Origin of the sequence: Micromonospora sp. NPDC049102 (assembly GCF_043197485.1) — a bacterium.
GTDB lineage: Bacteria > Actinomycetota > Actinomycetes > Mycobacteriales > Micromonosporaceae > Micromonospora.
The window spans coordinates 117,486-172,953 of the sequence record NZ_JBICTE010000001.1; the positions used below are offsets into that span (position 1 = coordinate 117,486).

Genomic DNA, 55,468 nt, shown 5'->3' on the forward strand with positions numbered 1-55,468 from the left:
GACCACGACGGACACCCAGCCGGACGACGCGACCACCGCCGAACCCCGCATCCCCCCCCCCCCCGCCCCCCCCGGCCCCCCCCCCCCCCCCCCCCCCCCCCCCCCCCCCCCCGCGCGCCCCCCCCCCCCCCCCCCCCCCCCCCCCCCCCCCCCCCCCCCCCCCCGCCGGAGGGAGGCAGGTGGTGGTGTCGGTCAGGACGTCTCGGCGAGCGTCACGGTCACCGTCTTCTCGGCACCGTTGCGCTTGAAGTGCACCTCGACCCGGTCGCCGACCTTGCCGGCCTGCACCGCGCCGACCAGGTCGTCGGAGTCGTTGATCGCCTTGTCACCGAAGCGGGTGACCACGTCACCCTGCTGGAGGCCGGCCTTGTCGGCGGCGCTGCCCGCGGTGACCGAGGCGACCAGTGCGCCGCCGCCCTCGGCCTGGTTGACGCCGACCCCGAGCGACGGGTGGCTGACCTTCTCGCCGCGCTGGAGCTTGCCTGCCACGTCCTTGGCCTTGTTGCTGGGGATGGCGAAGCCGACGCCGATGTTGCCGGTGCTCTGCCCGGAGGTGGCGATGGCGGTGTTGATGCCGATCACCTCGCCCCGGGTGTTGACCAGGGCACCACCGGAGTTGCCCGGGTTGATCGGCGCGTCGGTCTGCAGCAGGCCGGAGATCGAGCTGACGGCCTGGCCCTGCTGCCTCGGGTCCTGCTGCTGGCCCTCGCCGGCCCGGATGGTGCGGTCCCGGGCGCTCAGGATGCCGGCGGTCACCGAGCCCTGGAGGCCCAGCGGGCTGCCCAGGGCGAGGACCTGGTCGCCGACCTGCATGGCGTCGCTGTCGCCGAACTTCGCCGGCTTGAGGTCGTTCAGCCCGTCGGCCTTGACCACGGCCAGGTCGGTCTTCGGGTCGGTGCCGACGATCTTCGCCTGGACCTTCCGGCCGTCGGCGAAGACCACCTGCACGGTGTCCCCGCTCGCGGAGGCGACCACGTGGTTGTTGGTGAGCACGTAGCCGTCGGCGGTGAGCACCACGCCGGAGCCCTCACCGCTGTCGGTGGCGATGGAGACGACGCTGTCCTGGACGGCGGCGGCGATCTTCGGCAGATCCGCGCTGTTGAGCACCGGTGCCGCCGTGTAGGTGCGGGTGACACCACCGCCGTCGCCGTCGAGGGCGAGCGCGAGCGCACCACCGGCCACGCCGGAGCCGAGCATCAGGGCGAACACCGCGACACCGGCACCGACGAACTTGGCGATCCGGCCCGGCCGTGGCCCGGAGCCGGGCGGTGTGGCCTGCGGACCCCAGGGCGGCACGGGCTGTCCCGGGTGCGGGTGCTGGGGGTGCTGCCCGTGCTGGGGCGCGTGCTGCGGGTAGGCCATGCCCGGCTGGCCCCCGCCGGCCCAGCCGGACTGCTGGCCCGCGTACCAGGGGGCACCCGGGTAGCGACCGTCGGTGGGCTGCGGGTAGCCGTGCTGGCCGGGCGTCGGGTGGCCGGAGACCGGGTACGGCGGCGCGGACGTGCCGGCGGCCGGTGGCTCGTACCCGGTGGGCTGCCCGACGTGCTGGACGGGCGCGGTCGGCGCGTCGGTCACGGCCGGGTTCGCGGCCGTCGGAGCGTCGGCCACGGCCGGAACGGGGGTCGTCGGAGAGTCGGACTGCGCGCGCTCGTCGCGCGGCAACTCGGCGGTGGGGTGCGACGGCTCGGCGTCGGTGGGGGCCGGCCGGCGCTGCGGGTCGGACTCGAACTCGGTCATGGGACTACCTTCTCCCTCCGCACTGCAATCAACCTGGAACCGTCCTGGAAGTTGGCTGAAAGTCACTCGCCCAGGTCGTCGCCTTTGGGCACCTGCGGCAGCCGGACCCGGAAGGTGGCGCCTCCACCGGGTGTCTGGAGCACCTCGACCGAGCCGTGGTGGGCGGCGACCAGCGCCGCCACGATGGCCAGGCCGAGGCCGGTGCCGGTGTTGCCGTCCGCCCGTCGGGTCCGGGCCGCGTCGGCCCGGTAGAACCGCTCGAAGACCCGCTCCGACTGCTCCGGGGACAGCCCCGGGCCGGTGTCCGCAACCTCGACGACGGCGAGGTTGCCCGCCTCGGCTCGTAGGCGCACGCTGACGTCGGCTTCCGGCGGTGTGTGGGTCAACGCGTTGGTCACCAGGTTGCCGATGATCTGCCGCAGCCGCGCGTCGTCGGCGTAGACGACGAGGGGGCCGGAACCGGGCTCGATCTCCAGCTCGATCCGCCGGTCCGGGGCGATCGCGCGCGCCGCCTGCACGGCGTCGGAGGCCAGCACCGGCAGCTCCACCGGGGCCAGCGAGAGCGGGCGTTCCCGGTCCAGCCGGGCGAGCAGCAGCAGATCCTCGACCAGCAGACCCATCCGGGCGGCCTCGTCCTCGATGCGGCGCAGCAGCCCGGCGGTCTGCTCCGGCGCGCGGGCCGCGCCCTGGCGGTACAGCTCGGCGAAGCCACGGATGGTGGTCAGCGGGGTCCGCAGCTCGTGCGACGCGTCCGCCACGAACTGCCGCATCCGCTCCTCGGAGCGTCGGGCCCGCGCCTCGGACGCCTGGGCGGCGGCGGCCGCGTCCCGGGCGGTGCTCTCCGCCGAGCGGGCCGCCGTCTCCGAGGCCGCCCGGGCGGTGAACGCCGCCTCGATCTGGGTGAGCATCGCGTTCAGCGCGCGGGAGAGCCGGCCCAGCTCGGAGGTGGGTTGCTCGTGCCCCTCCTCGGGGTCGGGCACCCGGCGGGTCAGGTCGCCACCGGCGATGGCGGCGGCGGTCCGTTCGATCTCCACGAGGGGCTTGAGGCTGGTCCGCACGATCGCCGCGCCGACCGACGCCAGCATGATCAGTACCGCGCCGCCGACCAGCAGGTCGATCCAGACGAGCTGCTTGACCGCGCGGTCGACCTCGGTCAGCGGCTGGCCCACGGCCAGCACCGAGCCGTCCGGCTGGGCGGCGTAGTAGACCCGCCACCGGGTACGCCCGTCCTGGGACAGGACCGTCTTCGGCTGCCCCTCCAGGTCCTCGAAGCCGCCCCGGGTGGTGGGGAAGCTGGGCAACTGCTCGGGAGCGCGACTCTTCTTGTCGTAGTACGGCCGGGACACCTGGTTCTCGTCGGCCAGCGAGACGACGTAGTCGCTCGGGAGCGTCACGTTGACCTCTCCGCTGCGCAGACCCGGGAGGTACTGACCGAGACCCTGGGTGGCCGACCGGATCTGCCCGTCCACCTGGTCGACCAGGTAGTTGTGCAGGAAGTAGGCGGTCAGCGAGCTGATCACCAGCAACGCCGCGGAGACCAGCGCGAGCACCGAGGCGACAAGCTTCACCCGCAGCGGTACGCCCCGCAGCCGTCCCTTCGCCTGCTGGACCGGGTTCACGCCGCTGGCTTGCGCAGCACGTACCCCACGCCGCGAAGGGTGTGGATCAGCCGGGGCTGACCGGTGTCGACCTTGCGCCGCAGGTAGGAGATGTAGGACTCGACGATGTTGTCGTCGCCCCGGAAGTCGTAGTTCCAGACGTGGTCGAGGATCTGCGCCTTGGACAGCACCCGGTTGGCGTTGAGCATCAGGTAGCGCAGCAGCTTGAACTCGGTCGGCGAGAGCTGCACCCGCTGCCCGGCGCGGTGCACCTCGTGGGTCTCCTCGTCCAGCTCCAGGTCGGCGAAGGTGAGCCGGGACGGTGCCTGCTCGCCGGTGGTGGTGCGTCGCAGCACGGCACGGATGCGCGCGGTCAGCTCCTCCAGGCTGAACGGCTTGGTGACGTAGTCGTCGCCGCCCAGGGTCAGCCCGCGGATCTTGTCGTCCGTCGCGTCCCGCGCGGTCAGGAAGACCACCGGGGTACGCGTACCGCCCTCGCGCAGCATCCGGATGACCTCGAAGCCGTCCAGGTCCGGCAGCATCACGTCGAGCACGACGAGGTCGGGCCGGTGGTCCTTGGCGGCGTTCAGGGCCGCGCTGCCGCTGGTCGCGGTGGCCACGTCGAAGCCCGCGAAGCGCAGGCTCGCGGAGAGCAGTTCGAGGATGTTCGGGTCGTCCTCGACGACGAGAAGTCGCGCCTCGGTCTGGGTAGCGGGCATGGGCCCAATCATCGGTGAACTCACTGCACCGGCGCTGGACGCTTCCTGGAAAAATCCTGTGAGTCGCGGACCGGTCAGCGCAGGAGCCGGCGCAGCCCGTCCAAGGCGCCGTCGAGCAGTCGGATCGCCGTACGCAGTTGAGTGTCGCTGAACTGTCGCGCCCGCGCCAGACGGCCCACCTCGGCGGTGAACGCGGCCAGCCGCTGGTCCAACTCGTCGAGCAGGGCGGCGCGCGGCGCGTCGGCCGGCGGCCGGTACGACGACGCGGGCGGCACCCAGCGCGCCCGTCGGGTCTGGCGGGTGGCCTCGCTCAACTCCCGCTTGAGGTCGCGCGTCGAGCCACGCACCTCGCTGCGGATCTCGCCGGCCAGGGTGGAGAGGTCCGCCACCGAGGCCGCGATGTCCGCCTCCAACGCGGCCAGCTCACCGGCCCGCTGGCGCAGCTCGTCGAGGCCGGCGTCGGTGATGCCGTACGTCTTGCGCCCACCGGCGGCGGTGTGGGTGACCAGCCCCTCGGCCTCCAGCCGTTGCAGCCGGGGATAGATGGTGCCGGCGCTGGGCGCGTAGAGCCCGAGGAACCGGTCCTCCAGGAGGCGGATCAGCTCGTAGCCGTGCTTGGGACCGTCGTCGAGGAGCTTGAGCAGGTAGAGCCGGAGCCGTCCGTGGCTGAACACGGCGGTCACGGCAGCTCCTCGGAATCGTCGTCGACCGCTCGGGCGAGCAGGGCGATGCTGCCCGAGGTGGCGGAGGCCCAGAGCTTACCGTCACCGCTGCCGAGCACCCCCTCGCTGCTCGGCAGCGGGTACGTCGAGCTGCGCACCTGCGGGAACCCGCTGGTGATCCGGCCTGCGGCGGTGTTCAGCCGGACCGAGAGGTCGCTGTCCTCGCGGACCCGGACGGTGATGCTGCCGGAGATCGTGGCGAGCCGGATGTCGCTGCGGCGGGGGTTGTCCAGGTCGCAGGTGATGGCACCGGAAACGGTCTGCGCACGGACCCGCTCGGCGGCACTGTCGGCGAGGATCACTTCCCCGGAGACGGTCTCCAGGGTGAGGTCGCCACGCACCCCGAGCGCCTCGACCGGCCCCGAGGTGATCTTCGCGGAGGTGGTGCCGCGCAGCCCCATCAGCGTGATCTGACCGGCGGCGAGGTCGACGGTGGTCTGCCGGCGCAGCCCGGAGACGACCACCGAGCCGGCGCCCAGGCCCAGGTCGGCGAGGACGTCGGCGGGCACGGCCACCGAGACGTCCACCCGGGGGAAGCGGTGGATCGCCCGGAGCCCGCGCAGGAAGTTCGGCCAGCCCCAGTCACGCTCCTGCCGGATGCTGAGGCGGCCGTCGGAGTGGTCGATCAGGACAGGGCGACGGCCGACCTCGGTGATGTCGATCCGGGCCGGCCCGTCGGCGGCGACCACGTTGAGCCGTCCGCTGACGAGGCGGACGTCCAGCCGGGTGACCGGACCGTCCAGGGTGAGCCGCTGCGGCGTCTCGACCGTCCATCCGGCCATGGGTGCGCTCCTCTCGACGGCACGCCGTGGCGCGCCTCCCGAGAAGACAGTAACGCGATACATCGCGATACGACAAGACTGTCGCAAGCTGGGACCACTGCGCCCGCCAGGATCCGCACAGTTGGGCGAGGTCGGTTCAGGCGGCCAGGTCCAACTCCCCACCGGGGTTGGGCGTCGGCGCCGGGACGGCCTGGGTCGCCGTGGGCACCGGCCGCAGCCGGGTTCGCGCCGGGGCGGTCGCCACCAGGTGTACGGCCGATTCGGCGGCCCGGGCCAGCAACCGCCGGTCGGCGTCCTGCCCCGGGTGCAGCGCGGCGGCGATCGTCACCGAGACCACCAGTTGCCGGGCCGCGACCACCCGCGCCACCGAGCGCAGCAGGGTGTCCGCACCCAGGAAGGCGGCCACAGTGGTGCCCACCCCGGTGTCCGCGCACCGGTACCCGAGTCGCAGCGGCACCACCGGAGCGCCCGCATCGATGGCCGCCTGGAACATGGCCGGACGGAAGCCGCCCCCGGGACGACACTCTGCCGCGCCGTCCCCGGCACACCAGGTCGTACCCTCGGGAAAGACCGCGACCGAGCGGCCGGCGCGCAGCGCGTCGGCGAGCCGGCGCACGGTGGCCGGCAGTGCGCGCGGGCGCGACCGGTCCACGAAGACCGTGCCCGCGGCGGCGGCCAGCAGCCCGACCACCGGCCACGATCGGATCTCCCGCTTCGCCACCATCCGGGTCGGCGCGACCGCCAGGACGGCGAGGATGTCCAACCACGACACGTGGTTGGCGACCAGCAGCGCGCGCCGCCGGGGCAGCCGCCCCTTGATCACCAGCCGGACGCCGAAGGCGCGCACCGTGCCACGGGCCCAGCCGCGCAGCAGGGCCTGCCGCTCGGTCGCCGGCAGTACGGGCAGCAGCAACGCCACGCCCGCCCCGGCCACCAGCATGACTGCCGCCGCGACCAGTCGGAGCACCCGACGGGCCACCGGCACCGTCGGCACCTCGCCGGCCGTCGGCAGGCAGTCGTCGTCGCAGCCCGACGAGGGCCGCCACAGGTCGTGCGCCACGACGCTCACCGCTCGTCCCCGCCCAGGAAGTGCCGCAGGTAGCGCGGGTTCATCCGGTCCAGCGAGAAGAGCACGTAGAAGTCCGCGGACCCGAAGTCGGGGTCGTACGACGGCTCGCCGCAGATCCACGCGCCGAGTCGCAGGTAACCGCGCAGCAGCGGCGGCACCGCCACGCGAGCGGCCGGCCCGCCGTCGACGGCCAGAGCGGCGGCCGGCTCGGCGAACCACGGGCGCAGCGGGCGGACCCGCAACGGCGGCGGCGACAGGTGTCGCGCCTGAACCTGCGCCCAGACCCCGGCGACCGTACGACCACCGTCGTCGACCGGCACCGAGGCGCAGCCACCGAGCCAGCGGGAGCCGCGTAGGTGCAGATAGCGGGTGAGGCCCGCCCACATCAGGTTGATCACCGCGCCGGAGCGGTGGTCCGGGTGCACGCAGGACCGACCCGTCTCGACGAGGTCGTCACGGAGCGGGTCCAGCGCGGCGAGGTCGAACTCGCTCTCGGCGTACCGCCGGTCGGTGCGCCCCGGCGGCAGCAGCCGGTACGTGCCGACCACCTGCCCGGTGCTGTCCTCCCGGACGACGAGGTGGTCGCAGTGGGCGTCGAAGGGGTCCACGTCCAGCCCGGCTCCGCCGGGGGCGAGCGTGGCGCCCAACTCGGTGGCGAACACCTCGTGGCGCAGGCGTTGCGCGGCCGCGACCTGGGTGGGGTCGTCGGCGATCAGCAGGGTGTATCCGCTGGTCGTCAGTGGCGTGCCAGCGACATGCAGAACGGCCATGGGATCTGTGTAAGGGCCCCGGGTGCCATCGATGGGCACCGCTGGTGTCGGACGGATGAACGCCGGCCGGCGGATGCCTGCGCCGGTGTCCGTGCGAGGCTGCGGGACGGCCGGCGACGATGTCGTACCGCCGGTCGACGCGGAGACGGCGGCGGAGGCGGCCACCCGCTACCTACGGGTTCGCCGCGCACCCGTACCCCGGATGTTTCGTCTGTGGTCCGCGCCGTACCGACGGGCTGCGGATCTTCCCCGGGCGGCTGCCGGACGGCCGGACCGCCGCGCCGCTCCGCGTACCCGAGGAGGTCGGCGACGCCACCGTGTGGGCCGCGCTGGACTGCCCCGGCGGCTGGGCGGTGCTCGCGTCGGATCGCCCGTACCTGCTCGGTCGGATCGCCGCCGTGGTCACGGCCCGGCCGGCGCCCGGCGACGAGTGTGTGGTGACCGGCGCGCTGATCGGCGTCGACGGCCGCAAGGCGTTGGTGCACACCAGCCTGTACGGCCCGGACGGCGCGCTGCTCGGCGCGGCGCGGGCCACCTGGATCGCCCGCTGAGGCCCCGGCCTCGTCCCGGGCGTCGTTCCTGAGGAGGACCACGCCGTAGGTACCAGGGCTGATTGACCTTGTTGCTCGGTACCGTCACGCTGTGCCACGGCGTACCTCGACGCCACACGGGAGGAGAACGATGACTGACGGGCAGCGAAGCCCCACCAGCGACGGTCAGATCGTGGTGTCCGGTCTGACGAAGCAGTACAAGAACGTGCGGGCGGTGAACAACCTGTCCTTCACCGTGGCACCGGGGCGGGTGACCGGCTTCCTCGGCCCGAACGGCGCCGGCAAGACCACCACGCTGCGCATGCTGCTGAACCTGGTCACGCCGACCGGGGGCACGGCCACCATCAGCGGGCACCGCTACGCCGATCTGTCCGACCCGCTGCGGCACGTCGGCGCGATCCTGGAGGCGTCCAGCGCCCACAAGGGCCGCACCGGCATCAACCACCTGCGGGTGATCTGCGCGGCGGCCGGTCTGCCCCGGACCCGGGCCGACGAGGTGCTGGAGCTGGTCGGACTGACCCCGGCCGCGAAGCGCAAGTTCAAGGGCTACTCGCTGGGTATGAAGCAGCGGCTCGGTATCGCCGCGGCGATGCTCGGCAACCCGCGGGTGCTGATCCTGGACGAGCCGGCGAACGGGCTGGACCCGGAGGGCATCCGGTGGATGCGTGGGTTCCTCAAGAACCTCGCCCACGAGGGCCGCACGGTGCTGGTCTCCAGCCACCTGCTGTCCGAGATGCAGTTGCTCGCCGACGACGTGGTGATCATCGCGGCCGGGCAGCTCGTCCGGCAGGGGCCGGTCGAGCAGGTCCTCGGGTCGATGGCGCAGGGCGCCCAGGTCCGGGTCCGCACCCCGCAGGCCGAGGCGCTGACCACCGCGCTGAAGGCGCAGTCGGCCACGGTCACCACCGACGAACACGGCGTCCTGCTGGTCTCCGGGGTGGACGCCCCGACGATCGGCCGGGCCGCCCTGACCGCCGGCGTGGAACTGCACGAACTGACCACCGAACGACCCGACCTGGAACGGGTCTTCCTGGAGCTGACGGCCGGAAAGGCGGACATCCGATGAACCTGGTCCGATCCGAGCTGCTCAAGATCCGTACCACCAACACCTGGTGGATCTTCGCGCTGATCAGCCTGCCGCTGTGGGCACTCACGCTGCTCATCAACTGGTTGCAGGCCGACGCCCTCACCAGCACCAACATCCAGGACCTGTCGGCCGAGCAGGCCGCGCAGTTCGATGCCGCGGCCAGTCCGGACGCGCTCTCGTCGAACCTGTTCACCACCGGGCAGTTCTTCGGCCTGCTGATCATCATGCTGCTCGGCATCATCGTGGTGACCAGCGAGTTCTTCCACCAGACGGTCACCACCACGTTCCTCACCGCACCGCACCGCACCGCGGTGATGCTCGCCAAGTTGGTCGCGGCGGGCGTGCTGGCGCTGCTCTTCTGGCTGGTCACCACCGTGTTCAACCTGATCGCCGGCTCGGCGGTGCTGAGCGCGGTCGGCATGGACTCCCAACTGGGCAACGACGCGGCGTGGCGGGCCATCGGGTTGAACCTGCTCGCGTACCTGCTCTGGGCGGTGTTCGGCGTCGGCATCGGCGTGCTGATCCGCAGCCAGATCGGCGCGACAGTGACCGGCATCCTGCTCTACCTGGGCGGCTCGATCGGCGCCATCGTGGTGATCGCCGTCCTGGCCAACCGATGGGGTGACTGGATCAACAATCTGCAACTGCTGGTGCCGTCGCTGGCCTCGTCGTTGATGGTCACCGGGGGCGACTTCCCCGGCAACCCACCGCGCTGGGCCGGCGCGGCGGTGCTGATCGGGTACGCGGTGGTCACCGGCGTGGCCGGCTCCCTGCTGATCCGTCGGCGCGACATCTCCTGACCGGATTCCGGGGTGGCGGCGGCACGGCCGTCACCCCGGAGTCTGCCCGCCCGTCACCCGCCGGGGCAGCCCCGGCCGCCGCTGACGGGTACGCACTGGGTGATCTGCGGGGCCGGCTCCCGATCGGCGGGGACGTACCAACCGGCCGCCACCGCCATGCTCCTGCCGTAGCGCCCCCGTGCCCCGTGCCGATCCATGCGCCCGATCCTCGCGTAGGAGCGCCCACGGGACATCCGTCGGGATACTCAGTCCCGCCGTAGCAGCCAGAGGCGATCACCGCAGGGGTTGCCCAACTTCTGGCATCTTCTGTGAATCGGGCCACCCGACCGAGGCGGAAATGCCGGGGCGATCCGTACGGCGTAGCCTGGGAGTCGTCTGTCCGTTCTCCTTGATCGGGCGTGACGGGCACCGCGTGACACACAAACCCGCGTGAAAGAGGCGATTACCGGCCGTGTCGACCCAGCAGACTTCGCAGGAGAACCCACTGGCGGGTTTCGGCCCGAACGAGTGGATCGTCGAGGAGATGTACCAGCGCTACCTCGCCGACCCAACGAGCGTCGATTCGGCCTGGCACGACTTCTTCGCCGACTACCGGCCAGCGCCCGGCGCCGCCACACCGCGCGGTGCTGACGCCGCCGGCAAGCCGGCCGCAGCCCCCGAGCCGGACGGTCAGCCGGAGGCGGCAGCCACGGTGAGCCAGCCGGCCGCCGCCCCGAGCGCCGCGCCGGCCAAGCCGGCCGCGAAGGCGCCCGCGCCGACCGCCGCCCCGACCAAGAGCGCCCCGGTGCCCGCCAAGGAGACGTCGGCCAAGCCGGCCGCGAAGGTGCCCGCGCCGAGCTCCGACGGCCCGCAGACCACGCCGCTACGGGGTGTGGCCGCGAAGATCGTCCAGAACATGGACGCCTCGCTGAGCGTGCCGACCGCGACCAGCGTGCGCGCGGTCCCGGCCAAGCTGCTCGTCGACAACCGCATCGTGATCAACAACCACCTCGCCCGCGGGCGGGGTGGCAAGGTCAGCTTCACCCACCTGGTCGGCTACGCGATGGTCCGCGCGCTGGTCGAGCACCCCGAGATGAACAACTCGTTCGCCGAGGCCAACGGCAAGCCGGCCGTGGTCCGCCCGGCGCACGTCAACCTCGGCATCGCCATCGACCTGGCCAAGCCGGACGGCAGCCGCAACCTGGTGGTCCCCTCCATCAAGGGCTGCGAGCAGATGGACTTCCGGCAGTTCTGGCAGGCGTACGAGGACGTGGTCCGGCGGGCGCGGCGCAACGAGCTGACCATGGAGGACTACAGCGGCACCACGATCTCGCTGACCAACCCGGGCGGCATCGGCACCGTGCACTCGATGCCGCGGCTCATGCAGGGGCAGAGCGCGATCATCGGCGTCGGCGCGATGGAGTACCCGGCCCCCTACCAGGGCATGTCCGAGGCCACCCTCGCCGAGCTGGCCGTCAGCAAGATCATCACGCTGACCAGCACGTACGACCACCGGATCATCCAGGGCGCGCAGTCCGGCGAGTTCCTCAAGGTGATGCACGAGCTGATCCTGGGCGAGCGCGGCTTCTACGACCAGATCTTCACCTCGCTGCGCATCCCGTACGAGCCGGTGCGCTGGATGCGGGACGTGGCCGTCAACTCCGAGGGTCAGATCAACAAGACCGCCCGGGTGCACGAGCTGATCCACGCGTACCGCGTGCGCGGTCACCTGATGGCCGACACCGACCCGCTCGAGTTCAAGATCCGCAAGCACCCCGACCTGGACGTCCTCCAGCACGGGCTGACCCTGTGGGACCTGGACCGCGAGTTCCCGGTCAACGGCTTCGCCGGTCGGCAGCGGATGAAGCTGCGCGAGATCCTCGGCGTGCTGCGTGACTCGTACTGCCGCCGGGTCGGCATCGAGTACATGCACATCCAGGACCCGGAGGAGCGGCGCTGGATCCAGGAGCGGATCGAGCGCAAGTACGAGAAGCCGTCGGCCGACGAGCAGAAGCACGTGCTCAACCGGCTCAACGCCGCCGAGGCGTTCGAGACCTTCCTGCAGACCAAGTACGTCGGCCAGAAGCGCTTCTCGCTGGAGGGCGGCGAGTCGCTGATCCCGCTGCTCGGCGAGATGCTGGAGTCCTCCGCCGAGAACGGCCTGGACGAGGTCGTCATCGGCATGGCCCACCGTGGTCGCCTCAACGTGCTGGCCAACATCGTCGGCAAGCCGTACGAGAAGATCTTCTCGGAGTTCGAGGGTCACCTCGACCCGCGCTCGACGCAGGGCTCCGGCGACGTGAAGTACCACCTGGGTCAGAACGGCAAGTTCACCACCCCGGACGGCGAGCACGTCGTCAAGGTGTCGCTGGTGGCGAACCCGTCGCACCTGGAGGCCGTCGACCCCGTGCTGGAGGGCATCGTCCGGGCCAAGCAGGACCGGATCGACCTCAAGCTGGAGGGCTACACCGTGCTGCCGCTGGCAGTGCACGGCGACGCCGCGTTCGCCGGCCAGGGTGTGGTCGCCGAGACGCTCAACCTGTCGCAGCTGCGCGGCTACCGCACCGGTGGCACCGTGCACGTGGTCGTCAACAACCAGGTCGGCTTCACCACCGCCCCGGAATACAGCCGGTCCAGCCTCTACAGCACCGACGTGGCCCGGATGATCCAGGCGCCGATCTTCCACGTGAACGGCGACGACCCGGAGGCCGTGGTCCGAGTGGCCCGGCTGGCTTTCGAATACCGGCAGGCGTTCAACAAGGACGTCGTGATCGACATGGTCTGCTACCGCCGGCGTGGCCACAACGAGGGCGACGACCCGTCGATGTCCAACCCCCAGATGTACAAGATCATTGACTCGAAGCGTTCGGTGCGCAAGCTCTACACCGAGGAGCTGATCGGTCGCGGCGACATCACCGTGGAGGACGCGGAGGAGCTGCTGCGCGACTACCAGGCGCAGCTGGAGAAGGTCTTCAAGGCCACCCGGGACGCGGCCGCCACGCCGCGCCAGCTCAACCGCCCCCGCCGCGAGGAGGAGCCGGAGCCGGCGGTCGACACCGCGACCGACGCCGCCGTCGTCAAGGCGATCGGCGAGGCGCACGTCAACCTGCCGGAGGGCTTCACCCCGCACAAGCGCATCCAGCAACTGCTGGACCGGCGCTCCAAGATGTCCGTCGAGGGCAACATCGACTGGGGCTTCGGCGAGATCATCGCGTTCGGGGCGCTGCTGCACGACGGCGTCACCGTCCGGCTCGCCGGGCAGGACTCGCGGCGCGGCACCTTCGTCCAGCGGCACGCCTCGGTGGTCGACTCCCGCACCGGCGACGACTACCTGCCGCTGAAGTCGCTCACCGGCGACGGTGAGCGCTCCCGGTTCTTCGTCCACGACTCGCTGCTCAGCGAGTACGCGGCGATGGGCTTCGAGTACGGCTACTCGGTGGAGAACGTCAACGCGCTGGTCGCCTGGGAGGCCCAGTTCGGTGACTTCGTCAACGGCGCCCAGTCGGTGATCGACGAGTTCATCTCCTCCGGTGAGGTGAAGTGGGGTCAGCGCTCCGCCGTCACCCTGTTGCTGCCGCACGGCCACGAGGGCCAGGGCCCGGACCACACCTCCGGTCGCCCGGAGCGGTTCCTGCAGATGTGCGCCGAGGACAACATGCGGGTGTCCATTCCGACGACCCCGGCGAACTACTTCCACCTGCTGCGCCGCCAGGCCCTGTCGCCGAAGCGCAAGCCGCTCGTGGTGTTCACGCCGAAGTCGCTGCTGCGGCACAAGCTCTGCGTCTCCTCGGTGGAGGACTTCACCACCGGCACCTTCCAGCCGGTGCTGCGCGACACCGCCGCCCCGGCACCGGAGGCGGTGAAGCGGGTGCTGCTCTGCTCCGGCAAGGTCTACTACGACCTGTTCCAGGCCCGGCAGGAGCGCGGCGTCACCGACACGGCGATCATCCGGATCGAGCAGCTGTACCCGCTGCCGGTGGAGGAGATCCGCGCCGCCCTGGCGCAGTACCCGAACGCGGAGGACTTCGCCTGGGTGCAGGAGGAGCCGGCCAACCAGGGCGCCTGGTCGTTCGTCGCGCTCAACCTGCTGGAGCACCTCACCGACGTCCGGCTGCGGCGGATCTCCCGCCCGGCCGCGGCGGCCCCGGCGGTCGGCTCGGCCAAGACCCACGAGGTCGAGCAGACCGCGCTCATCGAGGCGGCACTCCCCCGCCCGTGACCTGACCGCACCGCGACAGCCGGGGCAGGGCCGTTCCCACGGTCCTGCCCCGGCTCGCGTCGGCCCATCCGATCACCGACCCACCCGGCCCACGCCGGGCCGAGCACGAGGACGTACGCCGTGTACTTCACCGACCGTGGCATCGAGGAGCTGGTCGAACGCCGGGGCGACGAGCAGGTGACCCTGGAGTGGCTGGGCGAGCGCCTGCGCGACTTCGTCGACCTCAACCCGGAGTTCGAAACCCCCATCGAACGTCTGGCGACCTACCTGGCTCGCCTGGACGACCCCGACGACGAAGACGCCTGACAGCCCGCAGACACCCCCGTGGCCCTCGGCGGGGGGACGGGCTCGACGCTGCCGGCGAGGGGTCGGCACCTGTGACTTTCCTCCTTTGCTCTGCTTCAGCGGGCGCAACGGCGACCGTCCGATATCCGGACACCGGGTGTTGCGCGGGTTGAAGCAGAGCAAAGGAGGACCTCAACACCTCGCCGCCCGGCCGACGAAACGCGCGATCCCGGGTCCCCTTCTCAGCCCACGCGGCTCGGCACACTCGCGATCTTCTAGGGTGGGGCTGTGGCTCGCAGCGTGTACCTGACCAGCGTCGGTTCGGGCGGGGGTAAGTCGACCATCGCTCTCGGGCTGGCCGAACTGCTGTCGCGGCAGGTGGGACAGATCGGCGTGTTCCGGCCGCTGGTCGCCGACGTCGGGCCCGATCCGATCCTCGCCCTGCTCAGCGAGCGGTACCGGGTCGAGTTGCCGATCGGCGAGCTGGCCGGGGCGACCTACACCGAGGCAGCCGCGCTGGTCGCCGACGGCCGTCGCGAGGAGCTGATCTCGGCGATCGTGGACCGTTACCGGGCGGTGGAACGGCAGTGCTCGGCGGTCGTCGTCGTGGGCAGTGACTTCGACGAACCGGGTGACCCGGCGCACCCCAGCGAGCTGGCCTTCAACGCCCGGCTGGCCACGGAGTTCGGCAGCGTCGTGGTGCCGGTGGTGGACGGCTACGAGCAGGGGCCGGCGGCCGTCGCGGCGGCCATGCGCGGGGCGTACCACGACGTGGCCGACCTGGGCGCGACAGTGCTCGCGGTGATCGCCAACCGGGTGCCCGGGCCGATGACGCTGCCGGAGCTGCCGGTGCCCGCGTACGCCATCCCGGAGGTGCCGAGCGTCTCGGCGCCGACGGTGGCCGAGGTGGCGGCGGCGCTCGGCGCGACCCTGCTCGCCGGGGACGACGCCGCACTCGGCCGGGACGTGCTGGACTTCGTGGTCGGCGCGGCACACGTGCCGACCCTGCTGGGTCACCTCACCGAGGGGGCGCTGGTGATCACCCCCGGCGACCGGTCCGACCTGCTCGTCGCCGCCAGCGCGGCGCACGTGGCCGGGCAGGTGTCGGTGGCCGGACTGGTGCTCACCCTGGGCGAGCAGCCCGATCCCCGGGTGATGCGGCTGGTGGAGGGTCTGAACACCGGCCTGGCGGTGCTGTCCGTGGGCAGCGACAGTTACGACACGGTCGAGGCGTCCAGCCGGATCGAGGGGCGGCCCAGCGTGGCCAACCCGCGCAAGGTGGAGGCCGCGCTGGGCGCGTTCGAGCGCTGCGTGGACACCGACGACCTGGCCCGCCGGCTCCGGGTCAGCCGGTCGACCCGGGTCACCCCGCTGATGTTCGAGAACGAGCTGATCGACCGGGCCCGCTCGCAGCGCCGCCACCTGGTGCTTCCCGAGGGCACCGACGATCGGATCCTGCGGGCGGCAGAGATCCTGCTGCGCCGGGGCGTGGCCGACCTGACGCTGCTCGGCCGCCCCGACGACATCGCCCGCCGTACCCGGGAACTGGGCATCGACCTCGGCGACGCGCGGCTCGTCGACCCGACCAGCAGCGGATGGCACGACGAGTTCGCCGCCGAGTACGCGCGGCTGCGCGCCCATCGGGGCGTCACCGCCGAACTGGCGTACGACATCGTGGCCCAGCCCAACTACTTCGGCACGCTCATGGTGGCCACCGGGCACGCCGACGGCATGGTGTCCGGCGCGACGCACACCACCGCCGCCACCATCCGACCCGCGTTCGAGATCATCCGTACCGTCCCGGACGTCTCGGTGGCCTCCAGCGTCTTCTTCATGCTGCTGCGCGACCGGGTGCTGGTCTACGGCGACTGCGCGGTGAACCGCGACCCGGACTCGGCCCAACTCGCCGACATCGCGATCTCGTCGGCAGACACCGCCGCGCGGTTCGGCATCGAGCCCCTGGTGGCCATGTTGTCGTACTCCACCGGCAGCTCCGGCGCGGGCGCCGACGTGGAGAAGGTCGCCGCGGCCACCGCGATCGTCCGGGAACGCCGGCCCGACCTGCTGGTCGAGGGACCGATCCAGTACGACGCGGCGATCGACCCGGCGGTGGCGGCGACCAAACTGCCGGACAGCCCGGTCGCCGGGCACGCCACGGTCTTCATCTTCCCCGACCTCAACACGGGCAACAACACGTACAAGGCGGTGCAGCGTTCGGCCGGGGCGGTCGCCGTCGGCCCGGTGATGCAGGGCCTGCGCCGGCCGGTGAACGACCTGTCCCGGGGCGCGCTGGTGCCGGACATCGTGAACACGGTGGCGATCACCGCCATCCAGGCGGCCGCCGGGGAGGCGTCATGAGTCGGGTTCTGGTGCTCAACTGCGGGTCGTCGTCGGTGAAGTGGCGGCACTACGACGGGGACCGCACGCTCGGCCAGGGCACCGTCGAGCGGGTCGGCGAGCCCGGCGGCGGCCCGGCGGACCACGCGGGCGCGGTCCGGGAGATCCTGGACGGGCTGGACCTGGGCGGTCTGACGGCCGTCGGGCACCGGGTGGTGCACGGCGGGCAGACGTTCACCGCCCCGACGCTCGTCGACGACGCGGTGCTGGCCGCGATCAGGGATCTGGTGCCGCTCGCCCCGCTGCACAACCCGGCCAACCTGGCTGGCATCGAGGTGGCTCGGGCGGCACTGCCGGACGTACCGCAGGTCGCCGTCTTCGACACGGCGTTCCACCACACGCTGCCGGAGGCCGCCGCGACCTACGCGATCGACCGGGACACCGCACAGCGGTACGACATCCGCCGGTACGGCTTCCACGGCACCTCACACGCGTACGTCTCCCGGCGCACGGCCGAGCTGCTGGGCCGCCCGTACGAGCAGCTCAACACGATCACCCTGCACCTCGGCAACGGGGCCAGCGCGTGCGCGGTGACGAACGGCCGCAGCGTCGCCACCTCGATGGGGATGTCGCCCCTGGAGGGCCTGGTGATGGGCACCCGCAGCGGCGACCTCGACCCGACCGTGATCTTCCACCTGCGGCGGGAGGGCGGCCTGTCTGTTGACGAGATCGACGACCTGCTCAACCACCGCAGCGGCCTGCTCGGCCTGACCGGCGCCAACGACATGCGCGAGGTGCTGCAACGCCGGGCCGCCGGGGACCGGGCCGCCGCGTTGGCGTTCGACGTCTACTGCCGGCGGATCACCGGGTACGTGGGGGCGTACTACGCGCTGCTCGGGCACGTCGACGCGATCGCGTTCACCGCCGGGGTGGGCGAGCACGCCGCGCCGGTGCGGTCCGCCGCGCTGGCCGGCCTGGAACGGCTCGGCATCAGCGTGGACGACACCCGCAACGACGGCGAGGGCGACCGGGTGATCTCGCCCGACGACGCCGAGGTGAGCGTCTGCGTCATCCGCACCGACGAGGAGCGGGAGATCGCCCGGCAGACCCGGGACGTGGTCGGGGCGCACTGAAGCCGCCCCGACCGGTGGGCACGCGACCGTTCGGCACCTCGGAGCGCGAGGGCTCAGCCCATCGTCAACCAGGCGACCACGGCCACCAGCAGCACGACGACCACCGCCGCACCGACGATGAGCGGCAGCCGGGACGGCGCGTCGGCCGGGCCGGTGGCCTCCGGCGTCTGGGAGAAGGCGCGGAACGCCTCGGTGTTGCCGCTGGGGTCGGTGTAGTTCTCAGCCATGCCGGTGACCCTAGCGAAGCCGGACCGGACGCACCGCCCCCACCTCCGCCATCCCATTCAGTCGAGCCGGCCGGCGGTACGGTGGCGCGGTGGACGAGCTCGCACACCGCCAGTTGGCGAGCATCGCCGAGGTGGTCAGGGTGGCCGGGTCAGCCGGCATTCCGGTGTGGCTGCGGGGCGGCTGGGCGATGGACTTCCAGCTCGGCACGGTGACCCGCCCGCATGTCGACGTCGACTGGTACTGCCGGCACGAGGACGTGGACCGACTGATGACGTTGCTGCTGGCCCGTGACTGGCGGCTCGCCCCGCGAATGCCGGTGCGGAGGCAACTCGACCTGTTCACCGCCGACGTGGAGGTCAGCTTCGCGTATCTCGGTCGGGACGGCGACGGCCGACCGACGGTGGGTGGCGGGCCCTGGGCCGGCACACCACTTCCGGCCGGGATGCTGGACGCGCATCCAGGTCGGATCGGCGCGCTCACCGTGCCGACGATCTCGGTGGCGGCCCAGATCGAGTTCAAGCAGATGTACCCGGTCTGGATGCCGGAACGTCCCCGCCGACCGAAGGACGCGGACGATCTCGCCCTGCTGCGTGCCGTTCCTGGTCGAGCAGGTCCTCGTACACCCCGACCTTGAAGGTGATCAGGTCCAGGCACTGCGTGAGTCGGCCGAGCTGGGTCGTGACGCGTCCGTGGTGATCGGGCACGTACACCCCGCCCAAGCCCGCCGGCCCGCACCGTCGGAGAGGGCACAATTGAGCCCATGCCCCGACGCGTCACTCCCGCACTGATGGCCAGCATCGTGCTCATCACCGGCCTGGTCGGCTGCTCAGCGGACACCCGCCCGAGCGCGAGCGGGCAGACGCCGCCGGCCGAGCCGACGACCGCCGCCGTGCCGACCCCGAAGGTCGCCGCCGGAGTGGCCCCGAAGAACACCTTCGCGGTGGGCGTACGCCAGCTCAAGCTGGACCGGAACGGCCGGGCGCTGCCGACGACGCTCTGGTACCCGGCTGCCGGGCAGTCCGGCGGCGCGCCCAAGCGGTCGGCGACGGCCGCCGAGGGCCGGTTCCCGGTGGTGATGTTCAGTCACGGCCTGGGTGGGCGACCGGACGACTATGCCAAGCTGCTGACCCGCTGGGCGGCGGCCGGTTTCGTGGTGGCCGCGCCGACGTTCCCGCACACCTCCAAGGGCACCGACAACAACGTCCTGGACGTGCTCAACCAGCCGGCCGACGTGTCGTACGCGCTGGACCGGGTGTTGGCGCTGGACGGCACGGCCGGCGACGGACTGCGGGGCCGGTTGGACGGCGAGCGCGTGGCCGCGGCCGGGCACTCGGCCGGTGGGGTGACCACCATCGGCCTCTTCACGGCCGGTCGGGACGAGCGGCTGGACGCGGGTGTGGTGTTCGCCGGCACGGCACTCGGGGTGGGCACCGCGTTCGCCGGTGCGGCCGCGCCGCAACTGTTCGTGCACGGCGAGCTGGACGAGGTGGTCGACTACGCGGCGGGCAAGTCGGCGTACGACAAGGTGCCCTGGCCCAAGGCGCTGCTCAGCCTGTCCAAGGGCGACCACGGGCGGGCGCTGCTCGGCGACACCGCGACGCTGCGGGTCGTCTCGGACACGTCAGTCGAGTTCCTGCGCTGGTCGCTGTACGGCGACCCGGAGGCCAAGAAGCGCATCGCCACCGACGCGACCCGCGACGACATCGCCACCTTCGACGACCACCTCTGAACCACTCCGCGTCTTTCCCCCTGCGCGACCTTGCACTTACTGTCGCGGCATAACGGGACACTTTTCGCTTATCGGCAACAGAAAGTGCAAGATCGCGGGGGTGGGGGTGGGGTGGGGGCGTTCAAGCCTTGTGGTCGACGACGATCTTGCCGAAGGCCTCGCCGGAGTGCAGGCGGGCGAAGGCGTCCTCGACCCGGCTGAACGGGACCACACTGTCCACCACCGGGCGGACCTCGTTCTCGGCGCAGAACGCCAGCAGCTCGTACAGCTCCCCGGGAGTGCCCATCGACGTGCCCAGGATCTCCAACTGCATGGCGAAGAGCCGACGCAGGTTGACCGACGGCTGGTGGCCGGCGGTGGCGCCGGAGACCACGATCCGGGCCATCGGGGCGGCCGACTTCATCGAGTGCTCGAAGGTCGCCTCGCCGACCGTCTCGATCACCACGTCGACCCGCTCCGACAGCCGGGCGCCGGGCTCCACAGCGGTGGCCCCGAGAGCGGTGATCCGCTCGCGCTTGGCGGCGTCGCGGCTGGTCGCGTACACCCGCTTGCCCATCGCGACGGCGAGCGCGACGGCCGCCGTGGCGACGCCGCCGCCCGCGCCCTGCACCAGCACGCTGTCGGCGTCCGCGACGCGACCCTTGGTGGTCAGCATCCGCCAGGCGGTCAGCCAGGCCGTGGGCAGGCACGCCGCGTCGGTCGCCGCCATGCCGTCGGGCAGCGGGATCAGGTTCGACCGGGGTACGGCGATCCGCTCGGCGAGGGTTCCGGCGAAGTGCTCGGAGAGGATGGAGACTCCGCGCGGGTCACCGGGAGTGACGACGACCGGGTAGACGACCACCTGGTTGCCCTCGGCGTCCACGCCGACCGCGTCGCAGCCGAGGATCATCGGCAGCTGGGCCTCGGTGAGCCCCACCCCGCGCAGCGACCAGAGGTCGTGGTGGTTGAGCGAGGTCGCGCTCACCTGCACGGTCACCCAGTCGTCCTCCGGGTGGGTCGGCTCGGGCCGCTCACCGACGGTGAGGGCGGCCAGCGGATCGGCGTCGTCGAAGCGGGTGGCGAAGGCAGCACGCATGATCGGCACGGTAACAAGCCGAGCGCTCGTCAAGAAGGGCTCACCGTCGGGCCACGCCGTCGCGGCGGGCGGCCTCCGCGACGGCCTCGGCGACGGCCGGGGCGACACGCGGGTCGAGCGGCGACGGCACGATCGCGTCAGCGGTCAGCGACTCGGCCACCACGCCGGCGATCGCGTCGGCGGCGGCGACCTTCATCCCCTCGGTGATCCGGGTGGCCCGCGCGTCCAACGCGCCCCGGAACACCCCGGGGAACGCCAGCACGTTGTTGATCTGGTTGGGGTAGTCGCTGCGACCGGTGGCGACCACCGCGACGTGCCGGGCGGCCACCTCGGGGTGCACCTCCGGAGTCGGGTTGGCCAGCGCGAAGACGATGCCGCCGGGCGTCATGCCGGCGACGGCGGCCTCCGGGATCTCGCCTCCACTGACGCCGATCAGCACGTCGGCGTCGCGCAGCGCCTCGGTGATGTCGCCCTGGCGGCCGTCCGCGTTGGTGCTCGCCGCCAGCTCGGCCTTGCCACCGGTCAGCTCGGCCCGGTGCGGGCCGATGATCCCCTTGGAGTCGCAGACCACCACCTGGTCGGGGTTGACGCCTCCGGCGATGAGCATCTTGGTCACGGCCACGCCGGCCGCGCCCGCGCCGCTCACCGCGACCCGCAGGTCACCGAGCTTGCGGTTGAGCAGGGTGGCGGCGTTGCGCAGCGCGGCGAGCACCACGATGGCGGTCCCGTGCTGGTCGTCGTGGAAGACCGGGATGTCCAGCGCCTCGTCGAGTCGCCGCTCGATCTCGAAGCAGCGCGGCGCGCTGATGTCCTCCAGGTTGATCCCGCCGAACGACGGTGCCAGCGCCCGCACCACCGCGACGATCTCGTCCACGTCCTGGGTGTCCAGGCAGACCGGCACCGCGTCCACCCCGGCGAACTGCTTGAACAGCACCGCCTTGCCCTCCATCACCGGCAGCGCGGCGCGCGGTCCGATGTTGCCGAGCCCCAGCACCGCCGAGCCGTCGGTGACCACCGCGACCGCGTGCGACGCCCAGGTGTACTCGTCGGCCAGGTCGGGATCGGCGGCGATCGCCTCGCACACCCGGGCCACCCCAGGGGTGTACGCGAGAGAGAGGTCCTCGCGGCTGGTGAGCGGCACCGTCGACGCGACGGCCATCTTGCCGCCGACGTGCAGTTGGAAGACGGGATCAGCGGGGTCCACGACGGACGAAGACATGGCGGTGACTCCAGGATCTGTCGAGCAGATGTGAGGCGGCGGGCCCGGCCGCGAGGTGGGCGGCGAGCAATGGCACGCGGCGCGGGGGGTCACCCGGGCACTTTCCGAGCATAGTGTCGACACTGCCCCCGGATGTGAGCAGGGTCATATCTCGCGACGAGGCACCCGTCCGAGGCGCGGCCAGTAGCGGGCCACGACCCGACCCCGTACGTCCGCCACGCCGTACGCCCGGGAGTCGTCGGTGATCAGGTCGTTGTCGCCGCGTAGCCACCAGCCACCGCCCTGCGGCCGGACCGCACGCTTGACGACCAGCAGTTCCGGCCGTGTCCGGAAGACCGCGACCACCACGTCACCGGCTCGGATCGGACGTCCCCCCGAGCGGACCAGCACCGCATCGCCGTGCCGCAGCGTCGGCGCCATGGACGGGCCGATCACCGTGACCGCCGTCAGCGGGCCGCGCAGGCGGGGCGCCTCACCCGGGTGATCGGCGCGCACTGGTTTCACCTCCACCCGGTTCGGGGAGCACTCTCAGGAGTAATGTCGCCTTTGATCATCGCAAACTTCCCATGGAGGATCCCGATGCGACTTCCGCGCATCCTTGCGCCCCGCGTCACCGCGAGCGCTCACTGCGACCTGCCGTGCGGCGTCTACGACCCGGCCCAGGCCCGGATCGAGGCCGAGTCGGTCAAAATGATCTGCGAGAAGTACCAGGCGAACACGGACCCGGAGTTCCGCACCCGGGCGGTCATCATCAAGGAGCAGCGCGCCGAGCTGGTCAAGCACCACCTGTGGGTGCTCTGGACCGACTACTTCAAGGCGCCGCACTTCGAGAAGTACCCGAACCTGCACACCCTGTTCAACGAGGCCACCAAGCTCGCCGGTGCCAGCGGCGTCAAGGGCAGCCTCGACCCGGCCACCGCCGACCAGCTCCTCGCGAAGATCGACGAGATCGCGAAGATCTTCTGGGAGACCAAGAAGGCGTGACCAACCCCGTCACCCCGACGATCCGGCCGGCACGTCCCCAGGACGTGCCGGCCGTCGTTGCCATGGTGCACGAGTTGGCGGAGTACGAACGCGCCCCCGATGAGTGTCACCTCACCGAGGACCAGCTCACCTCGGCGCTGCTCGCCACGCTTGCCGACATCTGCGTACGACGGGGATACCCGGGGGCTGGAGTGGTGGATGATCGAGTGGAATCCGGCCGCCGGCTTCTACGCCTCGATCGGCGCGGAGCAGATGAGCGAGTGGGTCCCGTACCGGCTCGGCGGAGACGCCCTGCGGGCTCTCGCCGCCCAAGCGGAGGCCGCCGACACGCACCCGGGCGACTGACCGGGTAGAGTCCCCGACCGGGGGGATGAGCGTGACTCAACTGACCGGCCAGCCAGCGACCGACGACGACGTGGTGCACCTCACGGTGCCCGCCGACGGCGGTTACCTCGGCGTGCTTCGTACCGCCACCGCCGGCCTCGCGGCCCGGCTGCAGTTCGCGCTCGACGAGATCGAGGATCTGCGGATCGCGGTCGACGAGGCGTGCGCCATGCTGCTCGCCATCGCCACCCGGGACGCCGAGTTGGGGTGTCGGTTCTCCGTCACCAACGACGCGCTGACCGTCGAGGTGACCGTGCCGACCGTCCGCGGTGCCACGCTGCCCGCCGAGTCGTCCTTCGCCTGGAAGGTGCTGACCGCGCTGACGACGTCGGCGTCCGCCACGGCCGCCGACGGCCGGGCGACGATCTCGTTGCTGACCCGCCGCTCCGGCGGCTACTGACCGGCAGGCCCCGCGTCGGGGTGCGCCGGCCCGGGCGGTGCCGCGCGCTCGCGCTGAGCGCGCTCCGCCGGGCAGGGCCGCACGCCAGGTCACGTACGCCGGTCGGGGTTACTCGAAGCCGAGCGCCCTCGTCGTGGGCGGGCTGACGAGCAGCCAGCCGACGCCCAGCCCGAGCGCCATCAGCGGTACGCCCAGCCACCCCAGGCCGGCCTGGATCATGAACCAGCCGATCGGCAGCAGCATCAGCTGGAGGACGATCGCCGGGGCGCGTGCGCCGGCACGGCGCCGCAGCAGCGCGCGGCCCAACGCCCAGAGGGCGACAGCCGCCCCGACGGCGAACGCGGTCACCAGCAACGCCGACGCGAGGTCGGTGGTGGTGGCGGTCAGGTCCGCCCAGACCAACCAGACCGCGATCAGCCCGACGGCGACCGCCTCCGCCCACAGCAGCCGCACCGCCCAGCGGAGCGTGCCGGGAATCGGGGCCGAGTCGATGGTCACGCGCGCCACGATACCCGTGCTACCGAGAGGTAAAGTGCCGCCCATGCGGGCCGTCCTGGTGGTCAATCCGAAGGCCACCACCACCAGCGAACGCAGTCGGGACGTGCTTGTCCGCGCGCTGCGCAGCGAAGTCGACCTCAGTGTGCGCTACACCCGTCGCCGGGGGCACGCCATGGCGCTGGCCCGGGAGGCCGCCGCCGAGGGCGTCGACCTCGTCGTCACCCTGGGCGGTGACGGCACCGTGAACGAGGTGGTGAACGGCCTGATGACGGCCGAACCGCCGGCCGGTGTCGAGGGCGCGTCGATGGCGGAGCGGCTGCCCGCGCTGGCCACGGTTCCGGGCGGTTCGACGAACGTGTTCGCCCGCGCGCTGGGTCTGCCCCGGGAATGGCCGGACGCGACCAGCATGATCCTGGAAGGGCTGCGCCTGCGCCGGCAGCGCACGGTCGGGCTGGGCCGCGCGGACGACCGCTACTTCACCTTCTGCGCGGGGTTCGGCCTGGACGCCGCCGTGATCCACCGGGTGGAGCAGGCCCGCCGCAAGGGGCGCGTCTCCACTCCCGGGCTCTACTTCCGCTCGATCATGGGCCAGTACTTCTTCGCCTCGGACCGACGGCATCCCGCGATCAGCCTGGAGCGGCCGGGTGAGGCGTCGGAGGGCGAGCTGGCCACCGTCATCATCCAGAACACCGCGCCGTGGACCTATCTGGGTGACCGGGAGGTCAACCCGAACCCGGAGGCGTCGTTCGACCTCGGCCTCGACGTGCTGGCACTGCGTCAGCTCCGGGTGGCTAGCACAACACGGACAGTGACTCAATTCATGTCCCGGCAGCCAGATCCGAACGGTCGTCAGGTGTTGCGACTCCATGACACTGCGGAGTTCACCCTGCTCTCCAGCCGTCCGCAGGCGTTCCAGCTCGACGGCGACTATCTTGGCGAGCGGGAGAAAGTCAGATTCACCTCCATTCCGGCCGCACTCAGAGTAATCTGCTAGGTCTCGGGTACTGCCCTTGGTCGACGCGGCGCCGCAACCGCACCGGCAGGCACCGCCACGCCGAGGGGCAGGTGCCGGAAATGTCAGCAATGTCACGCGGACTGTACTATATTGATCCTCGACTGTGGCACGGCGGGTAACCAGGAAGGCGCTGGAACCCGGACAAATGGGTTGTGGGCTTGCTCACCGCGCGGAGTTTTTCCGAGCGTCACCCTTGACATCACGAGCGTTCGTGAAAGTATTCACAAGCGAACTTGAGTTACCGGGACATTGCCTGGATATGCTCGTCAGGTTGAGCTGTTCCAGCAGGTCCCCGGGGGCCAACTGCCTGCTCACGCACTGCCGAATGGTCAGACGCAATCGGTCACCATCGGCACTGCGGATGCATATAGGAAAAGAACTGCCCGCAATAAATTGCCACCCATCCAGAATGAGGAGTGTTGCCGCCATGGACTGGCGTCACCATGCTGTCTGCCGCGACGAGGACCCGGAGCTGTTCTTCCCGATTGGGACGTCCGGACCGGCTCTCCTTCAGGTCGAGCAGGCCAAGGCCGTCTGCCGGCGCTGCTCCGTCACCGACCAGTGCCTCCAGTGGGCGCTCGAGTCGGGTCAGGACGCCGGCGTCTGGGGCGGGATGAGCGAGGAGGAACGGCGCGCTGTCAAGCGGCGCGGCGGTCTCCGGGTGCTGCGCGCTCACTCCGCCTGATCCCCCAACGACACAGCAGTACGCCCCGGCAGGTCCGCCTGCCGGGGCGTACTGCTGTCCGGAACCGTGTCGGTCGGGAGGACGAGCGGTCAGGCCGCCAGGTCGACCCGGTGCAGCACCAGCTCGGCCAACTCGGGCGCATCCGTCAACGGGGCCGCCACCGCCACGGCACCGGCCGCCCGCGCGGACTCGGTCACCGCGTCGTGGAACAGGCCCGGCGCGAGGAAGTACGCGGCCACCGCCACCCGGCGCGCCCCAGCCGCCCGCAGGCGGGCAACGGCCACACCGGTCCCCGGTGGGGCCGCCGAGGCGTACGACACCCGGCAGGGCACCCCGAACTCGACGCCGAGCGCGTCCGCCACCCGGCCCACCGAACCGCGCGCACGAGCGTCACGGGTGCCCGCGGCGGCCAACACCAGCGCGTCGAAGCGACCCGGGGCGACCTCGCCGAGCCGACGGCGCAACCCCGCCAGCAACGCTGGCGCCACGGTGCCGTCCGCGGGGCCCAACACGTCTGTCAACCGTACCGTCAGCGTTGGTCCAGCCGTCGTCGCGGCCGCGACCGCGGCAGGGATGTCCACCCGGTGGTGGTAGGCGGCGGTCAGCAGCAGCGGCACCACCACCGCACGCCGATGCCCGGCCTCGGCCAGCGTGCTCAGCACCTCGGTCGGCCCCGGCTCGGTGTGGTCCAGCCAACTCGCCCACACCGCGAGGCCCGGCCGGGCCGCCGACACCGCCCGGGCCAGCGCCCGGGTGGCCTCGGCGGCTCGCGGATCACGGCTGCCGTGGGCGACCAGCACCACCGGGTCCGCCCCGCCGGCCGCAACCGGGCCGGTCGGGGTCGTCGACGACGCGGTCAGACGTGCAGCCCGCACTCGGTCTTCTCGAACATGGCCCACCGGCCGGCCCGCGGGTCCTCGCCGGCCTTGGTACGGCGCGTGCACGGCCAGCAACCGATCGAGCCGTACCCCTGCTTGAACAGCTCGTTGACCGGCACGTTCCAGCGGGCGATGTAGGCGTCCACGTCCCCCTGCGACCAGGCCGCGATCGGGTTGACCTTGACCTTGCCGCGCCGGTTGTCGAACGTCACCACCGGTGTGTTGGCCCGGGTCGGCGACTCGTCCCGGCGCAGTCCAGCGGCCCAGGCGTCGTACCCGGACAGGGCCCGCTCCAACGGCTCCACCTTGCGCAACTGGCAGCAGTCGTCCGGTGACTTGTTGAACAGTCGCGGACCGTACTGGCCGTCCTGCTGCCCCACGGTGAGCCGGGGTCGGATCGACCGGACGTTCACCGGGAGCGTACGGGCGACCTCGTCGCGTACGCGGAGCGTCTCGGGGAAGTGCAGGCCGGTGTCGAGGAAGACCACGTCCACTCCCGGGGCGACCCGGGACACCAGGTGGGCCAGGACGGCGTCGGCCATCGAGCTGGTCACGCAGAAGCGGTCACCGAAGGTCTGCGCCGCCCAGCGGGCGATCTCCAGTGCCGGGGCGCCCTCCAGGTCGCGAGCGGCCTGTTCGGCCAGGGCCCGCAGCTCGTCCGGGCTGCGCCCGGCCGGAGCGGCCGACGTCTGCGCGCCCGGACCGACCAGGCGCAGGCTTGCGGCGGACACGAGACTCATCGGGTAACCGCCTGCGAGAGCAGCCCAGTGAACTTCACCGAGAAGACCCGGGCGCAGGCGTGGCACTCCCAGGCGCCGTGACCCGCCTCGTGCGGCCGCAGGTCCTCCTCGCCGCAGTACGGGCAGTAGAGGGGTGCCGCTCGGTTCTCGCTGCTCATCGCAGTTCCTCCTCGTCGACTCTGATCACCCAGTTGGCGAACGTCTCGCCCTCGCTGCGCCCGGCCAGGTAGCGACGGGCCAGCCGTTCCACGTACTCCGGAAGCTCGTCGGCGGTGGTCTTGAGGCCGCGCAGCTTGCGGCCGAAACCGGCGGTCTGCCCCTGCGCCATGCCCAGCCCGCCGCCCAGGTGCACCTGGAAACCCTCCACCTGCCGGCCGTCCGGGCCGACCACCAGCTGACCCTTGAGGCCGATGTCGGCCACCTGGGTGCGGGCGCAGGCGTTCGGGCAGCCGTTGATGTGGATCGAGATGTCCGTGTCGAAGTCGCGCAGCCGTTGCTCCAGTCGAGCCACCAGCTCCTCGCCACGGGCCTTGGTCTCGACGATGGCGAGCTTGCAGTACTCGATGCCGGTGCACGCCATGGTGCCGCGCCGCCAGGCCGACGGCCGGGCCTCCAGGCCGATCCCGCGCAGCGCGTCGACGAGCGACTCCGTCCGCTCCGACGGCACGTCGAGCACCAGCAGCTTCTGGTACGGGGTGAGCCGCACCCGGTCGCTGCCGTGCGCCTCGACCACGTCGGCCAGCTGGGCGAGCTGCCCACCGGAGACCCGCCCGACCACCGGGGCCGCCCCGACGTAGTGCCGCCCGTCGGCCTGCTCGTGCACGCCCACGTGGTCGATCGGCTTCGCCGGCAGCTCCGGTGCGGGACCGTCGAGCAGCGTACGTCCCAGGTAGTCCTTCTCCAGGACCTCGCGGAAACGCTCCACTCCCCAGTCAGCCACCAGGAACTTCAGCCGGGCCCGGTTACGCAGCCGGCGGTAGCCGTAGTCGCGGAAGATGCCGACCACACCGGCCCAGACGTCGGGGATCTCGGCCAGCGGCACCCAGACGCCGAGCCGCTGGGCCAGCATCGGGTTGGTGGAGAGCCCGCCGCCGACCCAGAGGTCGAAGCCGGGGCCGTGCTCGGGGTGATCGACACCGAGAAGAGCGATGTCGTTCGACTCGTACGGCGTGTCGACAAGCCAGGAAATGGAGGTCTTGAACTTGCGGGGCAGGTTGGAGAACTGCTTGTCGCCCACGTACCGGGCGACGATCTCGTCGATCGCCGGAGTCGGGTCGAGCAGTTCGTCGCGGGCCACCCCGGCGACCGGGCTGCCCAGCACGATGCGCGGGCAGTCGCCGCACGCCTCGGTGGTCTGCAGGCCTACCGACTCGAGGCGACGCCAGATCTCCGGCATGTCCTCGACGCGGATCCAGTGGTACTGGATGTTCTGCCGGTCGGTGATGTCGGCGGTGTCCCGGGCGAACTTCCGGGAGATGTCCGCGATGACGCGCAGCTGGGCCAGGCTGAGCTGCCCCCCGTCGATACGGACCCGGAGCATGAAGAACTCGTCCTCCAGCTCGTGCGGCTCCAGCACGGCGGTGCGCCCACCGTCGATGCCCGCCTTGCGCTGGGTGTAGAGGCCCCACCAGCGGAACCGACCGCGCAGGTCCTGCGGGTCGATGGAGGCGAAGCCACGGTGCGCGTAGATGTTCTCGATGCGGGCCCGAACGTTGAGCGGGTCGTCATCTTTCTTGATCCGCTCGTTGGGGTTGAGCGGCTCGCGGTGACCGAGCGCCCACTGACCCTCGCCCCGGGGTCGGCGCGGCGGCCGGGCGGGCCGGGCCGTCGGATCCTCGGACCGGGCCGGGATGCTGCTGACCGCCATCTCGGCGTCCTCCGTTGTCTGCTGTGCCTCGGGGCACGCGCGGGGCGCGGCGGCCGGCCCGCCGAAGCGGGCGGGACAACGGTGTCAGAGACAGCCGGCGCGGAGCGCGCCCGAGACGGATTGGTCGGGCGTCGTCAGTAGGCCGGACAGATCGCGCTGCGCACGCGGCCGTAGTCGACGTGGCGACGGGCCACGAAGCGGCGGACGACAGCGGCGGTCATGCGCTCATGCTGCCACACCCCATGGGAGCCGGCCAATGTACACGTGCCGCATCCCACATCACGGGCCGGCCCACCACTGTCGCGGGCCGCCCCCGGCGACGGTACGTCCGTGGCAGGCTCGGACCGTGGGTGGATTGTCCGGGAAGGCGATCGGGGTGGTTCGGGGCGGGCCGGTCTGGCTTCTCCCGGCGCTGCTGACCCTGGCGGTGACGCTGACCGGGATCGACTCGGCGCAGCTCTGGCGCGACGAGTTGGCCACCTGGAGCGCGGCCACCCGCTCACCGGGCGAACTGGCTCGACTGGCCGGCACCATCGACGCCGCCACCGGCCCGTACTACCTGCTCATGCACGTCTGGACCGCACTCGCCGGGGACTCCACGACCGCCCTGCGGGTACCGGCGGCGTTGGCGATGACCGTCGCCGCGGGGCTGCTCGCCCTGCTCGGGGCGCATCTCGTCGACCGGCGCGGCGGCCTCTTCGCGGGGCTGCTGTTCGCGGTGCTGCCCAGCACCTCCCGGTACGGCCAGGAGGCTCGCCCGTACGCCCTGGCCACCGCGCTCGCGGTGCTCGCCACGCTGCTGCTGGTGACCGCGCTGCGCCGACCGGCATGGGGCCGCTGGACCGGATACGCCGCGGCTGTGGCCGCGCTCGGGCTCACACACCTGATCGCGCTCACACTGCTGGCCGCGCACGCGGTGGTCGTGCTGATCTGCTGGTGGCGAGGGCCCACCGCGGCCGGCATCGCCGCTCCGGCCGGTCCCGCCGTCCGGGACCGGCGGGTGTGGGGCTGGGCGGTCGCGCTGACGCCGGCCGTGCTGGTGGTGACCCCGCTGCTGCTGCGTGCCCGCGCGCAGCGGTCCGAGCAGCTGAACTGGGTCGACCCGGCCCGGCTGGACGATCTGAGCGCGCTGCCGGGCGGTGTGGCCCAGAGCAGTGTGGTGGGCGGTCTGCTGCTCGGGATCGCCGCGCTCGGCGCGGCCCGGCTCCGACGCCGCGCCCTGCTGCCGCTGAGTGCGGTGCTGCTGCCGGTCCTGCTGCTCTTCGCGGCCGGTGCGGTCGTACCCCTGTGGGTGCCCCGCTACCTGGTGTTCGTCGTGCCGTTCGCCTGCCTGCTGGCCGGCGCGGCGCTGGCCTCGATCGCCGCGCCGGCGGCGCTGACCGTGGTGGTCCTCGCCGGACTCCTCGGCCTGCCCGACCAGGCCGCGCTACGCCGGACGCACGAGTGGCCGCGCAGCGCGCCGGTGGACTACGCGGGCGCGGCGCGGGTGATCGCCGACGGCCAGCGCCCGGGGGACGGGGTGGTCTACTCCCCGCGGCACAGCTGGCTCTTCCTCGACCTCGGCATCGAGTACCACCTCGGTGATCCACCACGGGACGTACTGGTCACCGAGGACGAGGTGGCGCGGGGCGACCTGTGGGCCGCCGAGTGCCCGCAGCCGGCACGGTGCCTGGCGGGTACGACACGGGTGTGGCTCGTCGTCTCCGGCCGCCACGCCGAGCCGCTGGCCGCGGTGCCCGGCGCCAAGGGCGACGCGTTGCGCGCGGGCTTCGCCGTCGCCCAGGTCTGGCAACGACCCGGCCTCACCGTCGCCCTGCTGACCAGCCGCTCCGGCCGTTGAGCCGGGGCCGCGGCGGACCACGTCCACGTCGGTGAGCGGTATACCTGTGGGTCATATTTATATGACCCACAGGTATATGGCTCACCACCATGGGTCGGTCCAGGGAGCGCCGACGCGGTGACCGGCCGCAGCCGGATGTCCGGACGGCTCAGCCCTGCGCGCGGCCGTCGTGCGTGCTGCGGGCCAGCGGGACGACGAGCAGCGCCTCGGTGCCACCGTTGGCGCCCGCCCGCAGTTCGATGGTGCCGCGCAACTCGCCCGTGACCAGGGCCCGGACGATCTGGAGGCCGAGCCGGCTGCCGCGTTCGGCGTCGAACTCGGGCGGTAGCCCGCGCCCGTTGTCGGTCACCGACACGTGCAGCATCTTGCGGAACCGGTGCGCCGAGACCACCACCTCGGGCCGCAGCGACGGATCGATGTCACCAGCGGCAGCCGGCACCATGCCCGAGGCGGTGGGCGCGGCTGGCTCCTCCGCCTCGTCCGCCGGTGGGAAGCCGTGCTCGACGGCGTTGAGCAGCAGTTCGTTGAGGACCATCACCAGCGACGTGGCGATCTCGGCCGGCAGTACGCCGAAGCTGCCCTGACGGCGCATGCCGACGCTCACCTCGGTCGCCGCGACCTCGGTGGCCGCGCTGGCCACCCGGTCGACGATGCCGTCGAACTCGACCGCCTCGTCGCTGGACATCGACAACGTCTCGTGCACGAGGGCGATCGAGGCGACCCGGCGGACGGACTCCTCCAGGGCGACCCGGGCCTCCGGCATGGCCACCCGGCGGGCCTGCAACCGCAGCAGCGCGGCCACGGTCTGGAGGTTGTTCTTCACCCGGTGGTGGATCTCCCGGATCGTGGCGTCCTTGGTGATCAGAGCCCGATCACGGCGCCGGACCTCGGTGATGTCGCGCACCAGCACCAGCGCGCCGATCGGCACACCGGCGGGCATCAGCGGCAGCGCCCGGGTGAGCATGGTCGCGCCGCGCGCGTCGATCTCCCGGCGGGGCGGTGCCTCGCCGCGCAGCGCGGCCAGGATGCCGTTCGCCGCCTCGGTGCCGTCCAGCGGATCGCCGGCCAGCCGGCGGTGCAGCGCGGCCAGGTCCTCCCCCACCAGGTGCGAGGCGTAGCCCAACCGCCGGTACGCGGACTGCGCGTTCGGGCTCGCGTAGGTGACCTTCCCGCCGGCGTCCAACCGCACCAGGCCGTCGCCGACGCGGGGTGCGGAGGTGGTCTCACCCGGGTGCCGGGTCGGCGGGAAGGTGCCGTCGGCGATCATCTGGGCCAGGTCGTCGGCCGTGGTCAGGTAGTTGAGTTCGAGCTGGCTTGGCGTACGCGCGGTGGAGAGGTTGGTGTCCCGGCCGACCACGGCGATCACCTCGCCGGCCTCGCCGTCGGCGGTGCGCAGCCGCACCGGGATCGCCTCGTGCCGGGCCGGTACGTCGCCGTACCAGACCGGGTCGCCCTCGCGCCAGATCCGCCCCTGGGAGTAGGCGACCCCCAGATGGGCCACCTCCGAGCCGCCGATGATCCGGCCCACCTGGTCGTCCTGGTACGCGGTGGGCGCGGTCGTCGGGCGGACCTGGGCGACGCAGAGGAACGTCCCTTCGGCGTCCACCGGCACCCAGAGCAGCAGGTCGGCGAAGGACAGATCGGAGAGCAACTGCCAGTCACCGGCGATCCGGTGCAGATGGTCGATGTCGGCCGGACGGAGGTGGGTGTGCTCCTCGGCGAGGTCGCGCAGCGTGGACACGGTGACAAGGGTGCCACGCCGCGCCACGTCTCACATCGTCGCGGTGACCTTCTTCAGGCCGCGCGGCGCGTCCGGGTCCTCACCACGGGTCAGTGCCAACGCCAGCGCCAGGCGCTGCAACGGCAGGATGTCCAGCAGCGGGGCGTACCGCTCGTCGACCTCGGGGACGGCGAGCCGCGCGGTGCCCGGCACGTCGGCGGAGCCGACCACCACCACGTCGGCGCGGCGTTCGCCGAGGCGGGGCAGCACCTCGCCCATCGACCGGCCGCCGGGGCCGGAGCCGACCACGGCGAGCACCGGGACCTCCGGGTCGGTCATCGCGAGCGGGCCGTGCAGCAGGTCGGCGCCGGAGAAGGCGAGCGCCGGCAGGTACGAGGTCTCCATCAGCTTCAGCGCGGCCTCGCGGGCTGTCGGGTAGGCGTACCCACGGCCGGTGGTGACCAGTTGGCGGGCGAAGCGGTAGCGCGGCGCAAACTGGGCCGGGGTGTCGTCGGCCAGGGTCCGGGCGGCCAGGTCGGGCAGCGCGGCGAGCGCCTCCCGCTCGGCTGCCGGGAGTACGCCGTCGCCGGCCCGGATTCCCTCCACCAGCATCAGCAGGGCGAGCAGTTCGGCGGTGTACGTCTTGGTCGCCGCCACCGCGCGCTCGTGCCCGGCGGCGATGTCGATGCTCAACTCGGCCGTCTCGGCCAGCGGGGAGCCGGGGGCGTTGGTCACCGCGAGGGTGAGCGCGCCGGAGGCCCGCGCGGCGCGCAGCACCTCGGCCAGGTCGGGTGAGCCACCACTCTGGCTGACCCCGACGACGAGCGCGTCGGACAGGTCGGGGCGTGCGCCGAACAGGGTGACCACGCTCGGCGACGCGAGCCCGGCGGGCAGGCCGAGCCGGATCTCGGTCAGGTACGCCCCGTAGAGGGCAGCGTGGTCGGAGGTGCCTCGGGCGGTGAAGACGACGTGCCGAGGTCGACGCTCGGCCACGGCCGCGGCCACCTGGGCGATCGCCGCCGCGTTGGCGCTGTCCAGCAGGCGCGCGTAACCGGCCGGCTGCTCGTCGATGTCGGCGGCCATTCCGGCCCCAGCGGTTGTCACGGACACTCCCCTCGTGCGCGGTTGCCGCGCGTTTCCTGCTCAGTCTTGCACTCTTTTGCGGGAGGGAGCAATTATTCGAGCAGCAGTGCGCAGTTGATCACTTGATCATCTCAACATCAACTACGCTGGCCCGGCCGAACAGCGACGACGAGAGGACACCGTGCCCGAGGGAAGGGACAACCCCGCGCTCTCCGCGACGGAGGAGCTGGCCCTGGCCCGTCTGGCACTGGGCGAGGGTGACCTCCACCACGCCGCCCGTCATGTCGCCGGCGCGCTCGCACGGGCGCCCACCCTGCCCGAGGTGCACGAGACGCTGGCCCGCCTCGCCGCGGCCGACAGCGGCGGACTGGACCTCTTTCCGATCAACCACCACACCTTCGTGGGTGCGGTCGTCGCCCGTGCCCACCTGCTGGCCGCCGCCGGCCGCCCCGCCGAGGGTCTGGAACTGCTCGCCGCGGCGACCAGCCACGCGCCCGGCACCGAGTGGGCCGGCGTGCCGTGGGTGACCGCCCCCGAACTGGCCGAACGACTGGAGCCGGACCGCCTCACCCGCGTTCTCATGCAGGTCTGCGCGGCGTTGGGCGACCCGGTGCCGCGCGCCGGCCGGGCCGCCCTGACGCCGTACCTCACGCTCGCCCGCAACGCCGTCACCGTCCATCCCGACAACGGGATGCTGCTGGGCGCGGCGTCCGCGCTGGCCCGGCGTCTCGGCGAGGTCGCGCTGGCGATCCGCTGGGCCAGCCGAGGGGTACGCTGCCAGCCCTCCAAGATGGGCGAGGTCTGGCTCGGGTACGCGTACCGCAGCGCGGGCCGGACCCGTGACGCCCTCGCGGCCCTGTACCGGGCCGTCGACCGGGACCCCGACGACCTGGCCATCTACGCCGACATCGCGGGCACCCTCGCCGACACGGGCCGGCTCGACGACGCGCTGGAGTGGACCGAGCGGGCGCTGGCCCGCGACCCGACGTTCGACTGCGCGGTGCACACGGCTCACCGCCTGCGGCACCTGCGCGACGGCGACGTGTCCCACCTCGTCGCGCTCGCCGACTTCATCCGTGACCACCCGGACGACAGTCACGAGCACGGCGATCTGGCCCAGTGCTGCCGTGGACGACCCTGGCTCGGGCAACTGACGCCGGCCGGCGGTCCCCTGGTGGACGCGCTCCGACAGGCGGTCGTCGATGACGACAACGGCGTCGGCCGGGTCGTACGCCTCGCGGTTGCGGCCCCACCGAGCGCCGTACGGACGGCGACGTCCGTGGCGCCCGGGCTGCGGATCGAGGTCGAGGGCTCGGTCGGGCCGGACCCGCACGAGCCTCGGCGCGCGTCCGCGCGGCAGCTCTGGAGCTTCGCGGGTCACGTGCCGACGCCGACCCTTCCCGCGCCCTCGGCGGCAGCGGTCGAGCGGATCGGCCAGGTGGCCCAGCCGGCGTGGCCGCACCCGCCGGCCGCCTACGACGCGGCCGTGGGCCTGGCCGGGCTCGACGCGGACGACCTGCTCGGGCTGCTGGTGCACCCGCCCGCCCCGCCGGCCAACGCGCTGGGGCGACTGCTGGCCGCCCAGGACCCGTCGATCTGGGTACGCGGGGTGCAGGTGTGGGCCTGCCTGGGACTGTTGCACCAGCGCACCGACGAGCCCTGGGACGGCTCGATGAGACGGCAGGTGCTGCTGGACCTGGTCTGGGGTGTGGAGGACTGGATCACCGAAGCGGCGCTGTTCGCCCTGGTCACCGCCGCCTGGGTGGACCCCGCGGTGCGGCCGGACGTGGCCCGGGTGGTGTCGGAGCGGTTGGCCGACGCGGCGGAGGTGGCCCAGACGCGGCCGGTGCCGATCGCGATCTCGCTGGCCCACCTTGCGCTGGCCGCCCCTGCCGTCGACCCGACCACCGTGGCCCTGGCCAACCGGATGCTCGGCGAGCACGCCCCCCGACTTCCCCGCCCCCGCAATCCGTTACGCCGCCTCTGGCAGCGCCTGACCCACCGACGCTGAATCCCCGCCGGCGCACAGAAGCGCCGCGCCGAGGATCGACGCGGCGCTTCTGCGGGGAGGCTCAGGCCACGGGGGCCTTGCCGAGGGCGACCTCGGCCTCTTCCTCCGGAGTCGCCTGCGGCGGCGCCTCGTTGGCGGTGCGCAGCGGGATCTCCTTGATGAACCAGGCGAGCACCGGGATCACGACGGTGAACAGCACGGCCCAGAGGAACACGTGCGAGATCGCGTCGGCCAGGCCGGTGAGGACCAGCTCACGCGCCTGGGCGGGCAGCTGCTTGAGCTTCTCCAGGTCCATCGCCCCCTCGCCGCCGCTGAACGCCTCACCGGCAGCGGAGTCGGCCAGCCGGTTGGCGAAGATCGCGCCGAACAGCGAGATGCCGAACGAGCCGCCGATCGACCGGAAGAACGTGGCCGCGCCGCTCGCCGCGCCCAGGTCCTTCTGCTCCACGCTGTTCTGGGCGATGAGCATCGAGGTCTGCATGAGGAAGCCCATGCCGACGCCGAGCACGACCATGTAGAGCGAGGACGTCAGCTTGCTGGTGTTGGTGTCGAGCATCGACAGCAACACCATGCCGCTGGCCATCACCACACCACCGAGGATCGGGTACGCGCGGTACTTGCCGTTCTTGGTGATCGCCCGGCCGATGACCAGCGAGACGACGAGCATGCCGAACATCAGCGGCAGCAGCAGCAGGCCGCTGTTGGTGGCCGAAGCCCCCTGCACGGTCTGCTGGTACAGCGGCAGGAAGTTCATGGCGCCGAACATCGCGAAGCCGAGCAGGAAGCCGATCACCGAGATCAGCGCGAAGTTGCGGTTGGCGAAGAGCGTCAGCGGCAGGATCGGCTCCGGAACCCGGCGCTCCACCAGGCCGAACGCCACCAGCGCCACCAGTGCCAGCACGGCCAGCCCGAGGATCTGCGGCGACGTCCAGTCGTACTCGTTGCCGCCCCACGTGGTGATCAGGACGATCGCGGTGATGCCCACCGAGAGCAGTCCGGCGCCGAGCCAGTCGATGCGGTGCTCGGTCCGGTACTTCGGCAGGTGCATGGTGGTGATGAGCACGAGGAGCGCGATGCCACCCAGCGGCAGGTTGACGTAGAACGCCCACCGCCAGGAGAGGTTGTCGGTGATGAAGCCGCCGACCAGCGGGCCGGCCACCATGGCGATGGCCATGATGCCGGCGATCATGCCCTGGTAGCGCCCGCGCTCGCGCGGCGGGACCAGGTCACCGATGATCGCCATCACGCCGACCATCAGGCCGCCCGCGCCCAGGCCCTGCACAGCCCGGAAGGCGATGAGCTGCACCATGCCGTCCTCGGGTCCGCCGAACATCCCGGAACCGGCCATGCCGCAGAGGGCCGAGCCGACCAGGAAGATGCCGACCGAGGTCAGGAAGACCGACTTGCGGCCGTAGAGGTCACCGAGCTTGCCCCAGATCGGGGTGGAGACCGTGGTGCCCAGGACGTACGCGGTGACCACCCAGGTGAAGTGGTTGAGGCCGCCGAACTCGCCGACGATCCGCGGCAGCGCGGTGCTGACGATCATGTTGTCGAGCATCGCGAGCATCATCGCGATCATCAGCCCGAACAGCACGACCCGTACATTGGGTCGCACGTCGGCCTGGGTTGCCTGAGTCATGGGTAAGCTCCCCCCGAGGATTGTCCTACTTACTTGCCGCCCGGCTAGTCACCTTACTAGCCGCACGGTAAGTTGGGTACCAACTGGCGGTCAACCCGAATTGGAGAGCGTGGGTGAGGGAGAGCACAGGCGGCACCCGGGAGCGGATCAAGGCCGTCGCGTTGGAGCTCTTCACCGAGCAGGGGTACGAGAAGACCTCCCTGCGGGAGATCGCCGAGCGCCTGAACGTCACCAAGGCCGCGCTGTACTACCACTTCAAGAGCAAGGACGACATCGTCGCCAGCTTCGTGGAGGACCGGCTGGAGCAGATGGACGCGCTGACCGCCTGGGCCGAGTCACAGCCCGCGACCCTGGCCGCCCGGCGCGCCCTCATCTCCCGCTACGCCGACACGATGTTCGGCGGCGACATGCCGTCGGTGATGCGCTTCTTCGAGCAGAACCAGACCGTGCTCAAGAGCCTCTCCTCCGGTCAGCAGATGCGCGGCCGGATGATGCGGCTCGCCAGCGCCCTCTGCCGGGGCGACGACTCCCCCGCCGCCCAACTACGCGCGACCCTGTGCCTGTTCGCCGTGCACACCAGCTGGTTCGCCGTGCGGGCGCCGGGCATCACCGACGAGGATCGTCGCCGGCTCGCGCTGGAGGTCGCCGACGAACTGCTGGCCGCGATCGACGGTGCGGAGCCCGACGGGGCCGCGACGCCGAGCGACCCGGCCAACGCACACGGCTGACGAGCCGGCTCTCAGCTGCGGGGTAGCGCCAGCCGCAGGCCGAGCAGGGCCACACCCGCAGCGGGCGACCAGTCCTTCCCCGGAGTGCGGACGAACCCGAGACGCTCGTAGAGCCGGTGGGCCGGCACGGCCATCCCCGCGCGGACGCAGATCACGACCGCCACACAGCCCAGCTCGGTCGCCCGGTCGACGCACGCCCGGACCAGGGCCGCGCCGACACCCCGCCCCTGGGCGGCCGGGTCGACGGCCAGCATGCGGAACTCCGCCTCGCCCGGCCCGGACAGTTCGGCGAACGGGGTGCCCGGCAGCACGAAGGTCACCGAGCCGAGCACCGCACCGGTCGCCTCGTCCACGGCGACCAGCACCGCACCCGCCGCGGCCCGGGTCGACACGTCGGCCAGCACCGCCCCGTACCCGTGCTCACCCTTGAGCTGACCATCCGCCTCGTAGGCGGCCACGGTCAGTCGGGCGACCGCCGGGAAATCCGCCGGGTCGGCGAGCCGGACCAGCAGCCCGGTCAACCAATCACCGCGATCAGGTCGCCGTCCTGCACCACGTCGCCCTCGTGGACGGCGAGCTGCTGGACCACACCGTCGGCCTCCGCGACGACCGGGATCTCCATCTTCATCGACTCGAGGATCACCAGGGTGTCGCCCTCGGACACGGTGTCGCCCGCCGACGCGACGACCTTCCAGACGTTCGCCACCATCTCGGCGCGGATCTCCTCGGCCATGTCCACGGCCCTCCCTCTTCGCGATGTACCTGCCGACGTATCCAATCACGCGAGGCTGGGGCATGGGTGCGCAGCGGCGCGGGTCGCCCCCGGGGGAAGGGACGAGGTGGCGGCCGCACTACCATCAGCGGGTCGGACCCGACGCCGGGCGGCCGGTGGGTGCAACCGGCGAGGCCGCGCGCAGCGCGGATCCGACCCATCACGAGGAGGTCAGCATGGCGAAGAAGTCCCGCAAGAAGAAGGCCCGTAAGAAGAGCGCCGCGAACCACGGCAAGCGTCCCAACTCCTGAACGCGCCGACGGGCCGACGCGCCCGTCACCGGTCAGTCCCACCCGGCGCAGGCCGGGTACGCCGGCGGCCCGGGTCGAGATCGACCCGGGCCACCGGTGTTTCGTCGTACGCCGACGCTCAGTCGGCCAGCTCACGGGAATCGCTGGTCTCGAAGACCACCAGCTCGGTGAGCTTGACCCGCAGCCGCTCACGCAGCTGATCCGGCGCGGTCTCGTTGCCACAGCAACGGGCGACAAGTGCCCGGACCTCCTGCTCGAGCCCGTACTCGCGCAGGCACGGCCCGCACTCGTCGAGGTGGTGCCGGATCAACGTGCGCCGCTCGTCGGCGCACTCGAGATCCAGGTAGAGGTAGACCTCCGCGAGCACCTCGCGGCAGTCCGTCTCGTGCGGCTCTCCACAGCTCACGTCACACCTCCCGGCCGGCAGCGGCGGCGGTCGAGCCCTTCGCGGACCGGGCCGGGCTGAAGCCCCGCTCCGAGGCGTACTGCTCGAGGAGCTTGCGCAGATTACGACGGCCGCGGTGCAGACGCGACATCACGGTGCCGATCGGCGTGCCCATGATGTCGGCGACCTCCTTGTAGGAGAAGCCCTCGACGTCGGTCAGGTAGACGGCCAGGCGGAACTCCTCCGGCAACTGCTGGAGGGCCTCCTTCACGTCGCTGTCCGGCAGCCGGTCCAGAGCCTCGGTCTCGGCCGAGCGCAGACCGCTGGAGGTGTGCGACTCGGCCTCGGCGAGCTGCCAGTCGGTGATCTCCTCGGTCGGCGCCTGGATCGGCTGGCGCTGCCGCTTGCGGTAGGAGTTGATGTAGGTGTTGGTCAGGATCCGGTAGAGCCAGGCCTTCAGGTTCGTGCCCTGCTCGAACTGGTGGAAGGCCGCGTACGCCTTCAGGTACGTCTCCTGGACCAGGTCTTCGGCATCCGCCGGGTTACGCGTCATGCGCAACCCAGCAGCGTAGAGCTGATCGACGAATGGCATCGCGTCCCGCTCGAACCGGGCCCTGCGCTCGTCCGTCTTCTCGGTGGTCAACCGCACATCCCCTCGCGTCGGATGCTTTCCCGCCGAGGATACGCGCACGGACCCGCCCGCAGATTCACTTCCGGCCGGTGTGCTCGTGCTCACCGTACCCACCCCGCCCGGTCCCGCTGTCACGGGCCAGTCCGGACCATCCAACAGCCGTCGTAGCTGCCGGGCGTCCCGCTCGTCCCGTTCCAGGCTTCGTGTCTCGGTCGGCACCGGTCACCCCCCTCGCAGAAAAGTCGTCCGGGGTTGGTAACGCGAGATGACCACTGGGGCATTCCGTCCGGCTCTCCCGTTCCTGGTCCCGGCCCCGGTGGCACCGGCGCTGGGACCAGGAAGGGCCTGGGAGGACTGGCACCGCCTGTCCGAATCGGTCCGACGGCGCCACCGGTTGCAACGACCCGCGCCCGGCACCGGAAACGGTCCGCCGGTCAGTCGGCCGTCCAACCGTGGGAGCGCAGCCACTCCCGTACGACGATGGCCGTGCCGGCCGGATCCCGCCGCAGGTCGTGGGTCTCCCCCGGACGGCTCACCACCCGCACGTCCGGCCCGGACGCCGGCATTCCGAACGGGTCCCGGTCGCCGTTGACGACAAGGGTGGGCAGGCCGGTGGCGAGTTCGGCGGCCCGGGAACGCTCCGGCCGGCCGGGTGGGTGCAACGGAAAGGCCAGCGCGACGACGCCGGCCGCGCCGACCGCGCCCGCCGTCCGGCAGGCCACCCGCGCGCCACTGGAACGACCGCCGACCAGGATCGTGGGTACGTCGGCGTACCGCTCGCGCAGCACGGCCAGCACCGCCGTCCACACCTCGTCGAGGTGCCCGGCCGGTGCCGGCGCACGCCGGCCGGCGACCCGGTAGGGCTGTGTCACCCGGACCACCACGAGGCCGGCCGTGACCGCCGCGTCCCGTACCGCGAGCAGGTCGGGGGCGTCCACGGTGCCGCCCGCCCCGTGCCCGAGCACCAGCAGGGCTGCCGGCGCACGAGCTGGCGCGACGATGGCCGCGCGGTCCGGCGGCCCGACCGGCAGGTCGGTGTCGATCCGCGCCGGACCGCGCGGGGTGTCGATGTCGTCGCTGGGCAGCACCGGCCCATTCTGCGCCGGCCCGGCCGGTCACCGGGATCGGTTCGCCGCGTTGGTCAGCTCAGCGGCACCAGTGTGAGCAGGCGGTCGCGCACCGGTGGGCCGGCGTCGTCGACCGCGTCCGGATCAGGCTCGACCTCACCGCGCCACGCGACGAGCATCGCCCGCCGCTCGCGAGGCGTGGTCGCGCCCCACACGCCGTGGCAGTCGCCCACCTCCAGCGCCCACGCCAGACAGGAACCCTGTACGTCGCAACTGCGGCACAGAGCGACGGCGGCGTCCGCCGGTTCGTTCGGCGCCGGAAAGAACGTCTCCGGATCGACGCTCTGGCACGTGCCTCTGGTGCGCCACGCGTCGTCCTGTCGGCGTTCTCGTAAGGCCCGTAGCAGCCGCGGATCTCTGCGTGCCGCAGCCACCTCGTGCGGGCGGGGCATACGCGCCCGTGTCATTTCCACCCACCTCCCCCGTGGGACCGGCAGGATCGGTGAAGTCGTCCGCCCCGTGCGAATCGACAGCCACTACCGGCGCTGTGTTGTATCGCACTTTCGGACACGAGGACAAGGGGCTTTCGAGAACATGGCTGAACGGCCAGGCGACGAATCGATCAGAACCTGGCAAATCGGTTCCCGACGATGCCTCTCATTCTCAGAACAGGGTCAGCTCCGGCGGGGACGACATCGACGGGACGGACACCCGGGCCGTCAACTCCGGGCCGTCGTTGCGGACGTCGCCCACGGCCGGCCCGACCGGGCGGATCTCCAACCCGGCGAGGAGGTCGGGCGACGCGGACGTGAGCAGGCGCTCGGGCTCGTCACACGGCGTCAGCCACGACGACCACCGCTCGGGCTCCAGCAGCACCGGCATCCGGTCGTGCACCTCGGCCAGCTCGCCGACAGCCGCGGTGGTCAGCACGCTGAAGGTGAGCCGACTGTCGGCGCCGGACTCCCAGACCGACCAGATGCCGGCCAGGGCGAGCGCCGAGCCGTCGGCCGGGGTCATGAAGTACGCCTGCCGACCGCCGTCGGGTTGACGGACCCACTCGTACCAGCCGTCGGCCGGAACCAGGCAGCGACGCCGGGCGAACGCGCCGGCGTACGCCCGGCTGGTGGCCACCGTCTCGGCCCGCGCGTTGATCATGCGCGCCGCGCCGGCGGCGGACCGGGACCAGTGCGGCAGGAAACCCCAGCGGGCGACGCAGAGACTGCGGTGCCCCTCGGGGGTGAGCCGGACCAGCGGAACGGGATCGGTGGGCGCGACGTTGTGATCCGGCCGGATCACCCCGTCGGTGTCGTCGGACGACTCGAACAGGGCGCTCAGCTCACCGGCGTCACGGGTCGTCGCGTACCTGCCGCACATGCGTCCACGCTATCCCTCAGGGGCCCCGCCTGCTGTCCCGCCAACCGGGAGTACGACCGCCGGTCGATGCCTCCCACCGGCCGGCACGGCAGAATGTAACCGTGGGGAATCTGACCGCGACCCGGCCGCCGCAGCCGTGGACCGCACCGACCGCATCCGACCCGGTGGCGGCGACGCTGCGCCTACCCGGTTCCAAGTCGATGACCGCGCGCGCCCTGGTGCTCAGCGCCCTGGCCGCCGGGCCGTCGACCCTGGCCGAGCCACTGCGCGCCCGCGACACCGAGCTGATGTCCGCAGGTCTGCGTGCGATGGGCGCGCACGTCTCGATCAGTGACGATGAGCGCTGGCTGGTCCGGCCGCACCCGCTGGTCGGCCCCGCCCACGTGGACGTGGGGCTGGCCGGCACCGTGATGCGGTTCCTGCCGCCGGTGGCGGGCTTGACCGACGGGCAGGTCACCTTCGACGGCGACCCGTACGTCCGCACCCGCCCGCTCGGCCCGCTGGTCGACGCGCTGCGCTCACTGGGCGTCCGGATCGACGTCACCGGCTCGGGCAGCCTGCCGTTGACCGTGCTCGGCGCCGGTCGGGTCACCGGCGGAGCGGTGGTGATCGACGCCTCCGCGTCCAGCCAGCTGGTCTCCGGTCTGCTGCTGGCCGCTCCCCGCTTCGACAGGGGCCTCGTGGTGCGCCACGTCGGCCCGCCGGTGCCGTCCGCGCCACACCTACGGATGACCGTGCAGATGCTGCGCGCTGCCGGTGCCGCCGTCGACGACAGCACCCCCGACGTGTGGACCGTCGAGCCCGGCCCGCTGACCGGGCGCGGCTGGGAGATCGAGCCCGACCTCTCCGGCGCCGTGCCGTTCTTCGCCGCCGCCCTGGTCACCGGCGGCGAGGTGACCCTGCAGGGTTGGCCGCACCGCAGCGCGCAGCCGGTCGACCGGCTCCGCACGCTGCTGCAGCAGATGGGCGGCGAGGTCACCCTCTCCACCGGCGGGCTCACCGTCCGGGGCACCGGCGTGGTGCGCGGCGTGACCGCCGACCTGTCCGACGTCGGCGAGCTGACCCTGGTGTTGACCGCGCTGGCCATGCTTGCCGACTCGCCGTCGGTCTTCACCGGCGTCGGGCACATCCGCGGCCACGAGACCGACCGGCTCGCCGCGCTGGCGCGGGAGTTCGGCGGGCTCGGTGCCGACATCACCGAGACACCGGACGGGTTGGAGATCCGGCCCCGCCCACTGCGCGGCGGAGTCTTCCGCACCTACCAGGACCACCGGATGGCGCACGCCGCAGCGGTGGCCGGGCTCGCCGTTCCGGGCATCGAGGTGGACGACGTGGGGTGTACCTCCAAGACGATGCCCGAGTTCCCGGCACTATGGTCAGCGATGGTGACCGGAAAGTGAGCGTCCGTTCCCGGACGCTCACTGAGCGCTGACGCGAGAAGGGGACGGGTCCTGGCGACCAAACGGCGGGAGTACGACGAGGACGACGTACGGGTCCGGCCCGGCAAGTCGTCGCGTCCGCGTACGCGCACCCGACCCCAGCACAGTGACGCGGTCGACGGCTTCGTCATCGCCGTCGACCGGGGCCGCTACCAGTGTGTGCTGGCCGGCGCCGAACGCGGCGTGGCCGGGGCCGAGCTGCCGACGGTGACCGCGATGCGGGCCCGGGAACTGGGCCGCAAGTCGGTGGTCGTGGGTGACCGGGTCAGCCTCGTCGGGGACACCTCCGGCGCGCAGGGCGCTCTCGCCCGCATCGTCCGGATCGCCGAGCGCCGCTCGGTGCTGCGTCGCACGGCGGACGACGACGAGACCACCGCCGAGGGCCGGTTGGAGCGGGTCGTCGTGGCGAACGCCGACCAGTTGGTGATCGTCAGCGCGCTGGCCGACCCGCCGCCGCGTACCGGGTTCATCGACCGCTGCCTGGTGGCCGCGTACGACGCCGACGTCGAGCCGCTGCTCTGCCTCACCAAGGCCGACCTGGCCGGGCCGCAGGAGGTGCTGGGCTACTACACGGAGCTGGAGCTGCCGTACGTGCTCAACCGGCCCGACTCCGACCTGGGCGCGCTCCGGGCACTGCTGAGCGGCAAGGTCTCGGTACTGGTCGGGCACTCCGGGGTGGGCAAGTCGACGCTGGTGAACCGCCTCGTCCCGGAGGCCGCGCGCGCCGTCGGCGTGGTCAGCGCGATCGGCCGTGGCCGGCACACCTCGACCAGCGCCGTGGCGCTGCGGCTGCCACCGGTGCCGGGTGTCGACACCGACCCGGGCTGGATCATCGACACCCCGGGCATCCGCAGCTTCGGGCTGGCGCACGTCTCCGCCGACAGCCTGCTGCACGGCTTTCCCGACCTGGTCGAGGGCACCGTCGACTGCCCGCCCAACTGCCAGCACACGGCCGACGAGACCGACTGCGCCCTGGACGCCTGGGTGGCCGCCGGCAAGGCCGACCCGCGCCGGCTGGCGTCGTACCGCCGGTTGCTCGCCTCGCGGGCCGGCGACGGCGACGCGCGCGGCGACAGCGACCAGCGCGGCCCCGGCGAGGACGACCGGCGCGGGCCCGACGAGTGAGCCGGCGGGCGTCGGCTAGGTTGCCGGCATGACCGGGTACGCCAACGACCTCGCCCTCGCCCACCTGCTCGCCGACCGCGCCGACGCCATCGCCACGGCCCGGTTCCGGGCGCTCGACCTGCGGGTGGACACGAAGCCGGACCTGACACCGGTCTCCGACGCGGACACCGCCGTCGAGCGGGAGATCCGCGCGCTGCTGGCCGAGCACCGGCCCGGCGACGGACTGCTCGGTGAGGAGTACGGCGCGGACCCGGCCACCGACCTGCGTGGTCGCCGGTGGATCGTCGACCCGATCGACGGGACCAAGAACTTCGTCCGTGGGGTGCCGGTGTGGGCCAGCCTCATCGCGCTGTACGACGGCGACCGTCCGGCGGTCGGCGTGGTGTCCGCGCCGGCGCTGGGGCGGCGTTGGTGGGCGAGCGCGGGCGCGGGCGCGTACGCCGGTCCCGGTCCCGACGCTGGCGAGCGGATCGGCGTGTCCGCGGTACGCGACGTCGGCGACGCGAGCGTCTGCTACTCGTCGTTGACCGGGTGGGAGGACGCCGGCCGGCTCGACGCGATGCTCGACCTGTTGCGGGCCGGCTGGCGCAGCCGGGCGTACGGCGACTTCTACGGCTACGTGCTGCTGGCCGAGGGCGCGCTGGAGGTGATGGTCGAGCCGGAGCTGTCCCTGTGGGACGTGGCGGCGCTGGTGCCGATCGTGACCGAGGCGGGTGGCACGATCACCGATCTGAGCGGTCGACCCGCGCCGACGGGCGAGCCCGGCACCGAGAGCAGCGTGGTGGCCACCAACGGTGTGCTGCACGCCGACATCCTCGCCCGCCTGGATCGACCAGCCGAGCGCTGACTCACGACAACCTCTATCCTCGCCAGGTGGTCTCCTCCGGCTGGTGCTTCCTCGCGGCGATGATCGTCGCGTACGGCTTCGCCAACCTGCTCCAGTCGGTGGCCGCGGCCCGCACCACCGTGCACCACACCTTCGATCCGGGTCTGCTGCTGAGACTGGCCGGGCACCGGACGTACCTGGTCGGGCTGACCTGTCAGATCGGCGGTTTCGTGCTCGCCTTCCTGGCCCGGCGCGATCTGCCGTTGTTCCTGGTGCAGGCGAGCGTGGCGGCCGGGCTCGGGGTGACCGCCATCATCGGCGTACTGGTGCTGAAGTGGCGGTTGCCGATGGCGGAGGTGGCCCTGCTGGCCCTGCTCTTCGCCGGGATCACCGCGTTGGTGCTGGCCGCCCGGCCGGCGCCGTCGAAGCAGCTCGGCACCGCCGGCTCGGTGGCCCTGCTGGTGGCGCTCGGTGTCATCGCGGTGCTCGGCGTCTTCGCCGTCCGGCTGCACGGCGCGCCCGGCTCGGTGGCGCTGGGCTCGCTGGCCGGGTTGGCGTTCTCCTCGGCCGCCGTCGCGGCACGCCCCCTGGCCTCCGCGCCGTCGGCCGAGGCGTTCCTCGCCGACCCGCTGTTCTACCTGCTGGTCGCCCACTCGATCGTCGGCCAACTGCTGCTCGGCCTGGCCATGCAGCGCGGCTCGACGACCGCTGCCGTCGCCGCCATGGACGCGGCCGGGGCGGTGCCCGCCGCGATCGTCGGCCTGCTGCTGCTCAACGACAAGATCTGGCCGGGGCGGGAGTGGCTGGCCGCCGTCGGCTTCCTGGTCACCCTGGCGGCCGTGATCGGTCTGACCCGGTACGCCCAGCCGCAGCAGCACCGCTCGAAGGCGCACCGCCGCGACCGGGCCATGGCCGGCGTGGGCCGGCCCGTCTGAGCGAGAAGCCCACCACGCCGGTGAGCGAGCAGCCCACGCCACACCGTGCGGGCGTGGCGTGGGCCGTGTCGTCTCAGGCCTCGACGGGCTTGCGGCGGCTCACCACCCGCTCGTAGAGGCGTTCCAGTGCACCGGCGGTCCGTTCCCAGGTGTAGCTGCTGCGGACCCGGTCCACTGCGGCGTGCCCGTAGGCGAACCGGCCGGCGTTGTCGGCGAGCAGCCGGCGCAGCGACAGGCCGAGGGTCCGGACGTCGCCGGGTGGCACCAGGCGGCCGGTGACCTCGTCGACGACGGCGTCCGCCAGGCCACCCATCGCGTAGCCGACGACCGGCACCCCGCAGGCCATCGCCTCGAGGGAGACCCGCCCGGCGGAGGAGTAGTGCGGGGTGCAGGCCACCACGTCGGCCGAGCGGTACCAGGTCGCCATCTGGTCGTGCGGCACCGCCCCGACCAGGCGTACCTGCTCGGCTACCCCGGCGCGCTCGGCCAGCTCGCGCAGGCGGCGCGACTCCGCGTGGTGGGACAGTTGGTCGGCCGGTGGACCACCGGCGATCACCAGTTCGGCGTCGCCGACCAGTCGCATCGCCCGGATCAGGTCGTCCTGGCCGTGCCCCGGGGACAGTCCGCCGACGGAGAGGATCCGGGCCCGCTGTTCGCGCGGGGCCGCCTCGCCGTCCGGATGGAACTGCGCGATGTCCACGCCGGCCGGCACCATCGCCACGGAGGTCCGTTGCAGACCCATCCGGGTCAGCTCGTCCACCTCGTCGTTGGACTGGGCGACGGCGATGTCCACCGCCCTGGTCAGCGCCCGTTCCAGCGGGATGCGCTCACCCGGGCCGTCGTACCCGCCGCCGAGGTGACGGAGTTGCTCCACGCCGAGGGAGTGGAAGGTCTGCACGACCGGGATGTCGGTCTCCCGGACGGCGTGCGCGGCGGCCAGGCCACCGATCCAGTAGTGCCCGTGCACCACCTCGGGACGCCAGGCGCCGCCCCACTCGTCGGTCAACCAGCGGCCGAACTCGGTGACGTGCGGTACGAGCCCGGCCGTGGGCAGGGCGGTCGGAGAGCCGACGGGCACCCGGTGCACCCGGTAGCCGTCGACGTCCGCCGTCGCCGGCAGGGCCGGATCGTCCCGGCGCTCGTAGATCCGGACATCATGGCCTCTGCCGGCCAACTCGGCGGCGACCCGTGCAATGTGTTGTCGGGTGCCGACCGGCGGGCCGTCGGCGTGCCGGTACGAACTGCTGTGCGCGCAGACGAGGCCGACGCGCATGGGTCACCTCCCTGCGATCTTTTCCTCGGCGGTCCCGGTCAGAGCGTCCCATTAACCTGCGGGACCCGAGCCGAAACCCGGCAGATCGGTAACAGTCACCGCGAGTGCCACCGACACTTGCGCCACGGCAATCACAGCAGCCCCGATTCGGATCGTCGACGGCCGGTGGGAATGACCAGGCCCGACCCGGGGTACCGCTGGTGAATGCCGCTGACCCGGAGCCTCGACGACTCGACCGTGGTGATCACCGGCGCGTCCAGCGGGATCGGCACGGCAACCGCGTACGCGCTGGCCCGCCGTGGCGCGGCCGTGGTCCTCGCCGCCCGCAGCGAGCAGGCGCTGGGACAGGTCGCGCAGCGCTGCCGACAACTGGGCGGCCGGGCGTTGGCCGTACCGACCGACGTGACCGACCTCGAGTCGGTCCAGCACCTGGCCGAGCGGGCGGTGGTCGAATTCGGCCGCGTCGACGCCTGGGTGAACAACGCCGCGGTGAGCGCGGTGGGTCTGTTCGACGAGATCCCCGTCGCCGAGTTCCGGCGCGTCCTGGAGGTCAACCTGCTGGGCACCGTGCACGGCATCAAGGCCGCGCTGCCGCACCTCGAAGCGGCCGGTGGGGGCGTGCTGGTCAACAACGCGTCGGTGCTGGCCGAGGTGGCGATGCCGTATCAGTCGGCGTACAACGCCGCCAAACACGGCATCCGCGGCCTGGCCGACACCGTCCGGCAGGAGCTGCGGGTCACCGGCCGGGGGCAGATCTCCGTCTGCACCGTGCTGCCGGCCACCATCGACACCCCGTTCTTCCGGCACGCGGCCAACCACACCGGCCGGGAGTTGGTGCCGCCCCCGCCGATCTACCCGCCGGAGGTGGTCGCCGAGACGATCGTGCGGTTGCTGCGCCGACCACGCCGCGAGGCGTACGCGGGTGGGGCCGCCCGGCTGCTCGGCCTGCAGTGGCGCTTGGCCCCGGCGCTGGTCGAGCGGACCCTCGGCTGGTACGCCCCCCGCGCCCAGTTCGGCCCGGGCGTCCGACTGGACAGCACCGGCAACGTGTTCCACGCCGACGGTCAGGCCAGCCACGACGGTGGCTGGCACGGTCGACGACGTCAGTTGGTGCGGATGACGGCAGCGTTCGGTCTCGCCGCCGCCGGCACCGCCGTCGGCACGATGGTGGCGATGAACCGTCGGTCCCGCCCCGACCGCTGATGACCGGCCGTGCTCCGGTTACGGCGGGAGGGCAGCGGGTAGTGATCAGACATGCGCGACAACGAGTACCCGACCCCCGTGTCCGACACCGAGGCGCAGGGCCTGCCCGACACCGCCGATGACGACTCCACCGCCAACGACGACGTGCTCACCGGGCGCGAGGCGGACGGCCCGGACCCGGCCCAGTTGCCCGGCGACCGGACCCCGGTGGCGGTGGACCGCTTCGGGACGACCGCCGAGGAGCAACTGGACGGGGAGTCGTTGGACTACAAGCTCGGTCGGGAGGTGTACGAGCGTCCGGTGGACGACCCGCTCGCCGGCCCGGTCGACCCGAAGATCGCCTTCGAGGCGGAGAACGAGGCCGCCGCGGCGGAGGCCCAGCTCGACGCCGACGTGATGGACCCGGGGCCGACCTCGGATCCCAACTCGCCGGTCTCCCTCTACGACCACGGTCAGCTCGGCACCGTCGCCGACGCGACGGTGGGCCGGCTGGTGGAACCGGACGAGGGGGCACACACCGACCAGGAGACCGATTCCGTGGCGTACGACGCCGGTTCGGCGGGTGGCGGGGCTACCGCGGAGGAGCTGGCCATCCACGAGACCGAGCCGCCGCGCTCGGTCTGAGTCTTGGGCGTGTGTCAAGGCCCTTGACCCGCCGCAGGCCGGCCAAGGGCTTTGACACACGCCCTAGTCGTCCAGGCCACGCTCGATGGCGTAGCGGGTCAACTCGACTCGGTTGTGCAGGTGCAGCTTGCCGAGCGTGTTCTGCACGTGGTTCTGCACCGTACGGTGGGACAGGCCGAGCCGCTCGGCGATCTGCTTGTACGACATCCCCTTGGCCACCAGGCGCAGCACCTCCGTCTCCCGACCGGTGAGTCGGGGCGTCCCCGGCTCACCGTCGTCGGCCATGCCCGCGTCCGGCCCGGCGGCCAACCGGCGGTACTCCCCCAGCACCAGTCCCGCCAGACCGGGCGTGAAGACGGGAGCGCCGGCGGCGGTGCGGCGTACCGCGTCGAGGAACTCACCGGGCGCCGTCGACTTCACCAGGTAGCCGGTGGCGCCCGCCTTGACCGCGTCGAGCACGCTCTGCTCCTCGCCACTGGCACTGAGCATCAGCACCCGCACGTCGGGCAGGACGGAACGCAGCCCGACGACCACCTCGACCCCGGAGATGTCCGGTAGTTGCAGGTCGAGTACGACCACGTCGGGTCGAACGGCGGCGGCGACACGGATCGCCTGCCGCCCCTCGCCGCTGGTAGCCACCACCAGGAAGCCAGCCTCGGCCAGATCCCGGGACACGCCCTCGCGCCACATCGGATGGTCGTCGACCACCATCACCCGCACGGCGGTCACCGCTGCGTCCTCGGCACGGTCAGCTCGATCTCGGTGCCGGCGTCGGGGCTCGACATGATCCGGACCGTCCCGCCCAGGTCGGACACCCGACCGCGGATCGACTGGGTCACGCCGAGCCGCCCCTGCGCGGCGGCCTCGGCCAACCTGCCCTCCGGGATGCCCGGCCCCTCGTCACGGATCGACACGGTCACGGTCTCCCCCTCGTCCTCGATCAGCACCCAGGCCCGCCCTCCGGCGTGGTGGCCCACATTGTCCAGAGCCGCCCCGGTGGCGGCCGCCAACTCGCCAGCCACCTGCCGGGGCAGGGTCACCGGGGTCGCCGGCGCGGACAGCGACACCGCCGCCGACGCGTACCGGCCGAGCAGGCCACGCAGGTCCACCGCGTCCGTCCCGGTCAGCGCGGCCGGGGTGGCGTCGGCGATCAGGGCGCGCAGTGCGGCCTCCTGTTCACCGGCGAGCCGGGCCAACTCGCCGGCCTCACCGGGCAGGTGCGCACCGCGCCGCTGCACCAGCGCCAGCACCTGGAGGACCGAGTCGTGGATGTCGCGTGCCAACCGCTCCCGCTCCCGGGTGGCAGCCTCCAGCTCCACCGCGTGTTGCAGGCGTTCCTCGGCGGTCGCGGCGAGCCGGGCGACGTGCCCGACCACCAGCCCGGCGAGCAGCAGCAGGATCACCCCGGTGAAGGAGGACTGGCCGATCCGCTCCCGGGTGGCCAGGTCCGCGCCGGCCACCAGCAGCGCGGCCACCGTGCCGCGCCGCCGGCCTCCGGAGACGGCCCAGGCCAGCACCGGGCCGGCCATCCAGGCCACCCCGAGAGTGGGTACGCCGTGTCCGAGCGCCTGCCGTCCCACCACCCACGGGCTGGACAGCACGATGGCGATCACCACGCCGAGGTCGACCAGCAGCAGCGGCCAGCGACGCCAGGCCGGCCGGGCGTACGCGACGGCTGTCACTCCGGTCCAGATGATCATCAGCAGTACCAGGGCGCCGACGGCGATCGGATGGTCGTACCTGTCGACGTCGCGCACGGCGAGCGCGCAGACGTACCCGAGGGAGGCCAGCCGGAACACGGTGAGCGCCCGCCAGAGCGGCACCTCGAAACCACCTGGCGGGGACGGCATGGCGGTCAGGATGCCACAGCCGGGTCAGCCACGCGGGGGCCACGACGTGCGGTGCGAGAAACGCTGACGTACGGTTGAAAAGCCGCGAAATACTCCGAGATCCGCACCCGGGACAGGGCCATGACGAATGCAGATCCGCACGCACCGCGTACGGTTGTGCCCATCGAACCCGCCCTCCTGATCGCCGAGGCCTTCAACCAGGCCCAGGTGACCGAGATTCGTCACTCGGTCACCTCCTGCGCGCACGCCTGCGGTCTCGACGGCCAACGACTGGACGACTTCGTGCTCGCCGTCAACGAGCTGATCACCAACGCCGTGCGGCACGGCGGTGGACGCGGGTGGCTGCGGCTCTGGCAGGAGCCCGGTGAGCTGCTCTGCGAGGTGGCGGACCACGGGCACGGCATCACCCCGCAGCGGCTCGGCGACCGGAGCCGCCCCGCCCCGGACACCGCCGGAGGGTGGGGTCTCTGGCTGGCCCGCGAACTGACCGCCGCCATGGAGATCGCCACCAGCTCCGCCGGCACCACGGTCCGCATAACCGCCACCCTCCCCACCCCCTAACCCCACCCCACCCCGTCGCGTCGATCTTGCACTTTCGGTGGCGACAAAGCGGTCTCAAGACGACATTTGGGCAACGCAAAGTGCAAGATCGGCGAGGGCGGGGGGACGTTGAGGTCAGCCGAAGAGGGCGGAGACCGACTCTCCGTTGTGAATCCGGCGCATCGCCTCGGCCAGCGCCGGAGCCACCGAGAGGACCTGGAGCTTCTCCACCCGCTTCTCGGCGGCGATGGGGACGCTGTTGGTGCAGACGATCTCCAACACCCCGTTCTGGTCGCTGAGCCGACGCAAGGCGTCGCCCGAGAACAGGCCGTGCGTGCAGGCCAACCGGATCGAGCGGACCTTGAGGTCGCGCAGGTGCTCCATCAGCTCGATCACCGTGCTGCCCTTGGCGATCTCGTCGTCCAACACGATCACGTCCCGGTCGGCGACCTCACCGATCACCGCGCTGATCTTGACCAGGTCGTCGCTGAACCGTTGCTTGGCACCGGCCGCGACGGGCGTGCCGAGCAGCCGGGCGAAGGCGGCGGCCTCCTTGGCGTTGCCCAGGTCGGGCGAGACCACGACGGTGTTGCTGAGGTCGTACCGCCGGAAGTGGGTGGCCAGCTCCCGCAGCGCGTGCAGGTGGTCGACGGGGACGCTGAAGAAGCCGTGCACCTGCGGCGAGTGCAGGGTCAGCGCGAGTACCCGGTCCGCTCCCGCCGAGGTCAGCAGGTCGGCGACGAGCCGGGCGCCGATCGAGATCCGTGGCGCGTCCTTCTTGTCCGAGCGGGCGTACGCGTAGTGCGGCAGCACCACCGTGATCCGGCCGGCGGACGCGCCCCGCGCCGCGTCGATCATCAGTAGCAGCTCGACCAGGTTCTCCTGGACCGGTGGCACCAGCGGCTGGATCAGGAAGACGTCCCGCTCGCGGCAGTTGGCCTGCAACTGCACCTCGAGACAGTCGTTGGCGAACCGGGAGACCCGCACCGGATGCAGCGGCACCCCCAGGTGGGCGCAGATCTCGGCAGCCAGATCGGGATGGGCGGTTCCACTGAAAACGGCGATGTCGCGCACGTTCGCACATCGTAGGCGAAGCGAAGGCCGACGTGACGTCGGTCGCTCCGCGTCGCCGGTTTGGGTACGGTGCTGCCGTGACCCCCGAGTACGTCGCCGCCATCGACCAGGGCACCACCTCCTCGCGGTGCATCGTCTTCGACTCCGCCGGGGAGATCGTCGCCGCGGCCCAACGCGAGCACCGCCAGATCTTTCCCCGCCCCGGTTGGGTGGAGCACGACGCCGAGGAGATCTGGGACAACGTGCAGCAGGTGGTGGCCGAGGCGCTGCGGTCCGCCGGCATCGACGCGAGCGGGCTCGCGGCGGTGGGCATCACCAACCAGCGGGAGACCACTGTCGTCTGGGACCGGGCCACCGGCCGCCCGGTGGCCAACGCCATCGTCTGGCAGGACACCCGCACCGGGCCGCTGCTGCGCGAGCTGGCCTCGGCGTACGGCGAGGAGCGCTTCCGGGCCCGCACGGGCCTTCCGCTGGCCACCTACTTCGCCGGTCCGAAGCTGCGGTGGCTGCTCGACGAGGTCGACGGTCTGCGCGAGCGCGCCGAGCGCGGCGAGGTGCTGTTCGGCACAATGGACAGTTGGCTGATCTGGAAACTCACCGGCAGGCACGTCACCGACGTGACCAACGCCAGCCGGACCCTGCTGATGGACCTGACCACCCTCGACTGGGCCCCGGAACTGCTGGACGCGCTGGGCGTGCCGGCCGCGATGCTGCCGGAGATCCGCTGCTCCGCCGAGGTGTACGGCACGGCCACCGGTGTCCTGGCCGGCGTGCCGGTGGCCAGCGCGCTCGGCGATCAGCAGGCCGCCCTGTTCGGCCAGACCTGCTTCCAACCGGGCGAGGCGAAGTGCACCTACGGCACCGGCAGCTTCCTGCTGCTCAACACCGGCGCCAGCCCGGTCCCGTCGACGCACGGCCTGCTCACCACCGTCGCGTACCGGATCAAGGACCAACCACCGGCGTACGCCCTGGAGGGTGCCATCGCGGTCACCGGTTCGCTCGTGCAGTGGCTGCGGGACAACCTCGGGCTGATCTCCTCGGCGTCCGAGGTGGAGGACCTCGCCCGCACCGTGGACGACAACGGCGGCTGCTACGTCGTGCCGGCGTTCTCCGGTCTCTTCGCCCCGCACTGGCGCAGCGACGCGCGCGGGGTGATCGCCGGCCTGACCGGCTACATCACCAAGGGACACCTGGCCCGGGCCGTGTTGGAGGCGTCGGCGTGGCAGACCCGCGAGGTGGTCGACGCGATGGACGCCGACTCCGACGTGGCGCTGCGCCGGCTCCGGGTGGACGGCGGGATGACCGCCAACGCGCTGCTCATGCAGATCCTCGCCGACGTGCTCGACGTTCCGGTGGTCCGCTCCCGGATCACCGAGACCACCTGCCTGGGTGCCGCGTACGCCGCCGGTCTGGCGGTGGGTTTCTGGCCCGACCTCGCGACCCTGCGCGCACAGTGGCGCTCCGACGCGCAGTGGGAATCGACGATGACCCCCGAGGTGCGCGAGCGGGAGTTGCGTCAGTGGCGCAAGGCCGTCCAGCGCACCCTCGACTGGGAGGAGTGAGTGATGCCGCAGGTGGTGCTGACGAT

57 protein-coding genes and 1 pseudogene (1 of these 58 running past the window's edge) are annotated in these 55,468 nt (G+C 72.1%); 27 read left to right on the top strand and 31 right to left on the bottom strand.

The features are described 5' to 3' along the window. Positions 1–192: 192 nt before the first annotated feature. The 7 genes from ACGFH9_RS00530 to ACGFH9_RS00560 form a co-directional block, all read right to left on the bottom strand. The gene (locus ACGFH9_RS00530) at positions 193–1,737 is read right to left on the bottom strand and encodes a trypsin-like peptidase domain-containing protein (protein WP_393213214.1); all 1,545 of its coding nucleotides are present in this window, start codon (positions 1,735–1,737) and stop codon (positions 193–195) included. A 62-nt stretch (positions 1,738–1,799) separates the two neighbouring features. After that, positions 1,800–3,356, bottom strand: a complete 1,557-nt coding sequence (locus ACGFH9_RS00535; protein WP_393213217.1) for a sensor histidine kinase — start codon at positions 3,354–3,356, stop codon at positions 1,800–1,802. Next, positions 3,353–4,054 (bottom strand): response regulator transcription factor, encoded by a 702-nt coding sequence (locus ACGFH9_RS00540; RefSeq protein ID WP_355052798.1) that lies wholly within the window; start codon positions 4,052–4,054, stop codon positions 3,353–3,355. The genes ACGFH9_RS00535 and ACGFH9_RS00540 overlap by 4 nt, the downstream gene beginning before the upstream one ends. A gap of 74 nt (positions 4,055–4,128) precedes the next feature. Further along, entirely contained in the window at positions 4,129–4,737 is a 609-nt protein-coding gene (locus ACGFH9_RS00545) for a PadR family transcriptional regulator (protein WP_393213220.1), read from the bottom strand. Then, positions 4,734–5,558 carry a DUF4097 family beta strand repeat-containing protein gene (locus tag ACGFH9_RS00550; protein WP_355625268.1) on the bottom strand — a complete coding sequence of 275 codons (825 nt, stop codon included), beginning with the start codon at positions 5,556–5,558 and terminating at the stop codon, positions 4,734–4,736. The genes ACGFH9_RS00545 and ACGFH9_RS00550 overlap by 4 nt, the downstream gene beginning before the upstream one ends. A 136-nt stretch (positions 5,559–5,694) precedes the next feature. Then, positions 5,695–6,627, bottom strand: a complete 933-nt coding sequence (locus ACGFH9_RS00555) for a lysophospholipid acyltransferase family protein (RefSeq protein ID WP_393213224.1) — start codon at positions 6,625–6,627, stop codon at positions 5,695–5,697. Continuing rightward, complete coding sequence (locus ACGFH9_RS00560; protein WP_393213226.1) at positions 6,624–7,397, bottom strand: GNAT family N-acetyltransferase; 774 nt, start codon at positions 7,395–7,397, stop codon at positions 6,624–6,626. Before ACGFH9_RS00560 ends, ACGFH9_RS00555 begins: the two co-directional genes overlap by 4 nt. A 109-nt stretch (positions 7,398–7,506) precedes the next feature. Here ACGFH9_RS00560 and ACGFH9_RS00565 point away from each other — a divergent pair. The 3 genes and pseudogenes from ACGFH9_RS00565 to ACGFH9_RS00575 all read left to right on the top strand — a co-directional run. Continuing rightward, positions 7,507–7,948, top strand: a pseudogene (locus ACGFH9_RS00565) (hypothetical protein); the annotation flags it as partial. A gap of 130 nt (positions 7,949–8,078) precedes the next feature. Further along, the gene (locus tag ACGFH9_RS00570; protein WP_393213229.1) at positions 8,079–9,014 is read left to right on the top strand and encodes an ABC transporter ATP-binding protein; all 936 of its coding nucleotides are present in this window, start codon (positions 8,079–8,081) and stop codon (positions 9,012–9,014) included. Further along, positions 9,011–9,835 (top strand): ABC transporter permease, encoded by an 825-nt coding sequence (locus ACGFH9_RS00575; RefSeq protein WP_393213232.1) that lies wholly within the window; start codon positions 9,011–9,013, stop codon positions 9,833–9,835. The genes ACGFH9_RS00570 and ACGFH9_RS00575 overlap by 4 nt, the downstream gene beginning before the upstream one ends. A 53-nt stretch (positions 9,836–9,888) precedes the next feature. Here ACGFH9_RS00575 and ACGFH9_RS00580 read toward each other — a convergent pair whose 3' ends face one another. Next, positions 9,889–10,032 carry a hypothetical protein gene (locus ACGFH9_RS00580; RefSeq protein ID WP_393213235.1) on the bottom strand — a complete coding sequence of 48 codons (144 nt, stop codon included), beginning with the start codon at positions 10,030–10,032 and terminating at the stop codon, positions 9,889–9,891. A gap of 254 nt (positions 10,033–10,286) precedes the next feature. On the opposite strand from ACGFH9_RS00580, the gene ACGFH9_RS00585 reads away from it, so the two are divergent. The 4 genes from ACGFH9_RS00585 to ACGFH9_RS00600 all read left to right on the top strand — a co-directional run bounded on the left by ACGFH9_RS00585 (position 10,287) and on the right by ACGFH9_RS00600 (position 17,788). Continuing rightward, complete coding sequence (locus tag ACGFH9_RS00585; RefSeq protein WP_393213238.1) at positions 10,287–14,033, top strand: multifunctional oxoglutarate decarboxylase/oxoglutarate dehydrogenase thiamine pyrophosphate-binding subunit/dihydrolipoyllysine-residue succinyltransferase subunit; 3,747 nt, start codon at positions 10,287–10,289, stop codon at positions 14,031–14,033. 120 nt (positions 14,034–14,153) lie between these two features. Then, positions 14,154–14,339 (top strand): DUF6104 family protein, encoded by a 186-nt coding sequence (locus tag ACGFH9_RS00590; protein WP_139582193.1) that lies wholly within the window; start codon positions 14,154–14,156, stop codon positions 14,337–14,339. A 267-nt stretch (positions 14,340–14,606) separates the two neighbouring features. Then, positions 14,607–16,676, top strand: coding sequence for a phosphate acetyltransferase (gene pta, locus ACGFH9_RS00595; RefSeq protein ID WP_393213242.1), 2,070 nt, complete (start codon positions 14,607–14,609; stop codon positions 16,674–16,676). Further along, positions 16,673–17,788 (top strand): acetate/propionate family kinase, encoded by a 1,116-nt coding sequence (locus ACGFH9_RS00600; RefSeq protein WP_393213245.1) that lies wholly within the window; start codon positions 16,673–16,675, stop codon positions 17,786–17,788. The genes pta and ACGFH9_RS00600 overlap by 4 nt, the downstream gene beginning before the upstream one ends. A gap of 53 nt (positions 17,789–17,841) precedes the next feature. Here ACGFH9_RS00600 and ACGFH9_RS00605 read toward each other — a convergent pair whose 3' ends face one another. Beyond that, entirely contained in the window at positions 17,842–18,015 is a 174-nt protein-coding gene (locus ACGFH9_RS00605) for a hypothetical protein (RefSeq protein WP_393213248.1), read from the bottom strand. 89 nt (positions 18,016–18,104) lie between these two features. Between ACGFH9_RS00605 and ACGFH9_RS00610 the strand changes: the two genes are divergently transcribed. After that, complete coding sequence (locus tag ACGFH9_RS00610) at positions 18,105–18,650, top strand: nucleotidyltransferase domain-containing protein (RefSeq protein WP_393213251.1); 546 nt, start codon at positions 18,105–18,107, stop codon at positions 18,648–18,650. A gap of 126 nt (positions 18,651–18,776) precedes the next feature. Next, the gene (locus ACGFH9_RS00615) at positions 18,777–19,745 is read left to right on the top strand and encodes an alpha/beta hydrolase family protein (RefSeq protein ID WP_393213254.1); all 969 of its coding nucleotides are present in this window, start codon (positions 18,777–18,779) and stop codon (positions 19,743–19,745) included. Positions 19,746–19,866: 121 nt separating this feature from the next. Here ACGFH9_RS00615 and ACGFH9_RS00620 read toward each other — a convergent pair whose 3' ends face one another. From ACGFH9_RS00620 to ACGFH9_RS00630, 3 genes are all read right to left on the bottom strand, one after another. Beyond that, positions 19,867–20,829, bottom strand: coding sequence for a zinc-binding dehydrogenase (locus ACGFH9_RS00620; protein WP_393213257.1), 963 nt, complete (start codon positions 20,827–20,829; stop codon positions 19,867–19,869). Between the two features lie 31 nt (positions 20,830–20,860). Continuing rightward, positions 20,861–22,039, bottom strand: a complete 1,179-nt coding sequence (locus ACGFH9_RS00625; RefSeq protein ID WP_393213260.1) for an NADP-dependent malic enzyme — start codon at positions 22,037–22,039, stop codon at positions 20,861–20,863. Positions 22,040–22,183: 144 nt separating this feature from the next. After that, positions 22,184–22,534, bottom strand: coding sequence for a S26 family signal peptidase (locus ACGFH9_RS00630; protein WP_393213263.1), 351 nt, complete (start codon positions 22,532–22,534; stop codon positions 22,184–22,186). 84 nt (positions 22,535–22,618) lie between these two features. Here ACGFH9_RS00630 and sodN point away from each other — a divergent pair, with 84 nt between their 5' ends. From sodN to ACGFH9_RS00645, 3 genes are all read left to right on the top strand, one after another. Then, a complete protein-coding gene (gene sodN / locus ACGFH9_RS00635) occupies positions 22,619–23,023 on the top strand; it encodes a superoxide dismutase, Ni (protein ID WP_355050524.1) in 405 nt (134 codons plus the stop codon). A gap of 198 nt (positions 23,024–23,221) precedes the next feature. Continuing rightward, complete coding sequence (locus ACGFH9_RS00640; protein WP_393213266.1) at positions 23,222–23,368, top strand: hypothetical protein; 147 nt, start codon at positions 23,222–23,224, stop codon at positions 23,366–23,368. Between the two features lie 31 nt (positions 23,369–23,399). Continuing rightward, the gene (locus ACGFH9_RS00645; RefSeq protein ID WP_393214183.1) at positions 23,400–23,807 is read left to right on the top strand and encodes an anti-sigma regulatory factor; all 408 of its coding nucleotides are present in this window, start codon (positions 23,400–23,402) and stop codon (positions 23,805–23,807) included. Between the two features lie 108 nt (positions 23,808–23,915). Here ACGFH9_RS00645 and ACGFH9_RS00650 read toward each other — a convergent pair whose 3' ends face one another. Further along, positions 23,916–24,305: a hypothetical protein gene (locus ACGFH9_RS00650; RefSeq protein WP_393213269.1), complete on the bottom strand. Its 390-nt coding sequence runs from the start codon at positions 24,303–24,305 to the stop codon at positions 23,916–23,918. Between the two features lie 43 nt (positions 24,306–24,348). Between ACGFH9_RS00650 and ACGFH9_RS00655 the strand changes: the two genes are divergently transcribed. Both ACGFH9_RS00655 and ACGFH9_RS00660 read left to right on the top strand, forming a co-directional pair. Further along, complete coding sequence (locus tag ACGFH9_RS00655; RefSeq protein WP_355623544.1) at positions 24,349–25,299, top strand: diacylglycerol kinase family protein; 951 nt, start codon at positions 24,349–24,351, stop codon at positions 25,297–25,299. Positions 25,300–25,747: 448 nt separating this feature from the next. After that, positions 25,748–26,005 carry a WhiB family transcriptional regulator gene (locus ACGFH9_RS00660; protein ID WP_007072794.1) on the top strand — a complete coding sequence of 86 codons (258 nt, stop codon included), beginning with the start codon at positions 25,748–25,750 and terminating at the stop codon, positions 26,003–26,005. Between the two features lie 89 nt (positions 26,006–26,094). Here the strand turns inward: ACGFH9_RS00660 and ACGFH9_RS00665 are convergent, their stop codons facing one another. Genes ACGFH9_RS00665 through ACGFH9_RS00680 form a run of 4 tightly spaced genes read right to left on the bottom strand, consistent with a single transcriptional unit; the run spans position 26,095 to position 29,490 of the window. Further along, positions 26,095–26,865, bottom strand: a complete 771-nt coding sequence (locus tag ACGFH9_RS00665; protein WP_393214186.1) for a sirohydrochlorin chelatase — start codon at positions 26,863–26,865, stop codon at positions 26,095–26,097. Further along, positions 26,862–27,623, bottom strand: a complete 762-nt coding sequence (locus ACGFH9_RS00670) for a phosphoadenylyl-sulfate reductase (RefSeq protein ID WP_393213274.1) — start codon at positions 27,621–27,623, stop codon at positions 26,862–26,864. Before ACGFH9_RS00670 ends, ACGFH9_RS00665 begins: the two co-directional genes overlap by 4 nt. Beyond that, positions 27,620–27,781, bottom strand: coding sequence for a hypothetical protein (locus tag ACGFH9_RS00675; RefSeq protein ID WP_354858473.1), 162 nt, complete (start codon positions 27,779–27,781; stop codon positions 27,620–27,622). The genes ACGFH9_RS00670 and ACGFH9_RS00675 overlap by 4 nt, the downstream gene beginning before the upstream one ends. Then, positions 27,778–29,490 carry a nitrite/sulfite reductase gene (locus ACGFH9_RS00680; protein ID WP_393213278.1) on the bottom strand — a complete coding sequence of 571 codons (1,713 nt, stop codon included), beginning with the start codon at positions 29,488–29,490 and terminating at the stop codon, positions 27,778–27,780. The genes ACGFH9_RS00675 and ACGFH9_RS00680 overlap by 4 nt, the downstream gene beginning before the upstream one ends. Positions 29,491–29,836: 346 nt before the next feature. Between ACGFH9_RS00680 and ACGFH9_RS00685 the strand changes: the two genes are divergently transcribed. Beyond that, positions 29,837–31,330 (top strand): glycosyltransferase family 39 protein, encoded by a 1,494-nt coding sequence (locus ACGFH9_RS00685; RefSeq protein WP_393213281.1) that lies wholly within the window; start codon positions 29,837–29,839, stop codon positions 31,328–31,330. A 148-nt stretch (positions 31,331–31,478) separates the two neighbouring features. Here the strand turns inward: ACGFH9_RS00685 and ACGFH9_RS00690 are convergent, their stop codons facing one another. After that, positions 31,479–33,071, bottom strand: a complete 1,593-nt coding sequence (locus tag ACGFH9_RS00690) for a histidine kinase N-terminal domain-containing protein (protein ID WP_393213283.1) — start codon at positions 33,069–33,071, stop codon at positions 31,479–31,481. A gap of 30 nt (positions 33,072–33,101) precedes the next feature. Then, positions 33,102–34,133, bottom strand: coding sequence for an SIS domain-containing protein (locus ACGFH9_RS00695; RefSeq protein ID WP_393214189.1), 1,032 nt, complete (start codon positions 34,131–34,133; stop codon positions 33,102–33,104). Between the two features lie 181 nt (positions 34,134–34,314). Between ACGFH9_RS00695 and ACGFH9_RS00700 the strand changes: the two genes are divergently transcribed. Continuing rightward, on the top strand, positions 34,315–36,144 hold the full coding sequence (locus tag ACGFH9_RS00700; protein ID WP_393213286.1) for a tetratricopeptide repeat protein: 1,830 nt from the start codon (positions 34,315–34,317) through the stop codon (positions 36,142–36,144). Positions 36,145–36,205: 61 nt separating this feature from the next. Here the strand turns inward: ACGFH9_RS00700 and ACGFH9_RS00705 are convergent, their stop codons facing one another. Next, entirely contained in the window at positions 36,206–37,783 is a 1,578-nt protein-coding gene (locus ACGFH9_RS00705; protein WP_393213289.1) for an MDR family MFS transporter, read from the bottom strand. A gap of 113 nt (positions 37,784–37,896) precedes the next feature. Here ACGFH9_RS00705 and ACGFH9_RS00710 point away from each other — a divergent pair, with 113 nt between their 5' ends. Further along, positions 37,897–38,511 carry a TetR/AcrR family transcriptional regulator gene (locus ACGFH9_RS00710; protein ID WP_393213292.1) on the top strand — a complete coding sequence of 205 codons (615 nt, stop codon included), beginning with the start codon at positions 37,897–37,899 and terminating at the stop codon, positions 38,509–38,511. 11 nt (positions 38,512–38,522) lie between these two features. Here the strand turns inward: ACGFH9_RS00710 and ACGFH9_RS00715 are convergent, their stop codons facing one another. Together ACGFH9_RS00715 and ACGFH9_RS00720 are read right to left on the bottom strand one after the other, a co-directional pair. After that, complete coding sequence (locus tag ACGFH9_RS00715; RefSeq protein ID WP_393213295.1) at positions 38,523–39,032, bottom strand: GNAT family N-acetyltransferase; 510 nt, start codon at positions 39,030–39,032, stop codon at positions 38,523–38,525. Then, the gene (locus ACGFH9_RS00720) at positions 39,029–39,250 is read right to left on the bottom strand and encodes a biotin/lipoyl-binding carrier protein (RefSeq protein WP_007464729.1); all 222 of its coding nucleotides are present in this window, start codon (positions 39,248–39,250) and stop codon (positions 39,029–39,031) included. Before ACGFH9_RS00720 ends, ACGFH9_RS00715 begins: the two co-directional genes overlap by 4 nt. 209 nt (positions 39,251–39,459) lie before the next feature. On the opposite strand from ACGFH9_RS00720, the gene ACGFH9_RS00725 reads away from it, so the two are divergent. After that, complete coding sequence (locus tag ACGFH9_RS00725; protein WP_369814844.1) at positions 39,460–39,534, top strand: 50S ribosomal protein bL37; 75 nt, start codon at positions 39,460–39,462, stop codon at positions 39,532–39,534. Positions 39,535–39,652: 118 nt separating this feature from the next. On the opposite strand, the gene rsrA is transcribed toward ACGFH9_RS00725, so the two are convergent. The 5 genes from rsrA to ACGFH9_RS00750 form a co-directional block, all read right to left on the bottom strand. Further along, the gene (rsrA, locus tag ACGFH9_RS00730; RefSeq protein WP_355237248.1) at positions 39,653–39,940 is read right to left on the bottom strand and encodes a mycothiol system anti-sigma-R factor; all 288 of its coding nucleotides are present in this window, start codon (positions 39,938–39,940) and stop codon (positions 39,653–39,655) included. 1 nt (position 39,941) lies between these two features. Continuing rightward, complete coding sequence (locus ACGFH9_RS00735; RefSeq protein ID WP_393213299.1) at positions 39,942–40,769, bottom strand: sigma-70 family RNA polymerase sigma factor; 828 nt, start codon at positions 40,767–40,769, stop codon at positions 39,942–39,944. 215 nt (positions 40,770–40,984) lie between these two features. Continuing rightward, the gene (locus tag ACGFH9_RS00740) at positions 40,985–41,638 is read right to left on the bottom strand and encodes an alpha/beta family hydrolase (protein WP_393213302.1); all 654 of its coding nucleotides are present in this window, start codon (positions 41,636–41,638) and stop codon (positions 40,985–40,987) included. 53 nt (positions 41,639–41,691) lie between these two features. Then, positions 41,692–42,084, bottom strand: a complete 393-nt coding sequence (locus ACGFH9_RS00745; protein WP_355237240.1) for a WhiB family transcriptional regulator — start codon at positions 42,082–42,084, stop codon at positions 41,692–41,694. A 196-nt stretch (positions 42,085–42,280) separates the two neighbouring features. Continuing rightward, complete coding sequence (locus ACGFH9_RS00750) at positions 42,281–42,991, bottom strand: SOS response-associated peptidase (protein ID WP_393213306.1); 711 nt, start codon at positions 42,989–42,991, stop codon at positions 42,281–42,283. Between the two features lie 101 nt (positions 42,992–43,092). Here ACGFH9_RS00750 and aroA point away from each other — a divergent pair, with 101 nt between their 5' ends. From aroA to ACGFH9_RS00770, 4 genes are all read left to right on the top strand, one after another. Further along, positions 43,093–44,391 (top strand): 3-phosphoshikimate 1-carboxyvinyltransferase, encoded by a 1,299-nt coding sequence (gene aroA / locus ACGFH9_RS00755; protein WP_393213309.1) that lies wholly within the window; start codon positions 43,093–43,095, stop codon positions 44,389–44,391. A gap of 255 nt (positions 44,392–44,646) precedes the next feature. Next, a complete protein-coding gene (gene rsgA / locus ACGFH9_RS00760) occupies positions 44,647–45,555 on the top strand; it encodes a ribosome small subunit-dependent GTPase A (protein ID WP_393214193.1) in 909 nt (302 codons plus the stop codon). A 28-nt stretch (positions 45,556–45,583) separates the two neighbouring features. Next, the gene (gene hisN, locus ACGFH9_RS00765) at positions 45,584–46,402 is read left to right on the top strand and encodes a histidinol-phosphatase (protein WP_393213312.1); all 819 of its coding nucleotides are present in this window, start codon (positions 45,584–45,586) and stop codon (positions 46,400–46,402) included. Positions 46,403–46,461: 59 nt separating this feature from the next. Continuing rightward, positions 46,462–47,316: a hypothetical protein gene (locus ACGFH9_RS00770; RefSeq protein ID WP_393214196.1), complete on the top strand. Its 855-nt coding sequence runs from the start codon at positions 46,462–46,464 to the stop codon at positions 47,314–47,316. 73 nt (positions 47,317–47,389) lie between these two features. Here the strand turns inward: ACGFH9_RS00770 and ACGFH9_RS00775 are convergent, their stop codons facing one another. Continuing rightward, positions 47,390–48,589: a glycosyltransferase gene (locus tag ACGFH9_RS00775; protein ID WP_393213315.1), complete on the bottom strand. Its 1,200-nt coding sequence runs from the start codon at positions 48,587–48,589 to the stop codon at positions 47,390–47,392. A gap of 204 nt (positions 48,590–48,793) precedes the next feature. On the opposite strand from ACGFH9_RS00775, the gene ACGFH9_RS00780 reads away from it, so the two are divergent. Both ACGFH9_RS00780 and ACGFH9_RS00785 read left to right on the top strand, forming a co-directional pair. Beyond that, positions 48,794–49,792 carry an SDR family oxidoreductase gene (locus ACGFH9_RS00780; protein WP_393213318.1) on the top strand — a complete coding sequence of 333 codons (999 nt, stop codon included), beginning with the start codon at positions 48,794–48,796 and terminating at the stop codon, positions 49,790–49,792. A 51-nt stretch (positions 49,793–49,843) separates the two neighbouring features. Further along, on the top strand, positions 49,844–50,416 hold the full coding sequence (locus ACGFH9_RS00785) for a DUF5709 domain-containing protein (protein WP_393213321.1): 573 nt from the start codon (positions 49,844–49,846) through the stop codon (positions 50,414–50,416). 63 nt (positions 50,417–50,479) lie between these two features. Here ACGFH9_RS00785 and ACGFH9_RS00790 read toward each other — a convergent pair whose 3' ends face one another. Then, positions 50,480–51,127 (bottom strand): response regulator, encoded by a 648-nt coding sequence (locus ACGFH9_RS00790; protein WP_393214199.1) that lies wholly within the window; start codon positions 51,125–51,127, stop codon positions 50,480–50,482. Positions 51,128–51,141: 14 nt separating this feature from the next. Continuing rightward, complete coding sequence (macS, locus tag ACGFH9_RS00795; protein ID WP_393213324.1) at positions 51,142–52,266, bottom strand: MacS family sensor histidine kinase; 1,125 nt, start codon at positions 52,264–52,266, stop codon at positions 51,142–51,144. Positions 52,267–52,386: 120 nt separating this feature from the next. Here macS and ACGFH9_RS00800 point away from each other — a divergent pair, with 120 nt between their 5' ends. Beyond that, positions 52,387–52,827 carry an ATP-binding protein gene (locus tag ACGFH9_RS00800; protein ID WP_393213327.1) on the top strand — a complete coding sequence of 147 codons (441 nt, stop codon included), beginning with the start codon at positions 52,387–52,389 and terminating at the stop codon, positions 52,825–52,827. A gap of 114 nt (positions 52,828–52,941) precedes the next feature. Here the strand turns inward: ACGFH9_RS00800 and ACGFH9_RS00805 are convergent, their stop codons facing one another. After that, positions 52,942–53,880, bottom strand: a complete 939-nt coding sequence (locus tag ACGFH9_RS00805) for a ribose-phosphate pyrophosphokinase (RefSeq protein WP_355237214.1) — start codon at positions 53,878–53,880, stop codon at positions 52,942–52,944. A gap of 77 nt (positions 53,881–53,957) precedes the next feature. Between ACGFH9_RS00805 and glpK the strand changes: the two genes are divergently transcribed. Next, positions 53,958–55,442 (top strand): glycerol kinase GlpK, encoded by a 1,485-nt coding sequence (gene glpK / locus ACGFH9_RS00810; RefSeq protein WP_393213331.1) that lies wholly within the window; start codon positions 53,958–53,960, stop codon positions 55,440–55,442. Positions 55,443–55,445: 3 nt separating this feature from the next. Then, positions 55,446–55,468, top strand: partial view of a DUF3592 domain-containing protein gene (locus ACGFH9_RS00815; protein WP_393213334.1) — the start only. The gene runs 400 nt beyond the window's last position; the window shows 23 of its 423 coding nt (coding positions 1–23); it begins with the start codon at positions 55,446–55,448; its stop codon lies beyond the right edge, outside the window.

What these genes read in the sequence shown, in the direction of transcription:
- ACGFH9_RS00530 (WP_393213214.1), bottom strand. Translation starts at nt 1,737, where the DNA reads ATGACCGAGTTCGAGTCCGACCCGCAGCGCCGGCCGGCCCCCACCGAC.
- ACGFH9_RS00540 (WP_355052798.1), bottom strand. Translation starts at nt 4,054, where the DNA reads ATGCCCGCTACCCAGACCGAGGCGCGACTTCTCGTCGTCGAGGACGAC.
- ACGFH9_RS00550 (WP_355625268.1), bottom strand. Translation starts at nt 5,558, where the DNA reads ATGGCCGGATGGACGGTCGAGACGCCGCAGCGGCTCACCCTGGACGGT.
- ACGFH9_RS00560 (WP_393213226.1), bottom strand. Translation starts at nt 7,397, where the DNA reads ATGGCCGTTCTGCATGTCGCTGGCACGCCACTGACGACCAGCGGATAC.
- ACGFH9_RS00570 (WP_393213229.1), top strand. Translation starts at nt 8,079, where the DNA reads ATGACTGACGGGCAGCGAAGCCCCACCAGCGACGGTCAGATCGTGGTG.
- ACGFH9_RS00575 (WP_393213232.1), top strand. Translation starts at nt 9,011, where the DNA reads ATGAACCTGGTCCGATCCGAGCTGCTCAAGATCCGTACCACCAACACC.
- ACGFH9_RS00580 (WP_393213235.1), bottom strand. Translation starts at nt 10,032, where the DNA reads ATGGATCGGCACGGGGCACGGGGGCGCTACGGCAGGAGCATGGCGGTG.
- ACGFH9_RS00600 (WP_393213245.1), top strand. Translation starts at nt 16,673, where the DNA reads ATGAGTCGGGTTCTGGTGCTCAACTGCGGGTCGTCGTCGGTGAAGTGG.
- ACGFH9_RS00605 (WP_393213248.1), bottom strand. Translation starts at nt 18,015, where the DNA reads ATGGCTGAGAACTACACCGACCCCAGCGGCAACACCGAGGCGTTCCGC.
- ACGFH9_RS00615 (WP_393213254.1), top strand. Translation starts at nt 18,777, where the DNA reads ATGCCCCGACGCGTCACTCCCGCACTGATGGCCAGCATCGTGCTCATC.
- ACGFH9_RS00625 (WP_393213260.1), bottom strand. Translation starts at nt 22,039, where the DNA reads ATGTCTTCGTCCGTCGTGGACCCCGCTGATCCCGTCTTCCAACTGCAC.
- sodN (WP_355050524.1), top strand. Translation starts at nt 22,619, where the DNA reads ATGCGACTTCCGCGCATCCTTGCGCCCCGCGTCACCGCGAGCGCTCAC.
- ACGFH9_RS00640 (WP_393213266.1), top strand. Translation starts at nt 23,222, where the DNA reads ATGATCGAGTGGAATCCGGCCGCCGGCTTCTACGCCTCGATCGGCGCG.
- ACGFH9_RS00655 (WP_355623544.1), top strand. Translation starts at nt 24,349, where the DNA reads ATGCGGGCCGTCCTGGTGGTCAATCCGAAGGCCACCACCACCAGCGAA.
- ACGFH9_RS00660 (WP_007072794.1), top strand. Translation starts at nt 25,748, where the DNA reads ATGGACTGGCGTCACCATGCTGTCTGCCGCGACGAGGACCCGGAGCTG.
- ACGFH9_RS00670 (WP_393213274.1), bottom strand. Translation starts at nt 27,623, where the DNA reads ATGAGTCTCGTGTCCGCCGCAAGCCTGCGCCTGGTCGGTCCGGGCGCG.
- ACGFH9_RS00675 (WP_354858473.1), bottom strand. Translation starts at nt 27,781, where the DNA reads ATGAGCAGCGAGAACCGAGCGGCACCCCTCTACTGCCCGTACTGCGGC.
- ACGFH9_RS00680 (WP_393213278.1), bottom strand. Translation starts at nt 29,490, where the DNA reads ATGGCGGTCAGCAGCATCCCGGCCCGGTCCGAGGATCCGACGGCCCGG.
- ACGFH9_RS00695 (WP_393214189.1), bottom strand. Translation starts at nt 34,133, where the DNA reads ATGGCCGCCGACATCGACGAGCAGCCGGCCGGTTACGCGCGCCTGCTG.
- ACGFH9_RS00705 (WP_393213289.1), bottom strand. Translation starts at nt 37,783, where the DNA reads ATGACTCAGGCAACCCAGGCCGACGTGCGACCCAATGTACGGGTCGTG.
- ACGFH9_RS00745 (WP_355237240.1), bottom strand. Translation starts at nt 42,084, where the DNA reads ATGACACGGGCGCGTATGCCCCGCCCGCACGAGGTGGCTGCGGCACGC.
- ACGFH9_RS00750 (WP_393213306.1), bottom strand. Translation starts at nt 42,991, where the DNA reads ATGTGCGGCAGGTACGCGACGACCCGTGACGCCGGTGAGCTGAGCGCC.
- rsgA (WP_393214193.1), top strand. Translation starts at nt 44,647, where the DNA reads ATGCGGGCCCGGGAACTGGGCCGCAAGTCGGTGGTCGTGGGTGACCGG.
- hisN (WP_393213312.1), top strand. Translation starts at nt 45,584, where the DNA reads ATGACCGGGTACGCCAACGACCTCGCCCTCGCCCACCTGCTCGCCGAC.
- ACGFH9_RS00770 (WP_393214196.1), top strand. Translation starts at nt 46,462, where the DNA reads ATGATCGTCGCGTACGGCTTCGCCAACCTGCTCCAGTCGGTGGCCGCG.
- ACGFH9_RS00775 (WP_393213315.1), bottom strand. Translation starts at nt 48,589, where the DNA reads ATGCGCGTCGGCCTCGTCTGCGCGCACAGCAGTTCGTACCGGCACGCC.
- ACGFH9_RS00780 (WP_393213318.1), top strand. Translation starts at nt 48,794, where the DNA reads ATGCCGCTGACCCGGAGCCTCGACGACTCGACCGTGGTGATCACCGGC.
- ACGFH9_RS00785 (WP_393213321.1), top strand. Translation starts at nt 49,844, where the DNA reads ATGCGCGACAACGAGTACCCGACCCCCGTGTCCGACACCGAGGCGCAG.
- ACGFH9_RS00790 (WP_393214199.1), bottom strand. Translation starts at nt 51,127, where the DNA reads ATGGTGGTCGACGACCATCCGATGTGGCGCGAGGGCGTGTCCCGGGAT.
- macS (WP_393213324.1), bottom strand. Translation starts at nt 52,266, where the DNA reads ATGCCGTCCCCGCCAGGTGGTTTCGAGGTGCCGCTCTGGCGGGCGCTC.
- ACGFH9_RS00800 (WP_393213327.1), top strand. Translation starts at nt 52,387, where the DNA reads ATGACGAATGCAGATCCGCACGCACCGCGTACGGTTGTGCCCATCGAA.